Here is a 57671-nt window from a genome sequence, read left to right as displayed (position 1 = left end):
GCCGTTCTCGGTATTTGCCTGGGCAGTCAACTCATAGCTCGCGCGTACGGTGGCGAGAACATTCTGGATCGCCCCATGGAGTTCGGCTGGCGGGAAATTCGGCTGACCGAGGACGGTAAGAGCGATCCGGTCTTGTCCGCAGCGGGGGATGTCTTTCCAATCTTCCATTGGCACCGTGATACGTTTTCGCTCCCGAAGAATGCGATTCACATGGCAACGAGCGATATGACGCCTCATCAGGCCTATCGTATCGGGCGTGCCGTCTACGGTACGCAGTTTCATTTTGAGGCAGACACCAAACTTGTGGCCCAATGGAACGATGAACTGAGCGGGCTGATCTCTGGCTTCGCTCCAGAGTGGGCGGTACAGTACCCGACGCTTGCAAAGACTTTTGGAGTAGATGCGGACACCGCAGGGGCAGTCATTGCCAGGGCATGGGTAAATCAAATCTAGGGACTTCGTAACTGCGCCTTAACCTTAAGTCGAAGTTGTACGTTGCCGCTTTGCCACAGCGTTCGGGCAATCAGGCATTCTTTGAAAAAAGCGGTGATCCGGCGGGAACCGTTCAGTTGCGGGTAACTTTTTTCAGGTGTAACTGAGCGCCGTCTCCCTGGGCAGCAACCGGATGGGCAAGGCTGATTGCCCTGCTCTGATGCGGCGGCTGGCCCAACGAACTTTGCCCGGCCCCGTCGAAAGAGTTTCCGAATATGACCGCCAAGCATGCCGCTCTTCTTACCGTTTTGATGGTTTCCGCGATTTTGTTCATGGCGGTCGGCATATTCACCGTCGACGCCGGCAACAACACGATATCGACCGACGGTTACGGCATTTCCAGCGCGCACTAAGCGGCAGTCGCTTCAATAAAGCGCTTTTCCGCGCCGTCGATGACGATGGCCGAAAGCTGTCCGCTTTTCCATGCATATGTGTCGAGATTGACCCTGTTGGGCTGAATATCGATAGCGCTTTGCGGCGTATGACCGTGGACGATGACTTTTTCAAAAGGATCAGTCCATTTCAGGAACGCTGTGCGAATCCAGATCAGTTCTTCGGGGTCCTGCGCGTCGAGTGACACCGCGGGATTGACGCCAGCGTGACAGAAGAAGAAGTCGCCGAAAACGACCGAGCGCGGCATAGCCCGGATGAAGTCGATATGATCTTGCGGAACGGCTTTGACAAGCGCGGCATGCCCTAGGGAAGCTGAATTGCCTTCCGCAAAATCCACCTCCACACTGTAGGAACGAGCAGTATCCACGCCACCGTGCAGTGCGAATATTCCAGCACTGTCTCCCGTTGCGAGATAGTGGAGAAAGCCATCGTCGTGATTTCCAAGCAGCGAAATCACGCGCTCATCCCGATGCGACGCATCAATCAGGAAATCCAGCACTTCTTTCGATTTCGGGCCACGGTCGATATAGTCACCCAAGTGAATGATGCGCCAGTCATGGACGGGGCGGTGGTCAAGGTCTGCACGGATGAGCCCATGCATGTCCTGCAACAAGTCAAGACGGCCATGCACATCCCCGATGGCATAGAGGCGGACCCCGTCGGGCGCTTTCGCATCCTTGAAAATCACGCTCATTCGCCGTCATCTTCCTTCATGTCTTTGCCTGTCTTCACGCCGGCTCGTTGTCGGTAGCGCAGACGTGAGACGCGTTCACGTTCTTCGTGAAGCTCGCGATCATGCGTTGCCTGTTCCACGAAACGAATGTGTTTCTGGACCGCATCGCGCGCGGCCTGCGGATTGCTCGCCATGACCGCATCGTAGATGGCGCGATGCTGTGACAAAAACATGTCGGCGACACCGGGATAGCTGTAGATGAGGCTGCGATTGTAAAAAACACCATCCTTCAGCAGTTGATAGCATGACCGCAAGGTGTGCAGGAGAACGATGTTGTGAGCGGCTTCGCCAATGGCATTATGCAATTCCACATCGAGGCGAGCTTCAGTATCGAAGTCACTGGCGCCATGAGCCTTTTCCATGGCTTCCATGATTTCGGTCAACAGCGCCTTGTCGGCAGGTGTGGCTCGAAGAGCTGCATATTCCGCGGCAATGCTTTCGATTTCCCGACGGTATTCAAGATAGTCTGCCGTCGCCTTGCGGTGGTCGGCAAAGAGCTTCACGACGGGGGCGCTGAACACCTGTCCGATCACGTCCGCAACGAAGGTGCCTCCACCATGACGAGAAATCAGGAGTTCAGCCGTTTCAAGCCTCTTTAGTGCATCACGTAATATTGGGCGGGAAATATCGAACTGGCGCGCCAGCTCACGCTCGCCAGGAAGCCGGTCGCCGCCGCGCAGAACGCCTTCAAGGATCAGCGTTTCGATCTGGTGCACAACATCGTCTGCCGTGCGGCTTGCCTGTATGCGGGAAAAAATGGTTTCGGCCATGCCGTCTGAAGCCCTCTTCATAACGGCGGCAAAGTAGCCTTTAGGCCGACGACCGGCAACGGGATATATTGAAAATGAAAGCCCGGTTGATGATGCATCCGAGCTTTCCGAGTATATGATCGAAAATGATCAGGCCTTTTTGCGCTTGCGCGTAGCGACGAGTACGAAAAGACCGGCCACCAGGCCATACATGGCCCATTTGAATGGAAGCGCGTCAGCCGTCTCGCTGCGGATCGGAAGTACCGTTACCGTGCCGGGGCGGCTTTCCACGCCGGGCTTGCCTTCGGCTTTGGCCTGCTCGATCTGTTGAGGGGAAACGACCCATTCGGCGCCACGGGATTTGTCATAGAACATGAAACCACAGCCGACGATAACGGCGACTATGATTGCTAGAATAAAGCGTACAGGTGTATTCATCATTTTTCCCAGAAAATCAGGACAACGGGAGGAAATCATCCGATTCGCTTGAATAGCGGATTGCGGGGAGCTAAGCCTTTTGGAATCAAAAGCTTAGTTGGCTTTACGTGTGTGCTCGCTAATATAGCGTGCGGGGCTTATTAACCGACGAATGAAAGCCAGTCTATTTTTTTGCCACTTCATGCGGAGACGTGCCGCTCTCCCAGTAGGGAACTGGGCCGTAGAGATCGGCGAGATAGTCGATGAACAGTCTGACCTTCGCCGGAAGAAACTGCTTCGACGGATAGACAGCATGAATTGCAACGCTACGGGAGGCGGCGTAGTCAGGCAGCACTTGCAGTAACTTGCCTGCTGCAAGTTCTGGACCGATATCCCAGGTCGAGCGTTGCGCGATACCAAGACCCGCTAGGACTGCCTCCCGAACCATTTCGCTGGAATTGGTTTGCAGTGGCCCCACCGGACGTATGACGATGGGCCCTTTGGGCCCCTCCAGCCGCCAGGGGTCGTTGTTGTGCGGCGCCAGACAAATATGGTCCTGCAGGTCCTCAATCGTCTGCGGTGTGCCGCGTTCCGCGATATAACCGGGTGAGGCGACGAGGATGCGGCGCACAGGCGCGAGGCGGCGTGCGACGAGGGTTGAATCGGAAAGCTCCGCGATCCGAATGGCCAGATCGTATCCATCCCCCACGATATCTACCATCTCATCGGTCAGTTGCATATTAACGGTGAGATCGGCGTTGGCGCGCATAAATGGCACCAGATAGGGCGCAATATGCATTCGGCCAAAAGTGGTCGGGGCTGAAATTTTCAAGGTGCCCCGCGCATCGGCTGAGCGGCGGGCGACAAAGGCTTCCGCTTCCTCGATGTTCGACAGAATAGCGAGAACCCGCTCGTAATAGCCCTGACCGGCTTCGGTAAGTGCAATCTGGCGCGTGGTACGTTGAAGCAGGCGGGTTCCAAGACGCTCTTCCAAACGTCCAAGGCGTTTGGAGACGACTGCGGGAGAAAGGCCCAGATCACGAGCGGCTGCCGACATGCTGCCCGTTGCCACGACGCGGGCAAAAATCTCCATATCCGCCAGACTGCTCATCATGTTCTGCTATCCCACTTCCTGCCAAAGCTTTGGGTTTTAAAGCATCTAGCCGAGCGCTATGAAACTAGGCAAGCAATTATGCCGCAGCGCGAAAACTGTTTAACCTTAGATCAAAGTGGTAAAAATGATTTACCACTTGACGAAACTGGTGTGGAATGCACTTTGACCACACAAGTGGCGGAGGAGAATATGAGCGGACTGATAATGCCCGAGCCGGACGCATCCGTTCTGCAAAGGCGTGAGCAGATCGTGGCGGATTTGCGCGGCATCGTGCCGGGTGAAGGCGTTGTTGATGCGGTTAATGCGATGCGGGTGTTCGAAAGCGACGGTCTTACCGCGCACCGCTCGCTGCCGCTGGTCGTTGTGCTCCCTGAGACTGTTGAGCAGGTTGCGCGCGTTCTGCGCTATTGCCACGACAATAATGTTCGTGTCGTGCCAAGGGGAGCGGGTACTTCGCTATCCGGGGGATCAATGCCCTTGCAGGATGCAGTTCTGCTTGGCATGTCCCGCTTCAATCGCATTCTCGAAATCGATTATCCCAATCGTGTCGCGGTGGTGCAGCCGGGCGTGACCAATCTCGGCATCACGAAGGCGGTCGAACATGAGGGCTTTTATTACGCGCCCGATCCATCTTCACAGATTGCCTGCTCCATCGGGGGCAATGTGGCGGAAAACGCCGGTGGCGTGCATTGCCTCAAATATGGCCTGACCGCCAATAACGTACTCGGCATTGAAATGGTGCTGATAACCGGCGAGGTGATCCGGCTTGGCGGCAAGCATCTCGACAGCGAGGGATACGATCTTCTCGGTCTGATGACGGGTTCGGAGGGGCTGCTCGGTGTCGTGACGGAGATCACTGTGCGCATCTTGCAAAAGCCGGAAACGGCGCGGGCAGTTATGGTGGGCTTTCCGTCCAGTGAGCAGGCGGGGCAGTGTGTGGCCGACATCATCGGCGCGGGCATCATTCCCGGCGGTATGGAAATGATGGACAGACCGGCGATCAAGGCGGCGGAAGACTTCGTTCGTGTCGGCTATCCGCTCGATGTTGAAGCATTACTGATCGTCGAACTGGATGGGCCGCCAGTCGAGGTGGATTATCTCATTGGCCGGGTCGAAGCGCTTGCGCTCAAAAATGGTTCCACGACGTGTATTCTGTCTCAGTCGGAAGAACAGCGTCTGGCCTTCTGGGCAGGGCGCAAGGCTGCATTCCCGGCAGTAGGACGCATTTCTCCCGATTATCTGTGCATGGATGGCACCATTCCCCGCAAAGAATTACCGCGTGTCCTGTCGGGTATGCGAGACCTTTCCGAAAAATACGGACTGCGTGTCGCCAACGTGTTCCATGCGGGCGATGGCAATCTGCACCCGCTTATCCTCTACGATGCGAATATTCCCGGCGAACTGGAAGCTGCGGAGGATTTCGGTGCCGATATTTTGCGGTTATGCGTGAAAGTCGGCGGCGTTCTCACCGGCGAACATGGGGTCGGCATTGAAAAGCGCGACCTGATGCCGGAAATGTTTAACGAGATCGATCTGGACCAGCAGATGCGCGTTAAATGTGCGTTCGATGCCAAGCATCTTCTCAATCCCGGCAAGGTGTTTCCGCAGTTGCGCCGCTGCGCCGAGCTCGGCCGCATGCATGTGCATCGTGGAGAACTGACTTTCCCGGATATTCCCCGATTCTGATCTGTGGTTTGGATTATGAGTGATATAACTATTCTAAAGCCGCATGATGAAGCGGGTGTTCTGGACGCTGTGCAGGAAGCACTGGCCCGTTCTGCGCCGCTGGAGATCATCGGCCATGGCTCAAAGCGCGGCATTGGCCATCGTGTCGATGCAGATCATGTTCTGGACGTATCTGGGCTTGCTGGTGTGACCTTATACGAGCCGGACGAACTGGTGCTTTCGGCAAAGGCCGGAACCCCGATGGTCGAGATCGAAAAGCTTCTCGCTGACAACAACCAGTGCTTTCATTTCGAGCCGATGGACTACGGTCCGCTGCTGTCGGTTGAGGGCGGACGGGGGACGATCGGTGGAGCGCTCGCCGCCAATCTGTCCGGCCCACGCCGTCTTAAAGCGGGTGCTGCGCGCGACCATGTGCTCGGCGTCCGTGTTGTGTCCGGACGCGGCGAACTGTTCAAATCTGGCGGACGCGTCGTCAAGAACGTGACGGGGTATGACCTGTCCAAGGGCATGGCCAATTCCTGGGGCACGCTGGGTGTTGCCACGGAAGTGACGTTCAAGGTTCTGCCGAAACCGGAAACGGCGGCGACGCTTGCCGTGCGCGGGCTGACCGATGAACAGGCTGCGCGCGTCATGGCCATGGCTATGGGCTCGCGCGAGGAAGTCGCTTCCGCAGCGCATCTGCCGCCGACGGTTGCCAATCGCTTTCTGGACGGCAAGTTTGGGTGGGAAGCGGCAACGGTGTTGCGGCTTGAGGGCTTTGCACCTTCGGTCGAGCATCGCAGCAGGCAATTGCAGGCGTTGCTTGGCGGGTCGGTTGATGTGCTTGATGAAGCGCAGTCGCAGCAGCTCTGGCGTGAGGTGCGCGATGTCCTGCCTTATGCCAGTGCAGGGGACAATCGAGCTGTCTGGCGCGTTTCGATGGCACCGATGCAGGGTTGGCAAATGGTGGACGAGTTTCGCCGTCATGCCGGAGTTGATGCCTATTATGATTGGCAGGGCGGGTTGATCTGGATGCGGATGGAAGCCGATCCGGAAGCGCAAACTTTACGCAAGCTCGTTGCCAAATACGGCGGTGGCCATGCGACGCTGGTGCGCGCGCCGGAACATATTCGAGCGAATGTAGAGGTGTTCGAGCCGCAACCGCCAGCACTCGCAGCACTTTCCCAGCGGTTGAAGCATCAATTCGATCCAGAAAATATCCTCAATCCGGGGCGTATGCATCCCCGTCAGGCTGGAGCTTGAAACCATGCAGACCCATTTCAGCCCCGACCAACTGCGCGATCCCGGTGTCAATGAAGCCGAAAAAATCCTGCGCAAGTGCGTGCATTGCGGCTTCTGTACAGCAACATGCCCGACCTATGTGACGCTCGGCAATGAACTCGACAGCCCGCGTGGGCGCATCTATCTGATCAAGGATATGCTGGAAAATGGCCGTCCCGCGGATGAGGAAATCGTGCGCCATGTCGACCGATGCCTCTCCTGCCTTTCCTGCATGACGACCTGTCCATCAGGAGTCAACTACATGCATCTGGTCGATCATGCACGCGCGCATATTGAGAAGACATACAAGCGTCCGTTCATGAACCGCATTTTGCGCGGAATTCTGGCCCAGGTTCTTCCCTATCCGGGCCGGTTTCGCGCCGCGCTGAAACTGGCGAAGCTCGGCAAGCCGTTTGCGCCGCTTTTGCGCAAGAGTGACGCCTTGAAACCCATGGCTGCGATGCTCGATCTCGCGCCGCAAAACCTGCCAACCGCAGTGTCTGTCGAAACAGTCAGCGCCGCCAGCGGCGAAAAGCGCGGTCGCGTGGCTATCCTCGGCGGTTGTGCACAACCGGTGATCAACCCCGGCATCAATGCTGCGACCTCGCGCCTTTTGACCCGCTTTGGCATCGAAGTGGTAATGCCGAAGGGAGAGGGATGCTGTGGCTCGCTGGTTCACCATATGGGCCGCGAGGAACAGGCGCTTGACCAGGCACGGCACAATGTCGATGTATGGACGCGGGAGATCGAAGCTGGCGGTCTCGATGCCATTATTGTCACTGCCTCGGGCTGTGGAACGACCATCAAGGACTATGGTTACATGCTTCGCCTTGATCCTTCCTATAAGGATAAGGCCGCCAGGGTGTCGGCGCTTGCCAAGGACATTACTGAATATCTCGCCAGCATCGAATTGCCGGAACCGGATGCCCCGCAGGCGCTGACAGTTGCGTACCATTCGGCCTGCTCGATGCAGCATGGACAGAAAATCGTGCGGGAGCCGAAGGATTTGCTCTCAAAGGCCGGCTTCAAGGTGAAAGAGCCGCTGGAAGGCCATCTGTGTTGCGGTTCGGCGGGTACTTACAACATCATGCAGCCGGAAATTGCTGCAAAACTTCGCGACCGCAAGGTGAAGAATATCGAGGCGACGGGCGCTGATCTGATCGCTACCGGCAATATCGGCTGCATGACGCAGATCGCGACCGGCAGCAAATTGCCCATCGTTCATACGATAGAGTTGATCGACTGGGCCTATGGTGGACCGAAACCGCAAGGATTGTCGCAAATCGCTGCATGAAGAAAGCCGGGCAGTTGCCCGGCTTTTTCAATCTTTGTTCAGCCAGCCGAGAATGTACTCGGGTTCGGGCCTATCCGGCCATCGGCCTTGTCCAGTTTCGTAATCGCATCATGATCGGTTCCGTTGAGACGGAAATCGAAAACATCGAAGTTTTCCTCGATGCGGGCAGGCGTAACGGACTTCGGAATGACAATGTTGCCGGTCTCAATGTGCCAGCGCAGGATGACTTGCGCGACCGATTTGCCATGTTTTTCAGCGATGGCCTTCAGCGTGGCGTCTTCCAGAATCTTACCCTGCCCGAGCGGGCTCCATGCCTCTGTTGCGATATTGTGCTTGCTGTGGAAAAGCCGCAACTCGTCCTGCTGGAATTGAGGGTGCAGTTCAATCTGATTGAGAACCGGTGTGACGCCGCTTTCCTTGATAACGCGCTCAAGGTCCGCTGTGCGGAAATTGGATACACCAATTGATTTGGCACGGCCTTCCTCTTTCAGCTTCACAAATGCGCGCCATGTTTCCATGAAGAGGTCTTTTGAGGGCGTCGGCCAATGGATGAGATAGAGATCCACATAATCCGTGCCCAGCTTTTTCAGGCTTGTGTCGAACGCTTTCAGCGTTGATTCATAGCCTTGTTCGCTATTCCATAATTTCGTGGTGAGGAAAATGTCGCCGCGCGCGATGCCAGAACTTTGGATCGCCTTGCCGACACCCTCTTCATTGCCATAAATGGCAGCGGTGTCGATATGGCGGTATCCTGCTTTCAATGCCTCGCTGACAGCGGCGACCGCCTCGTCATTACTCACTTGCCAGACACCGTAACCGAGCTGCGGGATGTGATTGCCGTCGTTCAGTTTAACCATCGGTACGGTCATGATTTATCCTTTCCCTCGAAACATTCAGCGCGAGGTTATTCCCCTGAGGCGCCGGAATGTTATTTGACCTGCATTGCCGGGCATTCCCCGGCACAAACTGCCATGCGGCAGCCCTTTTCATATCTTTCTGGACTTTGCCATGGTCAGCATATGGGTGTTCGCGAGAAAAGGGAAAGCCCTTTCGATCATGTTTACGGGTCTGCGATCGTTCTTTCTGTGCAGAAATTTTGATCTTTTCAGATTTATGAAAACAATACGACCGCCTTTGAGAAAAGGCGGTCGTAAGCAGCTCAGGAAAGAAGGCCTGATTAACGGACGACGACTTTCGCGCCAATGGGGACGCGCTCATAAAGATCGGTCACGTCCTGATTGCGCATCCTGATGCAGCCGGATGACATCGCCTTGCCGATGGTCCAGGGCTGATTGGTTCCGTGAATACGATAGAGTGTGGAGCCCAGATAAAGCGCGCGCGCGCCGAGAGGATTATTGATGCCGCCCTCCATACGCGCAGGCAGGATACGCCCCTTCTTGCGCTCGCGGGCAATCATTTCCTTCGGTGGTGTCCAGGTGGGCCATTCGGCTTTGCGGCTGATGCGTTGGGAACCTTTCCAGCTGAACCCCTGCTTGCCGACACCGACCCCATATCGCATGGCTTTGCCGTCGGACTGAACAAGATAAAGAAAACGCTTGCCTGTATCGATGACGATCGTGCCCGGCTTTTCCTTTCCTGAATAGGAAACCGTCTGCGGCAGATAAGCCGGGTCGATCTGATGCTTTCGCACGGTGGTGGCAGGGTTTGCCATTGGGCGCTGATATGAAGCCGGGCGATAGCTCGAATTGGCTCTCTGCTTCTGTCTGGTGTCAACCCGCGGTGCCGGCTGCAGGGATTGCGGCACGGCCTTGATACGGGCAGGTTGCCCATGCAACTGAGCTACCCATGGGGCAGAAAGATCGGGGCTCACGCGCACCGGCGGCAAGGTTGCATAGCGGTCGTTGGCAAAAGCCATGCCGGTGCTCACAATGGAAACGGCAATCGCCGCAAGCGATCCGATTAAAAGAAGATGACGCGGTTTCATAATCCAGATCCGTCTCTTTGCGCCGAACCCTTGGTGGCGCAGTTGCCCGTTGCAGCTCCTGACATCAGGTGTCAGGAGAGCGGCCCTCATGCTCGTACGGGGATTGTGTGCCGGAATGGAATCGTAAAGGTAAATTTCGGCCGCGTGTTTCGCCCGACGTCCCTTCCAATTAAAGTTGTGGTTAGTGTCAGGTTGCGCGACATAATTAATTATGAGTGAAACTTAAGAGGCGGAACAATGAACGATGTTGCTGAGGCAAAAACCGGTCTGATCGTCGGTGCTGATGGAATGACGCGTTGCTTCTGGCCGGGCGAGTTACCCGATTATCTCGCCTATCATGACAATGAATGGGGCGTTCCTGTTTCAAGCGATTTCCGGCTTTTCGAAAAAATATGTCTTGAAGGTTTCCAGTCCGGGTTGTCGTGGCTCACAATCTTGCGAAAACGGGAGAATTTTCGCGCTGCTTTCGATGGTTTCGATTTCCATCGTGTTGCCCGGTACAGTCAGACAGACGTGGAGCGCCTTCTGGCGGACAAAGGCATTGTCCGTCACCGGGGCAAGATTGAATCGACGATCAATAATGCCAAGCGGGCAATTGAACTGGTCGCGGAAAAAGGCTCGTTAGCAGCTTATTTCTGGTCTTTCGAGCCTGATGTAAAAGATCGCCCTCTTGTCGTGGATTATCCAACTCTGATTGCCAATCCCAAGACCGAGACATCTATTCGCATTTCCAAAGATCTGAAGAAACGCGGCTGGTCGTTTGTCGGGCCAACGACGGTTTATGCATTCATGCAGGCCATGGGACTGGTGAACGACCATATCGAGGGTTGCCACTGTCGAGAGAAGATTGAAAAGCTGCGACAGTCTTTCAAACGACCCGGGCTGAGTAGCGATTGCTAAGCGGCAGCAATTCTGCCAGAACATCCATCTTTAAAGACGGAGACATTCATGGACCTGGTGTCGTTGATGGCATTTGCCGGTATTCTGGTCGTAGCGGCCGGTACGCCGGGACCGAATGTGGGCGCGCTGGTAGCACGTGTCATCAACCGCGGTCACAAGGGCGTCTTTCCGTTCATGTTCGGTCTCTGGCTCGGTGATGCAATTTGGCTTTCATTGGCCGTGTGGGGATTGGCGGCGCTGGCAAACACGTTCCACACAGCGTTTCTCATCCTAAAATATGTGGGCGTAGCCTATCTGATCTATCTTTCGTGGAAGATGTGGATCGCTCCCGTAGATGAAGCCGCAGATGAGAATGCCATTCCCCGTCAGGGGGAGGCTGGAAAGCTTTTCCTTAGTGCGCTGGCGATTACACTTGGCAATCCGAAGATCATGGTTTTCTACCTCGCCATCCTGCCGACGGTGATTGATATCACCTATGTTTCATTGGTTGGCTGGGCCGAATTGTTGCTGGTCATGTTTGCCGTTCTCGCCGCCGTCGACACGGCGTGGGTGGTGCTGGCGGCACAGGCCCGGCGGTTTCTTCGCAGCCCGCGCATGATGCGGATAGCCAACAGAACGAGCGCTGGCATGATGGCAGGCGCGGCAGTCGCCATCGCGACACGCTGAACGCGCTTCCTGCACTTGCCGCAACGGATTTGATCGGTTAGGAAACCGGCAACAGAATTGATGCCGGTTTTCACCGGCGTATATGTACAAATCAGCGATCAGGCGGGAAAAATGGCCGATAAAGCGGACAAGATGAAGGCGCGGTTGCCGCGCGGGTTTGTCGATCGGGTGCCGGATGATTTGCGCGCCGCTGAAAAGATGATGGCGACCATCCGCGAAGTTTACGACCTCTATGGCTTCGAGCCGGTGGAAACGCCGCTTGTGGAATATACGGATGCGCTTGGAAAATTCCTGCCGGATCAGGATCGTCCCAATGAAGGTGTGTTCTCGTTTCAGGATGACGATGAACAATGGTTGTCGCTGCGCTACGATCTGACCGCGCCGCTGGCACGTTTCGTTGCCGAAAACTACGAGTCCCTGCCGAAGCCTTATCGCAGCTATCGTAATGGTTGGGTGTTCCGCAATGAAAAGCCGGGACCGGGTCGTTTCCGGCAGTTCATGCAGTTCGATGCCGATACCGTCGGCGCGCCGAACGTCTCTGCGGATGCTGAAATGTGCATGATGATGGCCGACACGCTGGAGCGTCTCGGCATTCGCCGCGGGGATTACGTGATCCGCGTCAACAACCGCAAGGTTCTCGACGGCGTGCTGGATGCTATCGGCCTGGAGGGCGAGGGCAACGCCGCGAAGCGCCTTAACGTGCTACGTGCCATCGACAAGCTCGACAAGTTCGGCCCGGAAGGCGTGCGCCTTTTGCTCGGCAAGGGTCGTCTCGACGAAAGTGGCGACTTCACCAAGGGGGCTGAACTCACCGATGCTGCAATTGAAAAGGTACTGGCTTTCACCGCTGCCGGTGGTGCCACTGGCACCGATACGATTGCCAATCTGCGCGCTGTCGTTGCAGGCAACGCCAAGGGCGAAGAAGGTGTGACCGAACTCGCCGACATGCAGGCGCTGTTTTCGGCGGGTGGCTACGACGGTCGTGTGAAGATAGATCCGTCTGTCGTTCGCGGCCTTGAATATTACACCGGTCCGGTTTTCGAAGCCGAGCTTCTGTTTGATGTCACCAACGAAGACGGCCAGAAGGTCGTGTTCGGCTCGGTTGGCGGTGGCGGTCGTTATGACGGCCTCGTGTCGCGCTTCCGCGGCGAACCGGTCCCGGCGACGGGCTTCTCCATTGGTGTGTCGCGTCTGATGACGGCTTTGAAGAACCTCGGCAAACTGGATGTATCCGATGTCGTCGGCCCAGTGGTGGTTCTGGTCATGGACAAGGATACGGAAAGCCTTGGCCGCTATCAGAAAATGGTTTCCGACCTGCGTCAGGCCGGCATCCGTGCTGAAATGTATGTCGGCGGTTCCGGCATGAAGGCGCAGATGAAATATGCCGACCGTCGCGAGGCTCCCTGCGTCATCATTCAGGGCTCGCAGGAGCGTGAGGCCGGCGAAGTGCAGATCAAGGATCTGGTCGAGGGCAAGCGCCTTTCTGCCGAAATCGAGGATAACGTGACCTGGCGCGAAAGTCGCCCGGCGCAGATCACGGTCAAGGAAGACGGGCTGATCGATGCAGTCCGTGAAATTCTTGCCAGCCAGGCGCGGGATCGCGCCGAACAATCGAAGTGACGAAAACCATGACTGGGTCGCGCTCGTCAGGTGTTCTCAATTCTCTTCGCGCCACGCTTGACGCGCGTGAAGCCGAACTCGTCGAAATTCCGCTGATCCAGCCAGCCGATCCATTTCTGGATATGGCAGGAGAGGATTTGCGTCGTCGTATTTTTCTGACCGAGAACGAGAACGGCGATAGTTTGTGCTTGCGGCCGGAATTCACCATTCCGGTTTGCCGCAATCATATCGCGCTCAACGCTGCAACGCCCAAACGTTATGCCTATCTGGGCGAAGTGTTCCGCCAACGCCGGGACGGCGCAGCCGAGTTTCTTCAGGCTGGCATAGAGGACCTGGGTGCTTCGGACGAAGCGGCTTCTGATGCCCGCTCCATTGCCGACGCGCTGTCCTGTGTTCGCGCGGTCGCTCCAGAGGCTACGATTGAGATTGTTTTGGGAGACCAGTCGGTCTTTGCCGGCATGCTGAAAGCGCTGGGTCTGCCGCAAGGATGGCGCAAGAAGCTTTTGCGCTCTTTTGGTGACGCTGGCTCGATGGAACAGGTGCTCGCCGAGTTGACAGGCGCGCAGCGCCGCGATCCGTTGCCGGAAACGCTTGCCGTTCTGGTCGCAGAAGGCGACGAAGCTGCGCTTGCGCGCATGCTTGAAACCGAAATGCTTGAAGCTGGCATTTCGCCTGGTGCAGGACGTTCTCCTGCCGAGATCGCGCGGCGGTTGATCGAAAAAGAAGATCTGGCGGCCACGCGCTTCCCGGCGTCTGCGCTTGACCTTCTGAAACAGTTCCTCGAAATGCGCGTCTCGCTTGATTCCGCGTCCATCACCCTGCGGGCGTTCGCTTCGGAACACGCGCTTGATCTTGCTGCGGTGTTGCAGAAATTTGAAGCACGCAGTGAAGCGATTTCCGATGTGGGCATTCCCACAAAAGATATTCTATATGATGCCTCCTTCGGGCGTCCGCTCGATTATTATACCGGCCTCGTTTACGAAATCCGGGCTGCAGGGGTCGAAAAGGACGGCATTCTTGTCGGTGGCGGTCGCTATGACCGACTGTTGACCATGCTTGGTGCCTCGGAAAACATCCCCGGCGTGGGCTTTTCCATCTGGCTCGACCGGTTGCAAATGCTGGCGGGAGAGAAAAAATGAGTGTGACGCTGGCATTGCCTTCCAAAGGGCGGTTGAAGGAGCAGACGCTCTCTGTGCTCGAAAAAGCAGGTTACGAAGTGATCTTGCCGGACGACTCGCGCAATTACCGTGCACGCGTAGCGGGCGAGCCTGATCTTGATATTCTGTTTCTTTCCGCTTCCGAAATTGCCCGCGAGCTGGGATATGGCAGCGTTGATCTCGGTGTGACGGGCGAAGACCTCATTCGCGAGACGTTGGCGCACTCGGAAGAGCGCGTGGCTATCGAAGCCGAACTTGGTTTCGGTCACGCGGATGTTGTCGTGGCCGTGCCGGAAGTCTGGCGCGATGTGACCAGCATGGCCGATCTGGACGATGTGGCGGCGGATTTCCGCCAGCGCCACGGGCGTCGGCTTCGCATTGCCACCAAGTACTGGCGTCTGACCCAGCAGTTCTTTTCCCAGAAGCACGGGATTCAGGTCTATCGCATTGTGGAAAGCCTCGGTGCGACTGAAGGCGCTCCGGCGGCGGGCTCTGCCGATATGATCGTCGATATTACATCGACGGGCTCCACGTTGCGGGCCAACCGCCTTAAGGTTCTGGAAGACGGCGTTATTCTGCGTTCGCAAGCCTGTCTCGTCTCAGCACGCAGAAGCCGGGAGAATAAACGCGTCATGGACGTGGCGACCCGCATCCGCAAAGGATTGAACGGGTAGTTTTTGGCAGCGAAAATCTGAAATAACAGAACCGCACCGTTTTCATGGTGCGGTTTTCTTTTTCTATGGTGCTACGAACGCTTGATCAGCCGCGCTTGGCGTCAATCGAGAGTGCGCCTGCGCCATGCAGGGCGAGGATGAACAGGCCGCCAGCGATTGCAAGGTTCTTCTGCGCCATCATGGCATTCATGCCTTGCGAGAAGTCCATATGAGCAACAAGCGTCGCGCCGATCGTGAAGAGGCCTACAATGGCCGCTGCGATGCGGGTCTGAAAGCCGACCAAAATTGCGAGGCCGCCCACAAATTCAACCAGACCGACGATAACAGCCGTAACGGTCGGGAGCGGAAGGCCAAGTCCGGCGAAATAACCTGCGGTGCCGGAAATGGCGGTGAGCTTGCCGTAACCGGCGATGATGAAGAGAATCGAAAGAAAGACACGGGCGATGAGTGTTACAACGCCGTTGGACTGCGGAGTGATAGAGGACATGCGGGGTTATCTCCTGTTGAACTGCGGCATCAATTAACGATTGCTGACTGTCAAGGAAAGCCGTCTAATCCTCGACAGTTTGTTTACAGTATGAATACCAATTCACTCCGGCGCAATCATTCTCCCTGCATGCACCAGCCGATCATAGTCTTCTTCCGATACCAATCCGCTCGCCAATGCCTCTTCGCGTAAGGTCGTCCCGTTCCTATGAGCGGTCTTGGCGATCTTGGCGGCGTTGTCATAGCCAATAGCCGGAGCTAGCGCCGTGACGAGCATCAGTGAGTGATCCAGCAGTTCCTTGATGCGGTTTACGTTCGGTTCGATTCCATCCACGCAATGATCGGCAAACGACACCATGGCGTCGCTAAGAATGCGGATCGATTGCAGTACATTATATGCGATTACCGGCTTGAACACATTGAGTTCAAAGTGCCCCTGGCTTGCAGCCACCGTAATTGTCGTCTGGTTGCCGAACACCTGTGTCGCCACCATCGTCAGGGCTTCGGCCTGCGTGGGATTAACCTTGCCCGGCATGATGGACGACCCCGGTTCGTTTTCCGGCAATGACAGTTCGCCAAGACCAGAGCGCGGCCCTGAGCCTAGGAACCGAATGTCATTGGCGATCTTGAAAAGATCTGCCGCCAAGGCGTTCAAGCTGCCGTGGAAGTTGAGAATGGCGCCATGGCTGGCAAGAGCTTCGAATTTGTTGGGTGCTGTCTTGAAAGGAAGACCGGTTATTTCACTTACAGCTTCCGCAAAACCTGTATCGAAGCCGATTGGGGCGTTGAGGCCGGTGCCGACTGCCGTCCCGCCTTGGGCGAGCAAAAAGACGTCCGCGAGCGATTGCTCGATGCGATGGCGCGCATATTCCAATGCTGCGCGGTAGCCGGAAAATTCTTGTCCGAGTGTGACAGGGGTTGCATCTTGCGTATGCGTCCGGCCGATCTTGATAATGTCCTTGAACGCTTCTTCCTTGACCTTGAGTGCTTTGGTCAGATGTTCCAGCGCCGGATAGAGCCGATTGACCGCCTCAACCGCGGTAGCGATATGGATTGCCGTAGGAAAGCTGTCATTGGACGACTGGCTCATATTCACGTGGTCGTTGGGGTGGACCGGCTTCTTGGACCCCATTTCACCACCGAGAAGCTCGATAGCTCGATTTGAAATGACCTCATTGGCATTCATATTAGATTGCGTGCCGGAACCGGTCTGCCAGACGACCAACGGGAAATGGTCGTCGAGTTTACCCTCGATAACCTCGGAGGCAGCCACCGCTATCACCTGACCGAGAACCGGATCGAGCTTTCCCAATGCAATATTGGTTTCTGCTGCCGCGCGTTTGACGACACCCAGCGCATGAACCAATGGCAGCGGCATCCGCTCTCCACCGATCTTGAAATTTTGCAGCGAGCGTTGAGTCTGAGCGCCCCAGTAGCGGTCTGCAGGAACATCAATCGGTCCAAAAGTATCTGTTTCGGTACGGGTAGCGGTCATTTCTGGTCTCCGGCTGACGTGGACTCGGAAGCGAGCCTTGCACAATGAGTATAGCACTGCCAATTCCTTGGCAGGCTCATGTTTCATCCCGAAACTTTAAACGCAAACCATTTGATAAAATATGACGATAATAGTCAATTTTGTTTGACCGTCTTGCACCGTCACGAATCGCCGTCCTCGTCGTCATCCGTTTCGGATATCCACGCGGTTGGTTCGATCTTGCGCTGGGTTTTGCTGTCGGTGAATGTCCACCACCCGGTATCCGCCTCATCCCATTCGCCACCACCGGCCTGCAATTGAGCGAGCGTTCGATACTGGGCAATCGACTCATTGCGCTGGTCGTCGTCGTCAGTCCAGACGACCGTTATCTTGCGTCCATCTTTCGGGGCTGTGGCGATGGGAAGTTCCTTGCGCATATGACTGTCCGCTCCATTGTAATCGCGAATAATCATAGGGCACACGGTGTTAACGGCAAGCCAGAATTCCGAGTTCCGGCTTGCCATGTTCTTTATCCGGCGCGGGCGGCCTTTAATGCCTTACCCCACCAGATCAACTGGTCCAGCATGTTCTTGGCCGCTTCTGCCAGATGAGGGAAATCATCCAGCTTGTTCTCGCCTTTAACGACCGCGAGATAGTCAGGGAAGAGAATATGGACGCCTGTTTTGACGGACATAGAGGACATTTCGACGGCGATCATCCGCAGTTGCTCGACAGCGCGCGCGCCGCCGACGCCACCGTAGCCAACGAAACCCATCGGCTTCTGTATCCAGTCACCGTAATCGATAGCATTCTTCAGAACGGCGGTTGGCGCGTGGTTATATTCGGCCGCGGTGAGAATATAAGCATCGAACTCCCGCAGTTTCGTTTTCCATTTGTCGGCGGATTCGGCCTGAGCGGTCGTGGTGGAGGTGTCGCCGTAGAAGCCCATCGGGTAGTCCGCGACATCAAGAATTTCGACGTCCAATTCCGACCGCTCGGCAACGAGCTTGGCAATCCAGTGAGCTGGAACGGGCGCAAAACGTTGTTCACGTGTGCTGCCGATGATAACGGCGACTTTGAGTTTGGACATAGATGATACCTTTATTCAGTGGTAACCGATGGAGACCGACGCTATATAAGTGACCAGTTCTTGGCGCAAGGAGGCACTTTTTTGAAACCCGGTGACTTCAAGGAAACCAGTGCATGCAGGACCGTAACGGAGATTTTGTCTCGTGTTGGCGACAAGTGGACCGTGCTTGTAGTGAGTTATCTCGGCAATCGTCCGATGCGTTTCAACGAGTTGCGCCGAACGGTGGAGGGCATTTCTCAGAAAATGCTGACAACGACATTGCGCAATCTGGAACGGGATGGCTTCGTCAAGCGTACGATCTTCCCGACTATTCCGCCCAAGGTCGAGTATGAACTTACTGACATAGGGCGTGACCTTTTGCGACCAGTGCGTGCGCTGGGCGAATGGGCAATAGCCAATGAAGCAAAAGTAATGATGGCGCGTGCTCGATATGACGCTCTCGCGTCGGGCAAAGCGCAGATCGACGCCGCAGAATAGAGAATGAGTTGTGAAGGAGAGCAAGTGGAAAGACAGGCCTAAGCCCGTCTTTCCTGTTGCCTGAGACAGGACTTCCGAAGTGCGGGGGCAAACAGGAAGTCCGTCTCTATGTCATCTCGGATTGATCATGATTGGCGGCTGAGTGTCAATCAGAAGTTTCTGAAATAACAGCTTGGCGACGACAAAGCGAAAGCAGAGTAAATTTTTCATAAATCACAAATAGTTACGTCGAGTAAAAAGAAAGGCGGCCAAAGGCCGCCTTTCTCGCATTCCATCGGAATGAGGACGTGGGCTTCTTAGAAGTCCATGCCGCCCATACCGCCCATGCCGCCGGGCATGCCAGCCGGAGCCGCATCCTTCTTCGGCAGTTCAGCGATCATGGCTTCGGTCGTGATCAGGAGGCCGGCAACCGATGCTGCGTTCTGCAGGGCGGTGCGGACAACCTTAACCGGATCGACAACGCCAGCCTTGATCAGGTCGCCGAATTCACCGGTGGCAGTGTTGTAGCCATAGGTTTCAGAGGTGTTTTCGAGAATCTTGCCCACGATGACCGAAGCTTCTTCACCGGCATTGGTCGTGATCTGGCGAGCCGGAGCCTGCAGAGCGCGACGAACGATGTTGATGCCAGCTTCCTGATCGGCATTGATGCCCTTGGCAGCGATCTTTGCCGAAGCGCGGAGCAGAGCGGTACCACCACCAGCAACGATGCCTTCTTCAACCGCAGCGCGGGTTGCGTTCAGGGCGTCGTCAACGCGGTCCTTCTTTTCCTTCACTTCAACTTCCGTCGCACCACCGACGCGGATGACGGCAACGCCTCCAGCGAGCTTGGCAAGGCGCTCCTGAAGCTTTTCACGGTCGTAGTCCGAAGAGGTTTCTTCGATCTGCTGCTTGATCTGGCCAACGCGAGCATCGATTTCAGCCTTCTGACCTGCACCGTCGACGATCGTGGTGTTTTCCTTCGAGATCGAAACCTTCTTCGCACGGCCGAGCATGTCGAGCGTGACGGTTTCGAGCTTGATGCCGAGGTCTTCGGAAATAACCTGACCGCCGGTGAGGATCGCGATGTCTTCGAGCATGGCCTTGCGGCGGTCGCCGAAGCCCGGAGCCTTGACAGCAGCAATCTTCAGGCCGCCGCGCAGCTTGTTGACGACGAGCGTAGCAAGAGCTTCGCCTTCCACGTCTTCAGCGATGATAACGAGTGGCTTCGAGGTCTGAACGACAGCTTCCAGAACCGGCAGAAGAGCCTGAAGGTTCGAGAGCTTCTTTTCGTGCAGAAGGATGTATGCGTCTTCGAGGTCAGCAACCATCTTTTCAGGGTTGGTGACGAAGTACGGCGACAGGTAGCCGCGGTCGAACTGCATGCCTTCAACGACTTCGAGTTCGGTTTCAGCGGTCTTGGCTTCTTCAACCGTGATCACGCCTTCATTACCGACCTTTTGCATCGCTTCTGCGATCATCTTGCCGATTTCGGCTTCGCCGTTTGCTGAGATCGTGCCAACCTGGGCAACTTCTTCCGAAGTGTTGATCTTCTTGGCCTTGCCGAGAAGTTCTGCAACGACTTCCGAAACTGCGAGGTCGATACCGCGCTTCAGGTCCATCGGGTTCATGCCAGCGGCAACAGCCTTGGCGCCTTCCTGAACGATGGCCTGACCGAGAACGGTCGCGGTGGTGGTGCCGTCACCGGCGGTGTCGTTGGTCTTGGAAGCCACTTCGCGCAGCATCTGCGCGCCCATGTTTTCGAACTTGTCTTCCAGTTCGATTTCCTTGGCGACCGATACGCCGTCCTTGGTGATGCGCGGAGCGCCGAAAGACTTGTCGATAACAACGTTACGACCTTTCGGGCCGAGCGTTACCTTAACAGCGTCAGCGAGGATATCGACGCCGCGCAGCATCTTTTCGCGCGCAGTGCGGCCGAATTTTACGTCTTTAGCAGCCATTTTACTCTCCTGGGAATTGTCCCGGTCAGATTATGGTGAATTGATTTTCAGGTAAGGGCGAAACCGCCCGAGGCTTGGTTAGCCGACGATACCCAAAATGTCGGATTCCTTCATGATCAGCAGATCTTCGCCCCCAATCTTGACTTCGGTGCCCGACCACTTGCCGAACAGAACCTTGTCGCCAGCCTTGACTTCCAGAGCGATCAGCTTGCCTGCTTCGTCACGAGCGCCAGCGCCAACAGCGACGATTTCGCCTTCCTGCGGCTTTTCCTTGGCGGTGTCAGGGATGATGATGCCGCCAGCGGTCTTGGCTTCCGATTCAACGCGACGAACGACGACGCGGTCATGAAGCGGGCGGAACTTGATATCAGCCATGGTATAACCCTTGGTGTTATAGACGTTGAACCCGATTACGGATCGAACCGATCCGCGCTTGTTAGCACTCGTCATGCGAGAGTGCTAACGTGGCTCTGAGATAGAAGGCGTGGCTGATCTTGTCAAGATTGCCTGAAGAATTTGACAGGCGAATGATGGTTAATTTGCACCATCCTTAACGCAAAACCACCTAGAGGCGGTTGCCGCTATACCCGCATATGGTGACGCCTTTGCCAATATCAATCGACGATGCGCAGATTGGACAGTTCGTCACCGATCTGACGAAAGGTTTCTGCCAGATTGCCGCCGGTAGAGTTCCAGAAAAGTTTCGCAGGTTTGCCATTTTCCATGCGAACGCGGGAATCGGATGAGCAGGACCTGAGCAGATCAATCTGCGCCCTTTCATCGCTCTTGCTGGTGCTCAGATCGAGCGCGACGGTCATGATGATGATATTTGCCGCTTTTGCATTGTTGCAAAGCGTTTCAAATTTCGCGTTCATCGCTTTGCCATAGACGGTGTTGTCCTGGGACACCGCTACATTCGTCTCCTGAAATAGGCGAGTACGCCCATATTCTGCAGGAACTTCACCTGTATAACCGTAGGCCGAATAGTAGGACAGGTTGCCAGCCCGATCCGAGCCGCTGCTCCCAAGCAGAGATTTATAAGTGTAGTAAGTGTTCGCGCCGTCGGTCAGAACGATAACGACTTTATCGTTTCCACGTTCGCTTTCGGGTCTGCCCTCTGTAAAAGGGACCCCGTGAGCAATGGTTCTCCATCCCCATGCCAAACCCTCAGGCACGTTCGTGCCCCCCTTCGCTTTCATGGCATCAATTGCATTCAATATCGCCCTTTTGCCTTCATCTTTGGAGACGTCGGTAAGCAGCGTTAGAGGCGCGGTGGTGCAGCTATAGTTCGGGCCTCCTCCCTCAAGGGGAATGATATATGACTTGAGATAATACTTGGTGATGTCGCGCTGAAATTTTCTATAATCGCTACCACCCAAATTTTCCCCCCACCAATAGTTCAGGCCGTGGTCCCTGTCGCTGATGCGGTATTCAGCGGGTGCGAACATCGGCACGAAGAGAGTGGCCGGATTATTTGCCACGGGCGCAGAAACATCCAGTGCATACTTGCCGCTGCGGGCCTCAACGCATCCCGCCCATTTCAGCAAGGATGCAGGATTTCTTGCTGTAATATCATTATAAAGAACAGCGCGAGAAAAAGGCTTCCCGTCATCTTTCCCCCAACCGGAGCCGGACTTGTAAAAACGTCTGCTACCGACCGGTTTTTCGATGATTGCACGGTTGCTGTCGATTGTGACAGGCAAATCGAAGTTTTCTAAGCTGTCTTTACTGAGCCCCGCTGTATCCATCCAGTCCGCATTCAGATATTGCGAACCGACATTGACCGATCCGGCGAAGGGAACCAGAGAAAATTGCACGGGTTTTTCGACCCGCGTGATGATGGCAGATTGAGCAGCCATGGTCTCCACGAGTTGTTTCGCGGCGTCCTTGAGCAGATCCATGCGTTTTTTGCTTGAGCCGCTTCCCAGGTAATCCATCGAGCCGGAATTATCGAGGACAAGCGCAACTTCGACCGTGTTCTTAAGTCTTACAGCTGACTGCATCGCATATCTTTTATCATCCCAGTCATTTCGTTCTGAACCCAGCAAACGAGACGCGATAGCTCCGAAAAGGGACTTATATGTGAAGTTGGCAGTTGCCCGTACTTGCTGGTCTGCTTGCGCTCCTTCTGGAAAACTGACCTGAAACTGGACCGCATCGATGTTTATAGCCGTAAGGTTCGCACCGAAGACCCGTGCGCCATAGGCCTGCATGTCGGATTGGGAGGCTCCGGTGGAGAATCTCTTGCCTACAGCCAAAGCGGCGGCATCAAGCGAAGCCTGCACGTTGTTGCGCACGCGCATGAGATTGGCGGTGTCAACCGCGACCATGCCGGCGAGAAGCAGGGGCACCAGCACCAAGGCCGCGATCATGGCGAAATTCCCGCGCTCGTCTTTCGCGAAACGGAGGGTAGTCAAATGAGGCAAAAGGCGAAAAACACGCGGCTGAAGCCTGCCGACTTTAGTCATCCAGTTTTTCATTTTTGGCCCCCGCCGATGGTTGTGTTCACAATAGTTGAAATGGAAAGTTGTACCTGCTCCTATCAGTATCTTTCTAACAGTCGGTCACGAAGCAGGGTAAATGAACGATGAAAAATCCAATGGGATGAGCGGATGCGCTTTAGCTGTCGGATTCGGGGTCAAAGGCAGTGACAGATGTGGTTGGCTACGCTAGATGGAGCGCTGGCAATCCATCAAACGGCCCTAGCGGTTCTCGCCTTACAGACGAATTATCAAGAGGAAACCATGAAGCAGCTTGAACGCCTCGACGATCTGACCGACCAGTACGATGTGCTGTTCTGCGATGTATGGGGCGTGGTGCACAACGGCGTGGCCGCTTATCCGGCTGCAATCGAGGCGCTAAAACGCGCTCGCGCCAAGGGCGTTACGGTCATTCTTGTAACCAATTCTCCCAGACCGCATCCCGATGTTGAAAAGCAGATGCTGGGTCTTGGCGTGCCTTCGGATACCTATGATCGCGTTGTGACGTCCGGTGATGTCACCCGTGATCTGATCGCGGAAGGCCCGCGTAAGGTGTTTCATATCGGCTGCGAGCGCGAGCTGACCATCTATGACGGTCTCGGTGTTGAGCTTGTCGAAGAATTTGAAGCTTCGGGGGTCGTCTGTACGGGGCTTTATGATGACGAAAGCGAAACGCCGGACGATTATAAGGAGTTGTTGGCCCGGTTGCGCTCGCGCAATCTTCCGTTCATCTGCGCCAATCCGGATATTATGGTTGAGCGCGGCTCCCGACTGATCTGGTGCGCTGGCGCTCTTGCGCGCGAATATGGGCAGCTTGGCGGACGTACCCTTATAGCTGGAAAGCCCCATCGCCCGATTTATGAGGCAGCACTGCGGTTTGCCGAAGAAATTCGGGGGGCGAAAGTCGAGAAAACGCGAATTCTTGGTATCGGAGACGGTGTACTTACCGATGTCAAAGGGGCTGCCGATTTCGGGCTGGAGGTGCTTTACATTTCCGGCGGAGTTCATGCAGCGGACTATACGACCGACGGCACGGTTGACATTGCTCGAATGGAAGCGTTTCTCCAGAAGCATGGCAACCGCCCGGTTGCTATGCTGAACGCTCTTGTTTGAGTGCGGGCAGCTCATCACGATCAATCAAAGACCAGATCAAATGACCAAATCCAGCTTTCAGCGCCTTTCTGGAACGGATTCCTTGCCGGAGCACCTTCACAATTGCGTGGTGGCAATCGGCAATTTTGATGGTGTCCATCGCGGTCATCAGGCCGTTCTCCAACGCGCATTGGAGATCGCCGAAAAACACGGGTTGCCGGCAGTTGTTCTGACTTTCGAGCCGCACCCGCGCAGCTTTTTCAAGCCGGACGCACCGATTGATCGTTTGACTGCAGCGGCGAAAAAGGCTGAAATTCTGCGTCTCATGGGATTTGATGCGGTCGTGGAGCAGCCCTTCACCGTTGAATTTTCGTCCCGCTCGGCGGAAGATTTCGTCGAGCACATTCTGGTCGAAAGATTACACGCAAGCTGTGTGGTCACCGGTTATGATTTCCACTTCGGCAAAGGACGACGGGGGACACCAGAGTTTCTTCAAAGGGCTGGAGGGACTGCCGGGTTCACGGTTACGCTTGTCGATGCCTTTACAGATGAAGGCGATAGTCTTGTCTCGTCGACCCGGATAAGAAATCTGCTTTGCGAAGGCGATGTCGTTCAAGCGGCGGGGCTTCTTGGTTATCGCTATATGGTGTGCGGCGAAGTCATTCACGGCAAGAAGCTTGGGCGAACGCTGGGCTTTCCTACAGCCAATATGCAAATTGACGCACAGGCTGGGCTGAAGCACGGAATCTATGCTGTCAGGTTCAGGCGCGCGAATGGCGAGCTGCACGACGGGGTTGCAAGTTTCGGTCGCCGTCCAACCGTCGACAGCGATGGCTCTCCGCTTCTTGAAACCTTTCTTTTTGATTTTTCAGGCGACCTTTATGGCGAGACCGCGTGTGTATCATTCTTCGGGTTCCTGCGCGGCGAGATCAAGTTCGATGGCCTTGATCCGCTTATTGAACAGATGAAGCGCGACGATGCCGAGGCGCGAGCTCTACTTGCCGGAGCTAAGCCGCTTTCTGAACTGGATCGCTTGCTTTCCTTCGCGTGAAGCGAAATCGTGGTTACGTTTTCCACTTAAAATTTAAATCAAATTTTACTTATTCTCGACCAAAAGTGATAAATGCCTCAACACTATATGGGGTGCTTTTTGTTGGAGTTTAATGTGGCACGTATTGTTCCTCTGGCGCTTGTTGCAGGTGCCGCATTTCTAATGAGCAGCCCGTTTGCTTTTTCGGCAGACGTACAGCAGGCAGATGTTTATGCGGCAGATACCGCGCAGCCGCTCCGCAAGCATTTTTGGTCTGGCGACTGGTATCTCAAGGTCGGTGCAGCCGGTCTCGTTGCTCCCAAATTTGAAGGTTCCAACAAATATCGCTTTTCCGCTCAGCCATTGATCTCGCTGGGTCGACAGGGAGAAGCGACACGTTTCTCATCGCGAAATGACAACGTATCCTTCGCCTTGATTGACAATGACCGCTTCCGCGTGGGGCTTGCTGGCAAGCTTCTCTTCGAGCGCAATGACGATATTCATGGCCTGAAGGACACGAAGTTTGGCGGTGAGGCGGGCGCGTTTGTTGACGTTTATCCTACCGACTGGCTGCGTGTGCGCGGCGAAGTGCGGCACGGCATCCGTGCACATAAAGGCGTCGTGGCAGATGTTGCGGCCGATGCCTTCTACGACGTTACGCCAACCGTTCGCGTGTCTGGCGGTCCGCGTGCGACTTTCGCGTCCAAGGATTACTTCAAGACCTATTTCGGCGTTGATGCTGAGGAGGCAGCGGCGTCGGGCCTTTCAGAATATAACCCTGGCGGGGGCTTCAAGTCCGCTGGTGTCGGCGGCGCGATCACCTGGAAGGCAACCGACAAGATCGACACCAGCCTGTTTGGTGAATATAGCCGACTGCAGGGACCCGCAAAGGATTCAAGCATAGTCAAGGCACGCGGCTCGCGAGATCAGTTCATGGTCGGTGTGTCAGCGACCTATCGTTTCGATTTCTCGCTGGACTGACCCCAATAGCATCCGTGTAAACATTTGCACGGGCAGCGATGCAGTTTTATTGCGTCTTTGCCCCTCTAGCCTCTTTATTCCTGCGAAGCTCATTGCTAAAAGCGTGCCCATGATGACGGATTTTCGGCTTATCATGACGGCCATACGAATTATTGGCCCGGCCTCCCGCTTTGCCTGAACGGCTGCTTTGCCAGGCAATATCCGGCGCGGAGGTCCGGGAGCGACCGGCTGTGTTCTACAGTCCCCTGTTTTCTTTGATCCACATGCCCGCCACCTTTGGCCGCGGCTTCACAGGCGAATACCCTCATGACTGAGACGACCAAAATCGATTATTCCAAAACCCTTTATCTGCCGCAGACCGAATTCCCGATGCGCGCGGGCCTGCCGCAGCGCGAACCGCTGTTTGTTGAGCGCTGGGAGGGGATGAACCTTTACAAAAAACTGCGCGAGCAGGCCAAGGATCGCCCGCTTTATGTCCTGCACGATGGCCCGCCCTATGCCAACGGCAATATCCATATCGGTCATGCGCTGAACAAGATCCTCAAGGACGTCATCACCCGCTCGTTCCAGATGCGCGGATATAACTCGAACTATGTTCCGGGCTGGGATTGCCACGGCCTGCCGATCGAATGGAAGATCGAGGAAAAATACCGCGCCGAAGGCAAGAACAAGGACGAAGTGCCGATCAACGAATTCCGCAGGGAATGCCGCGAATTTGCCGCCAACTGGATCAAGGTCCAGACGGATGAGTTCAAGCGCCTCGCGATCCTCGGCGATTTCGAAAATCCGTATACGACGATGAACTTTCACGCTGAATCGCGTATCGCCGGTGAACTTCTCAAGTTCGCGGCTTCCGGTCAGCTTTATCGCGGCTCCAAGCCGGTGATGTGGTCGGTCGTCGAGCGCACCGCGCTCGCCGAGGCCGAAGTCGAGTATCACGACGTCGAGTCGGATATGATCTGGGTCAAGTTCCCGGTCGCTGGCCAGAACGATCTCACCGGCAGCGATGTGGTGATCTGGACGACTACGCCGTGGACCATCCCCGGCAACCGCGCCGTTTCTTATTCGTCGCGTATCGAATACGGGCTTTATGAAGTCACGGAAGCCGAGAACGATTTTGGCCCGCGTCCGGGAGAGAAGCTCATTTTCGCAGACAAGCTGGCCGAAGAAAGCTTTGCCAAGGCAAAGCTTCAGTTCAAGCGCCTGCGCGGTATTTCGTCCGATGAGCTTGGCAAGGTTGTGCTCGATCATCCGCTGAAGGGCTTTGGCGGCGGCTATGAGTTCGCAGTGCCGATGCTCGACGGCGATCATGTGACCGACGATGCGGGCACGGGCTTCGTCCACACCGCGCCGAGCCATGGCCGCGAAGACTTTGAAGCCTGGATGAACAATGTTCGTGAACTGGAAGCGCGCGGCATTGATCCGAGCATCCCGTTCCCGGTTGACGATGCAGGATTCTATACCAAGGACGCGCCGGGCTTCGGTCCGGATCGCGAAGGCGGGCCCGCACGCGTGATCGACGACAACGGCAAGAAGGGCGACGCCAACAAGTCGGTGATGGATCAGCTCATCGCCCGTGACAAGCTTTTCGCACGCGGTCGTCTAAAGCACTCCTACCCGCATTCCTGGCGTTCCAAGAAACAGGTGATCTTCCGCAACACGCCACAGTGGTTCGTCTATATGGACAAGAACCTCGGCGACGGCACCACGCTGCGCTCGCGCGCGTTGAAGGCCATCGACGATACCCGTTTCGTCCCCGCTGCCGGTCAGACGCGCCTGCGCTCGATGATCGAAGGCCGCCCGGACTGGGTGCTTTCGCGCCAGCGCGCCTGGGGCGTGCCGATCTGCGTTTTCGTGGATGAGGAAGGCAATATCCTTCAGGACGATGCAGTCAACAAGCGCGTTCTTGATGCTTTTGAAGCCGAAGGTGCCGATGCATGGTTTGCAGAAGGCGCGCGCGAGCGTTTCCTCGGCAATCGCGCTAATGAGCCATGGGCGCAGGTGCGCGACATTCTGGACGTGTGGTTCGATTCCGGTTCGACCCACACCTTCACGCTGGAAGACCGCCCGGACATGAAGTGGCCGGCAGATGTCTATCTGGAAGGCTCGGACCAGCATCGCGGCTGGTTCCACTCGTCGCTTCTCGAAAGCTGCGGAACGCGCGGTCGCGCGCCATACAATGCCGTTGTGACCCATGGTTTCACCATGGACGAACACGGCAAGAAAATGTCGAAGTCGCTCGGCAATACGGTCACACCGCAGGACGTCATCAAGGAATCCGGCGCGGATATCCTGCGTCTCTGGGTCATGACGACCGATTATTGGGAAGATCAGCGTCTCGGCAAGAGCATCATCCAGACCAATATCGACGCCTATCGCAAATTGCGCAACACCATACGCTGGATGCTGGGAACGCTAGCGCATGATGAAGGCGAAAACGTCGCTTATTCCGATCTGCCGGAACTTGAGCGCCTGATGCTGCACCGTCTGACGGAGCTGGATGAAGTTGTACGCTCCGGCTATGACGCATTCGACTTCAAGCGCATTGCCCGTTCGCTGATCGATTTCATGAATGTCGAGCTTTCGGCCTTCTATTTCGATATCCGGAAAGACGCCCTTTATTGCGATGCGCCGTCGAGTGTTCGCCGCAAGGCGGCGCTGCAGACCGTGCGTGAAATCTTTGATCGCCTGACGACCTGGCTGGCACCCATGCTGCCTTTCACCATGGAAGAAGCATGGCTCGACCGTTATCCACAGTCGGCTTCGGTCCATGCCGAACAGTTCCGCCCGACGCCAGCCGAATGGCGCGATGACGTGCTGGCCGAAAAGTGGCGCAAAGTGCGCGCGGTTCGCCGCGTCGTGACCGGCGCCCTCGAACTGGAACGCGCTGACAAGCGCATCGGTTCGTCGCTGGAAGCGGCCCCCGTGGTCCATATCTCCGACAAGAGCCTGAGCGATTCGCTCGACGGTCTCGATTTTGCGGAGATCTGCATCACCAGCGGCATCTCGTTCAGCGATGCAGCCGCACCGGAAGGCGCTTTCACGCTTGGCGATGTGAAGGGCGTGGCCGTTGTGCCAGCGCGCGCCGAAGGCGAAAAATGCGCGCGCTCGTGGCGCTACACGACCGATGTTGGCTCAGATCCCGAGTATCCAGAAGTGTCGGCGCGAGACGCTGCTGCGCTTCGGGAACTCAAGGTTCTGGGTAAGCTTGAAGTTTGAGAGAACGCTAAAGAACTCGCTCTCGGCGTTTCCTATGCCGAGGGCCGCAGGGAAGGAAACGGGGTTGCAAACTCCGCTTCGGACATGGTGAAATAGCGGTTAACATCGGATTGCCGCATGAGTTGCACTCATGTACAAGGCATTCCTCGGATAATTTCAAGATCTGCCTTGGAGTTGCCGGTTTCTTCGGTCAAGGCTTGCCTAAGCAAATCTTGGTGAAGATAAAGTCGGCAAGCGTAAAAGAAGTGGCGCTAATGAAGATTGAAGGACGAGTTCTGGTGCTTATGACAGCGATAGCGGGAGTTTCGCTATCTGGCTGCGTTTCTTCGCCAACCTACGGAACCGACAAAACGGCGGGGGCGCAGCTTCTCGACGATATGTCGAATATGGCGAGCTTCGGACAGGGTAAGAACAAGAAAGAGCGGATTGACTATAAGCCGCGTCCCGATTTGGTCCGTCCGGCTCCGGGTGAAAAGGGCCAGTTGCCCGCACCGCAGCAAAGTGTTGCCAGCGCTAATGATCCAAATTGGCCGGAGTCGCCGGAACAGCGCCGCAAGCGTCTTCGCGACGAGATTACCGCAAACCGCGATGACCCAAATTTCGTATCTCCGGTCGTTCAGGATGTGCCGGTGGCGTCCAATATTCAGACCGCGTTGCCACGCGGCAATAGCCGCCGTGAAGACTATGAGTCCCGCACGCCGACATTTGATCCGGCAAAGGTCGCGGCTTATAAGGCCGCGCGCCAGCAGCAGGTTCAGGGATCTTCCACGACACGCCGCTATCTGAGCGAACCGCCGCTTACCTATCGTCAGCCAGCATCTACCGCCGCGGTGGGCGAGTTGGGTACGGACGAGGCGCAGAAGGAACGTGAGCGCAAGAAGGCCGCCGGGAAGTCCAAAGGTTGGCGTGATTATCTGCCCTGGAACTGATGCCTAGGGATGGCTCCTGTTGGATGAATAAGCCGCAGTAGGGGTTATCTACTGCGGCTTATTCTATTTATAGAGAGGCCGTCTGTGTGCTTTCGCAAAGTATTAAATTTTTGTAATTTTTACTATTATGACGTGTATTTGATTTCAATCAAAGAAATATTTTGAATAGATGCGCACGTTATAAGCTCTGGAAGTAAGGTGTGCTATGATGAGCAAAACGAATATTTTTTTGGATAATCGAAACGGTTACGGTCTGATCAGTAGGGCCTTTCATTGGCTGATGGCCATTTTGTTTTTGTGGCAGTTTATTTCTGCCCTTCTTCGGGTCTTTGCCAAGGATACGGAACTATATAATTTTTTCTGGTCTGCGCATCATCAACTTGGTTTTGCGCTTCTGATACTTGTTTTTCTGCGCGGCCTCTGGGGATTGTTGAATATCAGCCGGCGTCCGCATAAGCATGGTCACGCTGGCAAGTTGGCTCTGCTGGGGCATCTGGCTATTTACGGACTGATGTTTGCAGTTCCGGCAGTGGCTGTGCTGCGCACATATGGCAGCGGGCGGGGCTTCTCGTTTCTTGGTGTCCGGATTTTTGAGCAGACGGGCGTGCAGAATGCCGCACTGACCGCTCCCGGTAACGCATTGCATGGTTTGCTTGGATGGGTGTTGCTTGCGGCAGTTGCCGGGCATGTGCTGATGGCACTCTTCCACCACTTCGCACTGCGGGATGATACACTGCGCTATATGACCGGACGTAAGGCCTTGAACTGAAATTAGCGCTTGTCGCGGAAGAATTCCCGCAGGATTTTCTGGGAATCTCCCTCGGACAGCCCCGCATAAATCTCGGGTACGTGATGGCAGGTGGGCTGCGTGTAAAAGCGCGGCCCTTGCTCCACCCCCCCTCCTTTGGGATCGGAGGCCGCGTAATAGAGGCGGCGAATACGGGCGAAGGAAATGGCGGCTGCGCACATCGCGCATGGCTCCAGCGTTACATAAAGGTCGCATCCAACAAGGCGCTCGGATTGCAGGGTCTTTCCGGCCTCGCGGATGACCAGTATTTCGGCGTGGGCGGTTACGTCATTATACTCGCGTGTGCGGTTGCCTGCCCGCGCGATAATTTTGCTCTGGTGTACGACGACTGCACCAATGGGGACCTCTCCACGTGCGCCTGCGGCCCGCGCTTCTTCCAGCGCGATCTCCATGGGGGTGGTTCCATTGTAGTTCGAGACCTGGGTCCCCTTGTTCATGCCTGCTCCATTTCGTGCGTTCTTTCGGAAATTTCGCTCGCAAGCCATGGAGCGATTTGTTACTGCATAATTCTCGAAATCGAAACCGGTTTGCGAACGGATTTATACGGCGTTCCTGTTCCCGGCTGTCTCTTACCTGTGCTTGAGGGTGCAAGATGACACGGCAGCGCTGCTGAAAGGCCAATACCAGATGACTACAGATGACGATAACAAAGGCGGCAAACGTCCGTATGACCGTGGAGGGCGCTCTGATCGTCCTGGCCGGCCAGATCGTGACAAGGACCGCGACAGCCGTCCGCGCCGCGATGATGGTGGTCGTGACAAGCCGCGCAAGTTCGGTCCGCGCAATGCCGAAGTGCAGGAAGAAGCGAGCGAGCGTATTGCCAAGCGTTTGGCGCGCGCGGGCATAGCCTCCCGTCGCGAAGCTGAGACGATGATTGCAGCGGGTCGTATTGCTGTGAATGGCAAGGTGTTGGAAAGCCCGGCAGTCAATGTCAAGCGCACGGACATTATCACTGTTGACGGCAAGCCTTTGAAGCAGGCCGAACGTACTCGCCTCTGGCTTTATCACAAGCCAGCGGGTCTCGTTACGACAAACCGTGATCCAGAAGGGCGGCCAACGGTTTTCCAGGCGCTGCCCGCCGAAATGCCGCGCGTGCTTTCGGTCGGCCGCCTCGATATCAATACCGAAGGGCTTTTATTGCTCACCAATGACGGAGGACTGTCACGGGTTCTTGAGTTGCCATCCACCGGTTGGCTGCGCCGTTATCGCGTGCGCGCGCACGGCAAGGTGACGCAGCAACAGCTGGATGAGCTGAAGAATGGGATCGCGGTTGATGGCGTGTTCTACGGCAGCATTGAGGCCGAACTTGAACGTGTACAGGGCGCAAATGTCTGGATCTCCATCGGATTGCGCGAAGGCAAGAACCGCGAAGTGAAGAACATTCTTGGCGCGCTTGGGCTGACGGTCGGACGGCTTATCCGTGTTTCATTTGGCCCGTTCCAGCTTGGCGATCTTGAAGAAGGTGCGGTGCGCGAAATCAAGGGACGTATCCTCCGGGACCAGTTGGGCGACAAGCTGATCGAGGAAGCGGGTGCAGATTTTGACGCGCCCGTCCTGAATGAGTTTTCCAATGCCGCCGTGCAGGGACGCACCCGTCGCGAGATGGACGAAGGTCAGCCGGAGCAGGAAGGCGAACGCCGTCGTGGTCCGCGGGAACGCGAGTGGATTTCCAGCGGCCCCGAGCGGCGTCGCGGTCGCGACGATAAAAAGGATGCTGAAAAGGTTGAACCCCGCCGCCGTGGAAACGCCAATGTCTGGATGGCTCCGGGTGCGCGGCCCAAGGGAGAAAAGGCGGCCGCAAAAACGGCGCGCGTCGAACATCAGGTTCCGCATCGGTCGGCCAAGTTTAGCGGCGATTTGCAAATGCGCCCGCGGCGGGCCGGCGATGATGAGCAGAGACGTGAAGAAGGCGGCGAGCGTCGCTATACCAAACGCCCGGAAGGCGGGCGCTTCGACAAGGATGCCCGGCCGCCGCGAGCGCGTTCGGAAGAAGGTCGTCCGGAGCGTCGCGAACCGCGTGAGGATGGACGCAAGGAGCGCCGTCCTGGCAAGCGCGAACGTGCAGAACTGCGCGATGCAGAAGGGCGCGTAGGAGAGCGCGGCAAGGGCGGATTTGAAGGCCGCAAGCCATCGAAGCCGGGCGGTCCACGTGAAGGCCGGTTTGGTGGTTCTGACCGCGATACCCGCTCCGGTCCACGCAGTGGCGGACCGGGAGGCAAACCAGGCGGTAGGCCTGGTGGGAAACCGGGAGGCGGAAAGTCAGGCGGTGGCAGAACTGGAGGCGGCGGTGCGGATCGTCGGCGGTAAGTTTCGCGGGCGGGCACTTGTAACACCTTCGACCAACGCCATTCGTCCTACCACTGACCGCACGCGTGAGAGCCTCTTCAACATCCTCGCGCATAATTTCCCTGATAAGGTGGAGGGCGCCCGCGTCCTCGACCTGTTTGCGGGGACTGGCGCGCTTGGTCTGGAGGCTTTGTCGCGTGGTGCGCGCTATGCGACTTTTGTGGAAGAATCCGCCGAAGGGCGGGGACTGCTGCGCCAGAATATCGAGGCCTTCGGTCTGCAGGGACATACCAAGATATTGCGGCGTGACGCTTGCCAGCTGGGGATCGTCGGCACGATGGAGCCATTCGATCTCGTCTTTGCTGACCCGCCTTACGGGCGGCGTATGGGAGAAAAGGCATTTTTATCAGCGCTTCAAGGCGGTTGGCTTAATCCTGACGCACTTTTGGTGCTTGAAGAAGATGCTGAGGCGATGCTTGAACTTGGCGAACGATTCGTCGTCATGGAAGAGCGCAACTACGGGGGCACGATCATTCGGCTGATCCGGTTGAAAGCCGCCGATTGAATTAGCGGACGAATGTGGTCCGCATCAAATTGATATGCTGTCCGGAAAACCGGATAGTAATGAAACCGATTGGAGATGTCGCTTGGTGAAGAACCCCTCACTCCGGCGCTTGCTATTGTCCACCGCCTTGGGTTTCGTACTGGCTTTACCTTTGGCAAGCGTTGCTGCCCTTGCGGAAAGCCAAGCTCCTGCTGTCACAGGATCGCAGTCTGAACCTGCATCACCGCCGACGATGGAACAAGCGACGCTTCCTGAGATTTCACAGTCGGACGGGGTCAGTCATTTCACATTACCAAATGGCTTGAAAGTAATCGTCATTCCCGATCATCGCGCTCCGGTGGTGACGCAGATGATCTGGTATCATGTAGGATCGGCGGACGAGGCGCCGGGTGTTTCGGGTATCGCGCATTTCCTTGAGCATCTGATGTTCAAGGGAACAAAAACTCATCCAGCCGGTGAATTTTCGGCAAAAGTCGCCTCCATTGGCGGGCAGGAAAACGCCTTCACGTCCTATGATTATACGGCCTATTTCCAGCGCGTGTCTCCGGAAGCCTTGGAAATGGTGATGCAGTTCGAGTCGGACCGGATGGAAAATCTGGTGCTCAACGAAGAAGCCGTGAAAACAGAACGGGATGTCATCCTGGAAGAACGGCGAATGCGGGTCGATTCCAACCCGGCTTCCATGCTGATGGAAAACACGGACGCTGTTCTGTTCTACAATCATCCTTATCGCAAGCCTGTAATCGGCTGGCAGCAGGAGATGGAAAAGCTGAGCCTGAAGAACGCTATCGACTTTTATCAGCAATACTACACACCGAACAATGCGACGCTTGTGATAGCTGGAGACGTTTCGCCGGAACGCGTGCGCGATCTGACCTTGAAAACCTGGGCGAACGTGCCGAAACGCGCTGAAGTCACGCTGCGCGAGCGCCCGCAGGAGCCCAAGAAACATGCCGCCCGCATCGTGAATCTTCATGATGAGCGCGTGAGCACACCCTCATTTCGTGTATCCTGGCTGGTGCCGTCTTATGCGAATGAAAAGCGGTATCCCAATGCAAAACCGGGAGATGCACCCGCTCTCGATCTCCTGAGCGAAATCCTCGGAGGTTCGTTACGTTCGCGTCTCTATCAAGAACTGATAGTCAGGCAGGGCATCGCTGCCAACACGGGTGCGAACTATGGCGGCGACGCGCTTGATGACGGCACATTCTCCGTTTATGGCGCACCACGCAATGGCGCTACGCTTGGTGATGTCGAAAAGGCTGTTGAAGCCGAAGTTGCACGGATCATCAAGGATGGTGTTAGCCAGACTGAACTTGATCAAGCTCGTAACCGCTTCCTGAAAGCAGTTATTTTTGCACGCGACAGTCAGACAGGCATGGCGAGGATTTATGGCTCATCGCTGTCCGTAGGGCAAACGGTCGATGATATCCAGAAATGGCCAGAGGTCATCAAGGGCGTCACCGTCGATCAGATCAAGGACGTGGCGACGCGTTATCTTGTCGAGGACCAATCGGTAACAAGCTACCTGCTCCCACCCAATGCAGAGCCGCAAAGTGCTCGCGAAAATCCGGATGCATCGCCAGAAAGCGCTGGAGCCAATGGTTCGGGAGGAGCGATCCAGTGAAGAACATTCTTATGCTGAACTTCAAACGTGTTCTCGGATTGCGCTACGCTCGCTCGGCGGGGGGGCTGTTCGCGATATCAATGACATTGTTGATCATATGCGCCTTGCCCGCGCGCGCCATCGAAATTCAGGAAGTCGTCTCGCCAAAGGGCATCAGAGCCTGGCTGGTAGAGGACGGCTCGGTTCCGTTGATTTCGATGCGGTTTTCGTTCAAGGGTGGCACGTCGCAGGATCCTTCCGGCAAGGAAGGATTGGCTAACCTGATGACCGGGCTTTTCGATGAAGGCGCAGGCGATCTGAAATCGGATGCGTTTCAGGAACGAATGGACAATCTGGGCGCGGAGTTGAGCTTTTCCGCAACCCAGGATTCGGTTTCGGGTGGCATTCGCATGCTGGCCGAAAATCGCGATGCGGTAACCGGTCTGCTCGCTCTTGCCGTCAACAAGCCGCGCTTTGATCAAGACGCTGTTGACCGCATTCGTCAGCAGGTCGTTGCCAGTATTGAAGCTTCGCAACGCGATCCTTCGACGATAGCATCGCGCAAGTTTTCTGAAGTCCTCTACGGCAATCATCCTTATGCACGGCCCGATGACGGCACGGTGAAGTCGCTGCAGTCGATCACGCGTGACGATCTGGTAAATTTTCATCGCAAGAACTTTGCGCGTGACCGCCTGACCATTGGTGTCGTCGGGGCCATCAATGCGAAGGACCTCGGTGCATTGCTGGACAAGGTGTTCGGCGAGCTGCCAGCGATGGCCGAACTGGTTCCCGTTCCTGATGCCAAGCTGGCTCTGGGTACGACGACCAGCCTTAATTTCGATATGCCACAGACCTCGATCAGCTTCGTCTACCCGGCGATCCCGCGCAAGGATCCCGAGTTCTTCGCGGCCTACTTGATGAACCACATTCTCGGTGGGGGCTTCACTTCCCGTCTTTACGCTGAGGTGCGCGAAAAGCGTGGTCTTGCCTATTCGGTCTCCTCATCCATGGTCTTGCGTGACCATGTTTCGGCATTGATGATTTCGACAGCGACCCGTCCCGACAAGGCACAGGAATCCTTGAAAATTATTCGCGAGCAAGTTGCCGCGATGGCGGCCGATGGACCGACGGAAGAGGAACTTGCTGCGGCCAAGAATTTCCTCAAGGGGTCTTATGCCGTCAATAATCTCGACTCGTCCGCAGCAATCGCTGAGACCCTGGTAAGCTTGCAGGAAGCGGGGCTCCAGCGTGATTATATCGACAGGCGCTCGGAGTTGATTGATGCAGTGACGCTGGATCAGGTCAAGGCCATTGCCAAGAAGCTGCTCGAAGCAGAACCGGCTATCCTGATCTTCGGTCCGGCCCAAAGCTAACAGGTGCCAAATTGGAAAAGGCAGTGCCGTCATCTCCCCGAATTGCCGTCGCTTTCGGCGGTGGCGGGGCGCGCGGCATTGCCCATCTCCATATCGTCGAGGTGCTCGATGAACTGGGCATCAAGCCGGTCGCCATTGCGGGTTCCTCGATAGGTTCGATCATCGGGGCTGGAATGGCGAGCGGTATGACCGGCCATGAGATTCACGACTATATGGCCGCGATCTTCAATCGCCGTTCCGAAGTCGCAAAGCGCATGTGGCAAACGCGTCCGGCTCGTTGGGTCGAATTGCTCAAGGGTGGCCTGCGTGTCAGCCAGTTCAATATCGAGAAGGTGCTGGACGTTTTTCTGCCGGCGAGCCTGCCCGCCAATGTGGAAGAGCTCAAAATTCCCATGAGCATCACCGCGGCGGATTTTCACGCCGCTCGGGAGATTCATATTCGCGATGGCGATCTGCATTCAGCGATTGCAGCGTCTTGCGCGATACCGCCGGTTTTCGCACCCGTGCGCCGGGAAGGTCGAATTCTGGTCGACGGCGGCTTGTTCAACCCTGTGCCGTTTGATTTGTTATTCGACGAGGCTGATATTGTCATCGGCATCGACGTCGTAGGCACGCCTGTTGGCCCAGATGACTATATGCCCACTACCTTCGAGGCGGTGATTGGGGCCAACCAGCTGACTATGTGCTCCATCATTGAGAATAAGTTTCGCATCCGCCCGCCACATATTTTCATCCGTCCCAATGTCGAACGGATCGGGCTTCTGGATTTTCTCAAGTTTGAACAAATCCTGTCGCAAAGTGCCGGCGTTCGCGACGAACTGAAGCACGCTATAGAACTGGCGGTTGAAGGAAAAGCGGCGCCGATAGCTTCAACTCTGGCGAATTGAGTCTATCGGTGCCGTAGCAGAGCGCTATTCCGCCGGGACGGCCTGTGGCGACGAGGGGGCAGCTATATCTTCCGGTCCCTTGTCGATGCGCTGGCCTTCGCGAGTGGGTTTGACCAATGGCTCAGGTGTAACAGGCTTGTTGAACAGCAAGTGGCGGCCGGCCATGATGCCTTCCGATGCCTGGACGTGGAGCCGATCCTCGTCGCGCTGACGCACCTCTTCCCGAATTCCATAGGCCTGTGCTTCGGCCATGCCGAGCCCTTCGAGCGTCCGCTGACCGAAAAGCAGACCGGACTCGAACGTTTCACGCAGTTCGTATTCCACGCCCTGAGCCCTTAATTGCAAGGTGTGTTCGCGATCATATGAACGAACGAACAGTCGCACATCTGGATATTCCGATTGTATGAGATTGACGATGTGGTTGGTCGTTTCCTTTTTGTGTGTACAGACGGCGACGATCTTCGCCTTTCGGATTCCGGATGCTTCCAGCACATCTTTGCGCGTGCCGTCGCCGAAGTAGATTCGAAAGCCGAATTTCCCGGCTGCACGGACGCGGTTGGGCGAACTGTCGATCACAGTAACGTCGATACCGCCGGCAAGCAGGATTTGTGCGGCAATCTGGCCATAACGCGAGAAGCCGATCATCAACACGTCAGAACCGGCGCCGTCAAAATTCTCCTCGATCACATCGACCGTTTTGTCCTTGATGAGCAGTTTCGAACCTATTGCAACAGAAAGCGGTGTTAGTGCCATGGACACGGTCACGGCAGCGACAAGCTCTGAACCGAGAGCGCTGGAGATTATGCCTGCTGCCGTGGCGGCGGAAAACAGAACGAACGCAAACTCGCCGCCCTGAGGCAGGAGAAAAGCGATCCGGACAGCATCGTTGTGGCTAGACCGAAAGATGCGGCAAAGCAGGTAAATGATCACAATCTTTGTCACCATGAAAACGGGAACAGCAAGAACGATAATTTTCCAATATTGCAGGATCACGGAAAGGTTCAGCGAAAGGCCGACCGCGACAAAGAACAAACCAAGGAAAATACCGCGAAATGGCTCGATATCGGCTTCAAGTTCGTGCCGGTAAGAAGATTCAGCCAGCAAGACCCCTGCAATGAACGCGCCCATGGCCATCGAAAGGCCTGCGGCTTGGAGCAGACTTGCCGACCCAAGGACGACAAAGAGCGCTGCGGCAATCATCACTTCGCGGGCACCGGTGTTGGCGATGATCCGGAACATGGGATTGATGAGATAACGTCCTGCAATCACCAGCGCTGCAATGGCCGCGATAGCTGTGGCGAGATGAAAACCCGCGCTGGCCTGTGAAGGCTCGTTCGGTGACAGTGCCGGAATGATTGCAAGAATTGGAACGATAGCGAGGTCTTGGAACAGTAGGATCGCAAAGGCACGCTGCCCATGTTTCTGGTTGGTTTCGGCTCGATCTTCCAGCACCTGCATGGCAAATGCCGTGGAAGAGAGCGCGAGGCCAAAACCAATGATGATACCTGCTTCCGTGCTGAGACCGGCAAAGTAGATGCCAAGGGCGGTGAGCGCGGCTCCGCAAAGCAGCACCTGGGCGCTCCCCAGGCCGAAAATCGAGTGGCGGAGGGACCAAAGTCTCGACGGTTTCAGTTCGAGACCGATAATGAAGAGCAGGAACACGACGCCGAGCTCGGAGAAATGCAGAAATTCCTCGCCATCGGCAATCAGGCTGGCCACGGGACCAATCGTGATGCCTGCGGCAAGATAGCCGAGGACCGTGCCAAGCCCTAATCGCTTGAACAGCGGTGCAGCGATAATCGCACCGCCCAGAATCATCAGACACTGTAGGTAGAGGTTTCCGCCAGTCGCAACCATGCCAAGCTCTTGGAATTTGGAGAAATGTGGGAGGGCTTGCCTTGAAGCCCTTTGATTTCGGCAATATAGAAACAAGATATGGCTGTAATCAGCCCGATGTCGAACGATTTGACGATATTTTTTGACAAGTCCCGGTTTCGATCACGCCGCAGGTTATGGTGTCTGGCGGAACCGCAATGCGCTTGGGAAACTCGGATTATATAATGATTTCAGATAATTCGGCGGAAAAACTTGTCGATCGAGCCGCCGCGCTCGTGGCCGCTGCCAAGCGGGCAGGTGCCGATCACGCTGACGCAGTCGTGATGCGAGCACGTTCTGTTAGCGTGTCGGTGAGACTGGGCAAGGTTGAGGGAACCGAATCGTCGGAAAGCGATGATTTCTCCCTGCGGGTTTTTGTCGGCCGCCGCATTGCCAGTGTTTCAGCTAACGCAAGCGCTGATCCGGATCGTCTAGCAGAGCGGGCCGTTGCGATGGCGCGGGTTGCGCCGGAAGATCCTTATGAACAACTCGCCGACCCATCGCTGCTTGTGGCATCACCTCGCGATCTCGATCTCTATGATTCAACGGAAATCGATTCCGAGCGATTGACAAAGGATGCCCTTGCGACGGAAGAGGCGGCGCTGGCCGTGAAAGGTGTGACGAATTCAGGGGGCGCTGGCGCTTCGCGCAGTCTAGGTGGCCTCGTGCTTGTCACATCGACAGGTTTTTCGGGGCACTATGCGGCTACACGTTTTGGGCGGTCGGTCTCAGCCATTGCAGGCGAGGGCACGAAAATGGAGCGCGATTATGATTTCAGTTCGCGGTTGCATTTTTCCGATCTGGATAAGCCCGACGATATAGGTCGCCGCGCGGGCGAACGCGCTGTGCGGAGACTGGGTGCCCGACAGGCAAAAACCGGTCCTGTCACGGTCGTTTACGACCCTAGACTCGCTCGTGGTATTGCCGGACATCTCGCGAGCGCCATCAACGGCGCTTCGGTTGCGCGAAAGACCAGCTTTCTTCGCGATAGTCTCGGCAAACAGGTTCTCAAGCGCGGTGTAAACGTTACCGACAATCCATTGGTTGTTCGCGGCTCTTCTTCGCGTCCTTTCGACGGCGAAGGGATCGAGGGCCAGCCGTTGACGATGGTGGGGGACGGCGTTCTCAATCATTGGTTGCTTTCCGGATCGAGCGCCCGCGAGCTCGGACTGCAAGGCAATGGGCGCGGCGTTCGCTCCGGCTCCGGGGTTTCGCCTGCATCCACCAATTTTGCCATCGAACCAGGCTCACAATCGCCGGAAGAGTTAATCCGCGCAATCGGTACAGGTTTTTACGTGACGGAAGTGTTCGGGCAGGGCGTGGACATGATTACCGGCCAGTATAGCCGAGGCGCGTCGGGCTTCTGGATCGAAAATGGGGAACTCGCCTATCCGATCAGCGAAGTGACTATTGCTTCGAACCTCAAGGACATGTTCCTCAATATGACGCCAGCTTCCGATATCGACCGGAATTTCGGGATGACGGCGCCGACACTCGTAATCGAAGGCATGACCCTTGCCGGAAATTGACAAGCAAAACGAAATTTCCAGGGAGCTGGCGCTCTTGCGCGATGCGGCGCGCGAAGCAGGCCGCATTGCTATGCGCTACTTCGGCAGGTCTCCGGAAGTTTGGCTGAAAGACGGTATATCGCCCGTAAGCGAAGCGGACCTTGCCGTCGACCGCTATTTGAAGGAAGCCCTTTTGAATGCACGGCCAGATTATGGCTGGATATCGGAAGAGACTGTCGATGAACGGGCGGCTGCTAAACGTAGCCGAGCCTTTGTGGTTGACCCTATCGACGGCACCCGCGCTTATATCGCCGGACAAGATCAATGGTGTGTGAGCATTGCTGTCGTTGAAAACGGTCGCCCTTTGGCTGGCGTTCTGGAATGTCCGGCGCGAGAGGAGCTCATTGAGGCAGGCAAGGGCGTTGGGGCTTCGCAAAATGGCGCTGCCATTCGCGTCCGGTTACCACTGCCCGGTGAACAGGTCACGGTCGCATCAGCGCGGAATATGGTGACGGCGTTGCCGGAAAGCTGGCGGGATCGGGTAAAGATTTATCCTTATGTTCCCTCTCTGGCCTATCGTATTGCAATGGTGGCCCGCGGAGAAATCGCCGGGACCTTCATTCGGCCAAATTCGCATGATTGGGATCTGGCAGCAGCTGATCTGATCCTCAGTGAGTCGGGCGGGGCAATCCTGACAAGCGATGCCTTACCGATCGCATATGGTGGCCAAACGCTGAGCCATGGCGCTCTCGTTGCCGCCAGCGGTGACCTTCTGCAAGAAATGTTGAGTGTTGTCGCGGGCTGACCCTTGGGTTAATCATGCCGCGGACCAAAATTTGTTCAGGGATAATTGTCATGAGCGTCGAAGGCGACAAAAAGCAGCTTCTACATCTGGTGTTCGGTGGGGAGCTGAAAAAGCTTGGCACCGTTGAATTCCGTGACCTTGAAAACCTCGATATCGTTGGCATCTACCCGGACTATGAGTCCGCGAAGACTGTGTGGAAGTCCAAGGCCCAGCAAACGGTAGATAATGCCCACATGCGCTATTTCATCGTGCATCTGCATCGGCTGCTCGATCCCGAAGGTGTGACATTGAAGGCGGATTGAGCAGCGGCCGATACTGGATGCAAAGTAAATACAGCTCAGGTCAGCCCCCCGAGCGCAGGAAGCAAGGGATCGCGAAGCGCTTCTGGCGGCGCATTCGCGGACCGCTGGCGCAATCTGCCGTGGTTAAATCTGTGCTTGTGTGGCTGATCACCGCTTACTTCAAGTTTGTCTATTTCACCAACCCGCGTCTGAAGGAATCTGCCGATCCGCAGGCACTCGTCGGCAATGATGATCCTTTCATCGTGACTTTCTGGCATGGGCAACATCTTATGGGACCGTTTATCCGTCCCAAGGGAATTGAACTCGTTGCCATGTTTTCACGTAGTGCGGACGCAGAATTGAATGCTCGCGTTGCTGAAAAACTCGGTTTGATGACGGTGCGTGGTTCCGGTGGGCGGGGCTCGCGCTCGAAACCTGAAAAGGGCGGTGCGCGTGCACTTCTGACGTTGAAGAATGCCCTCAAAAAAGGGCAGTCGACATCAATGATAGCGGACATTGCCCACGGCAAGGCACGGGAAGCAGGCGAAGGTATCATTTTATTGGCGAAATTATCCGGTCGTCCGATAATACCGGTTGCTTATGCTTTCTCCCGGAACCATGTTTTGGAAAAGTCGTGGGACAAGACGGCGATTCCTCTGCCCTTCGGGCGTTCGGTTATCGTGCGCGGCGACAATGTATGGGTCGAAGCGAACGCTGATGACACGCAATTGGAAGAAAAACGCATGGAGCTGACGCGCCAACTCAACGACGCGACCGCCAGGGCCTATGCAGCGTTGGAGAAAGCGAAATGAGCGAACGCTGGGCGCGCAATATGTTGTCTGCCTACCGCGTACTCGGCTCCGCGGCCTATCCCTTCATGGGGCCTTACATCGCCTACCGCGCTTCTCGTGGCAAGGAAGAACGCGCGCGTCGTGGCGAGCGCTACGGCAAGTCCGTTATCGCACGCCCGCAGGGGCCTGTCATTTGGGCTCATGCAGCAAGTGTCGGCGAGACCGTTGCTATCACGCCGTTAATTGAGCGCATCGCTGCGACGGGTATTCATATCGTGCTGACAACGGGCACCGTGACGTCGGCGAAAGTTGTTGCGGATCAATTGGGTAATAAGGTTTTCCATCAATATGCACCGCTGGACCTGCAACCGGCGGTCAACAACTTTCTCAATCACTGGAAACCTGATCTTGCGATTGGTTGTGAGTCCGAAGTCTGGCCCGCAACAGTGCTTTCGCTCGGCAGCCGCCATACGCCGCAGGTTCTGGTCAATGGGCGCATGTCTGATCGCTCTTTTGCTGCCTGGCAGAAAAGACCGGCTTTGGCCGAAGCGCTCTTTGAAAATTTTGCCTATGTGGTCGCACAATCGGAACTTGATGCTGATCGCTTCCGGGCGCTGGGAGCGCGCCCTGTTAGCGTTTCAGGAAATCTGAAAGTGGATACGAACCCTCCGCCAGCTGATCTGCAGGCTTTGGCGGCTTTGCAGCGTCAGATCGGCGGACGCCGGACATGGGCCGCAATTTCCACTCATGACGGCGAAGAGGCGATTACCGCTGAAGTTCATCAGATGCTGAAATTACGCTATCCGCATCTCATCACGATTATCGTTCCGCGCCATCCGGATCGTGCTCCAGCTATTGAGGCCATGCTCGTTGAAAAGGGCCTCAAGGTTGCACGCCGAAGCGCGGGCGAGCCGATTGAAGCCGATACGGATATTCTTCTGGGGGACACGATCGGGGAGATGGGGCTTTATCTCCAGCTCACCGAGATAGCATTCATTGGCAACTCGCTGACCAGGGAAGGCGGACATAATCCGCTGGAACCCGCCATGATGGGGACCGCCGTACTGACGGGGCGAAATGTCCAGAATTTTCGCGAGTCTTTTCAGCGCCTCATCAAGAATGGTGGTGCGCGGATTGTGAAGGATCGCAACATGCTGGCTGGGGCGATTAATTTCCTATTCAACAATCCTCAGCATCTTCGTGCGATGATCAATGCCGGTGCGACTACGGTAAGGGATATGCGCGGTGCGCTGGACCGTACGCTTGTAGCGCTTGAGCCATTTATCCAGCCATTGATCCTGCAGGCGCAGTTGCCCGGCAATCGCAATGAGGCAGCGTATCAGCCGGGCGGACACTGACCATGGCGAGTGAGGCGCCGCCTTTCTGGTGGGAAAAGCCTGATTGGCGCGCTGTGTCCTTGGCGCCTGCTGCCTGGCTTTACGGCGCGGTGGCGGGGCGACGGCTTTTGAAGGCGGAACCGCCGCGAATTTCCCTGCCCGTACTTTGCATTGGCAATTTCACGGTAGGGGGAGCTGGAAAAACCCCGACCGCCATCGCCTTTGCCAATGGCGCCAAAGCGCGAGGTTTGTGTCCCGGTATCGTCTCGCGTGGATATGGCGGCGCTTACAAGGGATTGCACGTTGTCGATGCCGCGCATGACAGTGCACGTTACGTTGGAGACGAACCGCTTCTGCTGGCGCGTCACGCCTCGGTAGCTCTCTGTCCTGATCGGCTAAAGGGAGCGCGACACCTGCAGACGCTCGGCTGTGATTTCATCATCATGGATGACGGTTTTCAGAGCGCACGGCTTTTTGCTGATTTTTCACTGCTAGTGGTGGATGCGGCACGCGGTATTGGCAATGGAAAGGTCATACCGGCAGGCCCGTTGCGCGCTCCGCTGACCGATCAGATGCGTAAGACCGACGCTTTGCTGCGTATCGGTAAGGGCGATGGCGCCGATTTCGTTATCCGGCAGGCGTCGAGAGCGGGTCGGCCAATATATGAAGCCCGGCTTGAGCCTTCGTCCAAGACACTGGTCGCTGGCAATCGGTGGCTTGCATTTGCTGGCATCGGCAACCCTGAAAAATTCTATGCGAGTGTTGCTGAAGCCGGTGGCGAGATTGTGGAAACGCGCTCATTCCCGGATCATCACAGTTTTGGAGCCGAAGATATTCGAAGTCTGTCAGATACGGCTCGCCGCCAAGGATTGGGACTGATCACCACGGCAAAGGATCAAGTGCGGCTGGCAACGATGGTCGGAGTTCCCGCCGGCTTTCTAGCGAAACTCGCCGTCCTCGACGTCGATCTCAAATTTGAACGCAAAGATACGCTTGGCCATATTCTGGATACGGTCACAGAGCGTTTCAAAAGTCGTGTAAGGGGTTCACTTACGCTTTCTTCCGAGCACGAAGCTCGGGATTGACTTCCAGCTCACGTTCAAAAGAAATCAGCCCCGACGCGTAGGGTTCCTGCCGCGATACGCTCCAGTACTTGAGTTCATCAAGCGGGATATGCGCTCCGGTTACAGCGCATGGCACATAGGCGCCATGCCGCACAATCTCGTAATCACCGTCGAGATAGCGCAGAACAGCTTCGGAAGAGCGGGGCGATTCAAATCTATTCATGTATCTAAAACCTTTGCGGCTGACTCTAGCAAGCGTCGTGCATCGCGTCCAGTGTACCGCATCTTGCTTGGTCGTATTTTATCAACGCCGGCCAAAAAGCCTTTCGATATCTGTCAGCTTCAGCTCGATATAGGTCGGGCGACCGTGATTGCAGGTTCCTGACCCGGGAGTGGCTTCCATCTCACGCAGGAGTGCATTCATTTCTTCTGGCTTCAGCCGTCGTCCAGAACGCACGGAACCATGACAGGCCATTGTTGCAGCCACATGGTTCAACATTGCTTTCAGCCCATCGGAAGTATCGTGTTCTGCAATCTCGTCCGACAGGTCGCGGATCAATTGCCGCACGTTCATTTCGCCGAGCATGGCGGGCGTCTCACGCACGGCGATAGCACCCGGGCCGAACTGTTCAATGCCAAGGCCGAAGCGTGCGAGCGTTTCCGCGTGCGTGGCCAGCCGTTCGGCATCTTCTTCCGGCAGATCCACAATTTCAGGAATAAGCAGCATTTGTCCCGGTATCGGGCGGGAATGCAGTGCATTTTTCAAGGCTTCGTAAACGAGGCGTTCGTGTGCAGCGTGCTGGTCCACGATGACGAGACTGTCTTCCGTCTGGGACACGATGTAGTTGGCGTGGATTTGCGCGCGGGCGGCACCAAGCGGTTTCTGCTGTAGTTCCGCTGGCGCTTCGTGAACTGTTGCACGGGCATCCGCCGCGAGCACATTGACGGCTGCAAGCGTCGCCTGCTTGCTCTCCTGAAAAGATGGCGAGGTTGCGAAATCGAGTGGCCTATGGGCTGGATGTGCGGTCTGCGGAGACCATTCGGTCCGAGGGGCGGGAGGTGCAGGACGCCAGCCCCCGGAGGCGTAACCTGTAGAAGAAGAACGCGAAGCAAAGGATGGCGAAGAGGGCTGAAACCCTTCTGCGCGGAAGGCTTGCAGCATGGCCTCGGCACCGCTCGTTGCAGGCCGTATGCCTGATTGCGCCAGTGCCTGTTTGATTGCACCAACGATAAGTCCGCGTACTAGGCCCGGATCGCGGAAACGCACGTCAGCCTTGGCAGGATGCACGTTAACGTCGACTGTTGCCGGGTCGAGCGTCAGGAACAATACGGCGACCGGATGGCGATCGCGCGCCATCACATCCGCATAGGCTCCGCGCAATGCGCCGAAAAGTTGCTTGTCGCGCACCGGGCGACCGTTCACATAGGCAAACTGATGCAGGGCATTGCCGCGATTATGGGAGGGAATGCCGACGAATCCGGCAAGTCGCACACCATCGCGCTCTGCATCAATGGCAAGCGCGTTTTCGCCGAACTCTTTTCCAAGTACCTGATTGATACGCTCCAGCGTGGCTTCCGCGCCGCTGCCGGTTGCGGCCAGTTCCAGCGGTGTCCTGTCAGTGCCTGCAAGCGAAAAGCGGATATGCGGAAAGGCAATCGCGATGCGTTTGATGACATCGGTTATGGCGGAAGCTTCCGCACGATCCGTCTTCATGAATTTAAGACGAGCGGGCGTCGCGTAAAAAAGATCACGCACCTCGACAATCGTTCCGCGATTGAGTGCGGAAGGGCGGGGACCTTCGAGATGTCCGCCGGAAACTGAAACTTCGAAGCCGGAATCAGCATCCTGCGGACGGGATTTCAGGGTCAGTTTTGCGACCGAGCCGATTGATGGCAGAGCTTCGCCCCGAAATCCGAGTGCGCGAATGTCGTGCACGTCGTCGGAAAGCTTTGAGGTACAGTGGCGGGAAACCGCCAATGGCAGTTCGTCGACGGGGATGCCTGAGCCATTATCCGTCACGCGCAACAGGGTCTTGCCGCCACCACCTGTCACGACCTCGATGCGGGTCGCGCCAGCGTCGATGGCATTTTCGACGAGTTCCTTGATAACGCTGGCGGGGCGTTCGATGACCTCACCCGCCGCGATCTGATTGATGATGGTTTCGCTTAAGTGTCGAATTGGCATGGCCGGACTATAGAAGGATTCGCTTCTGTAAAGAACTCGCTTCTACAGTCCGCCAGATTGACTGGTGTGTATCCGGAGTTTGGCCGAATACACCGCAGTCTCAGCTGAAAATGACCCTATTGCGCGGAATAATCCTTAAATGCTGGCAGATTCAAATCCTTAAGGCTGTCTGCATTGACGATTGCACGCGCCACGGCTTCAGCCATGACGGTGGCGGCAATCGCCCCAATCGCCGTCACATCGGCTTCCACGTTCTTTGCCTTGCCTGTGGAAAGCGCGAAGATGGTGTCACCATCCCACATCGTATGGACCGGGTTGATTGTGCGTGCAAAGCCGTCATGCGCCATGCCAGCGATCTTTTTGAGTTGCGCCTTGTCGAACGGAACATTGGTCGCTATCGCGCCGATTGTCGTATTGGCTCCGCCCGACTTAACGACGCCATGGCCCTGCATGACGGCGGATATGGTATCACGGAAGCCCTTGCCGTCCTCGGTTCGCGCGCCCGCCAGTATCCGGCGTGAGTTCGGGGCATAGACATCTCCGACAGCGTTGACGGCAACAATCGCGCCAACCACAATTTCGGTGCCGGGCACCTTGAAACTGGCTGTCCCGAGCCCGCCTTTCATGGCGTAGTCCATGCCGAACATCTTGCCGACCGTCGCACCCGCGCCAGCGCCGATATTGCCTTCACCGGACGGTTCAGTTTTGGCTGCCTTGCAGGCGAGATAGCCGGCTTCCTCATCGGGACGCACAGAAAAATCGCCGACGCCCAGATCCATGAGGATTGCGGCCGGTACAATTGGAACGACGCCTTTACCAATCTTGAAGCCGAGATTGTTCTCTTCGAGATAACGCATGACGCCGGTTGCCGCCGCCAGACCGTAGGCGCTGCCGCCGGACAGAAGGATAGCCTGAACCTGCTGCACATAATTGATCGGATCGAGCAGGTCGGTTTCGCGTGTGCCGGGCGCAGAACCGCGCACGTCGACGCCCGCAGAAGCCCCTTCTTCGCAAAGAAGCACGGTGCAGCCGGTCGGGCGTTTTGTCAGTGTGTGATGTCCCAGCTTGATTCCGGGCACGTCCGTAATACTTCCACCCATAAGTTCCAGCATGTTTGCTCCTCCCTCCGTAGCTGCCGACGCGGCATTAACGACAAAGGGCATTGCCCCAAGTCCCGCAAGCGACTTGGCAAATGTTCTGCGATCCATGAACAGTTTTCTCCTCCATTTTACTCTATTGAGAGAGTGTATTCTTTTCGCGCGCACGGCGCTGGCGCAGAACCTCGGCCACATAGTCACGTGACAAAGCATGGTAGAGCGGCTCGCGAGAAATCAGCCGCGCGGTACCATAGCCCAGCATTGATGCGCACATGAGTGGAATGACATTGTTATGATTGCCGGTCATTTCCAAAATGATGACGAATGCTGTCATGGGCGCTTGCACGACACCGGCAAAATATCCCGCCATGCCGAGCACAGCCGCAAGGCTGGCGCTCGTTCCAAGAATGAGGCCGATTGTGCTACCCAACCCGGCGCCGACCGATAAAGACGGCGCAAATATTCCTCCGGGTATCCCCGAAAGCATGGAGAGGAGCCCGGCAAGAAACTTCGCAATAAAATAGAAAGGTGGAAGAGCCAGCCCTTCAACAGCGCTCCGCGCCTGATCGTAGCCTGCACCGAAGGTCGATCCGCCGGACACGATGCCGATGACTGCGACCAGGAGACCGCAAATGCCTGCGAAAAGCACGGCATTGCGAAGAGGGGCTTTTTGAATGCGGCGTCGCACACGGCGTCCCAGTTCAAGCGCGAGCGCGCTGAAGGCAGCCCCGAATGCACCACCGACTACACCGCACGCAATCACCAGAACCCAATCCTTGCCGGTCGAAGCCGTAACGGTGGTCAGCCCAAAGTAATTATAGTTTCCGACAAGGCCGAGCGAAGCGAGACCGGCGAGAATGACGGCCGACAGCACAAGCCCGTTGGTCCGGGCGGCATAGGCACGTCCCATTTCCTCGATTGCAAAGACGACGCCAGCAAGCGGCGTATTGAAAGCTGCCGCAATGCCGGCCGCCGAGCCGGCGAGAATGAGGCCACGTGCCTGCTCCATGCCGCCGAAACGCGCTGACTGCATCATGATTGATGCGCCGATCTGCACGGTCGGTCCCTCACGCCCGATGGAAGCGCCGCTGAAAAGTCCGGCAAGGGTGAGAATGATTTTACCGATTGCGGTTCTGATCGAAAGCAACAGGGATCGATCATCATGATCGTGCAGGTGGCGGGCGGCAATTGCTTGCGGGATGCCACTTCCGCCTGCGTTCGGAAAACAGGAGAGGGCGACCCAGGAACAGGCCATAAACCCTAGCGGTGTGACAAGCAGAGGAAGCCAAGCGCGCCAATTGTTCCCGCTTGTGAGCGTCTTGAACCAATCCTGCGCAATATCAGCAGCTTCGGCAAAGCCGACGCTGATAAGACCGATGGCCAGCGCGCCGCACCAAAAAACAAGTCGCGGCTTCCAGACATGAGGTGACATCCACATGGCTTTCGACCGGCGGATAAGCGGTACGCGTCTATAGGATTTTCTCACTTTGCCCTGCAAATCTGCTGCTGCCCGATTTCGATGATTAGATTTATCACGCGAAATCTTATCGGTAACTGAAACTTGTATGCAAAAGGCTTTCCATTTGGTCATAACCGTGTTACCAGCCGGTGCCAATTCAACCTAGCAAACCAGACTCGTCGCTGCTCCCGGATCTATTCTGGAGAGGCGGCTTTTCTCATTCGATAAAATCGGCAAAGGAATTGGCAATGGCTAAAATCGTGGAATCGCCCACTGGCGCTCTCGCTCTCACATTCGACGATGTGCTGTTGCAGCCGGGCCATTCCGAAGTAATGCCGGGGCAGGTCGATCTGCGCACGCGCATCGCCAAGGATATCGAACTTAACCTTCCTCTTCTATCGGCTGCCATGGACACTGTGACGGAATCCCGTCTGGCCATCGCAATGGCTCAAGCCGGTGGCATCGGCGTCATTCATCGCAATCTCACGCCGGAGCGTCAGGCTGAGGAGGTTCGTCAGGTGAAGAAATTCGAGTCTGGCATGGTTGTGAACCCCGTCACCATCGGGCCGGATGCCACACTTGCCGACGCGCAGGCATTGATGAAGGCGCACGGTATTTCCGGTATTCCGGTCGTTGAGAATGCAACGAAGGGTCCGGGACGTCTTGTCGGCATCCTGACCAATCGCGACGTCCGTTTCGCTTCCGACCCGAAGCAGAAAATCCACGAATTGATGACCCGCGAAAACCTGATTACGGTTCGTGAGAATGTCAATCAGGACGAAGCAAAGCGCCTCCTGCATGCCCATCGGATTGAAAAGCTTCTTGTCGTCGATGATCAAGGCCGTTGTGTCGGTCTCGTTACCGTCAAGGACATTGAAAAGTCGCAGCTCAATCCCAACGCCGCCAAAGATACTCAAGGGCGCCTGCGCGCCGCAGCTGCAACAAGCGTCGGTGAAGACGGTTATGAGCGTGCCGAGCGCTTGATCGAAGCGGGGGTCGATCTTCTGGTCGTTGATACCGCGCACGGCCATTCGCAGCGCGTTCTCGATGCTGTCGCCCGCATCAAGAAAGCCTATCCGAATGTCGCAATTCTCGCGGGCAATGTGGCGACGACTGCTGGTACCAAGGCGCTGATCGATGCTGGAGCGGATGCGGTCAAGGTCGGTATCGGCCCGGGCTCGATCTGCACCACCCGTATTGTTGCGGGCGTCGGCGTTCCGCAGCTTTCGGCCATCATGTCTGCCGTGGAAGCAGCGCAGAAGCAGAATATCCCGGTGATCGCTGACGGCGGCATCAAGTTCTCGGGCGATTTTGCCAAGGCGCTGGCGGCCGGAGCGGTCGCGGCAATGGCCGGTTCCTTGCTGGCCGGTACGGAAGAAAGCCCCGGGGAAGTTTATTTGCATCAGGGCCGTTCGTTCAAAGCCTATCGCGGTATGGGCTCGGTCGGCGCAATGGCGCGTGGTTCGGCTGATCGTTATTTCCAGGCCGAAGTCCGCGATGAGCTAAAGCTCGTGCCCGAGGGTATTGAAGGACAGGTCGCCTATAAGGGGCCGATTTCTGCGGTTCTGCACCAACTTGCAGGGGGCTTGCGTGCTTCCATGGGTTATGTGGGAGCGAAGACGCTGGAAGAGTTCCGCGAAAAGGCAACCTTTGTGCGCATTTCCAATGCCGGCCTGCGGGAAAGCCATTCGCATGGCGTCGCAATCACCCGTGAAAGCCCCAACTATCCCGGCGGTATGTAATACCATATCGCCTCGGTAGAGGTAGAAAGGCGGCGCGATTGGCGCCGCCTTTTCTATTTTCAGTTGGTCACGGCCTTCAGTTTCTTGATCTCTGCGCGGATTTCATCGAAGGGGCCAACTTTATGCGCTTGAGCGGGCAGGTCGTCGGCATAAGGGCCATAGCCAGCATCCACCGGCTTTTCCAACCGGTTCGGGAAATCTTTGTCCAGGTGCGCCTTTGCCGGGCGCGGTTTCGATTGAAAAAAGGCGGCAATGTCCCAGGCGTCTTCGGGCTCCAGTTGCGGCTCTTCCAGCGATACGCCATTCGGCATATTGGCATGGATGAAATTCGCGGCTGAAATAAGCCTGTTCATGCCTGCTCCGTCGTTGAAACTGTCTGGCCCCCAGAGCGGCGGAAATTCGTAACCTTTTGCATCGCCCACGACTCCGACACGTTTGCCCTGACCATCCGCTCCATGACAGGCGGCGCAAGTTTCGGCGTAGAGTTTCTCGCCATGTACCGGATCGGCCGCGCGCTTCAATTCAGGCATTTTTCCGGAGCCGCGCCCCTTCGTGTTTTCACCGACAATCGTGCCAGCAGATACATATTTGATGTATGCGACCATCGCCTTCATCTCGGCGGAGTCGATAGGGAGCGCGTTGCCGTTCAGGCTTCGAGTCATACAACCATTGACGCGGTCTTCGATCGTGCCGACTTGACCTTCCCGTGAGCGATACTGTGGAAAGTCGCCGTAGACCCCAACGAGCGGCAGTCCGTACTTCTTGGTGCCAGCTTCCAGATGGCAGCTCTGGCACGAAAGATTGTTGCCTGCCAAACGCTTCGTTTCATCGGCTACTTCCGGGCCGATATGCGCATAAGTCGCGGTAATCAGATCGCGGCCCTGACGCACAACACGTCCCCACGCGTCGTCAGGCAATGTATCTGGATCCGGTATGTTCCAGGCTACGTCTTCAATCTCCGCGGCCTTTACGGGCGCGTTATGCGTGTTTGCAGCCGTCGTCGCTTTTTGCGGCGCAGTCGCCGCACTCTTCGCGACACTGTTGCTGGTACGTGGGGGTGCAGACGATCGCGAACTGTCGCTCGTCGCCGCGAAATATCCCAGGCTAAGGCAAAAGACCACACCATAGGCCCCCAAATCAGACCACCTCATTATCCCCTCCAGGCAATAGGTTTCAGAATCAAAACGTTGGGTGGCTATGCTTCCAAGCTTAATGCAGCCTTAAGAGTGTTAAGCTCTTACGAGAGTGTTGAGATCGTCCGGGCTCACTTTCAATTGGTTGGCGCTTTCGGTGATACAGTCGGCGAGGGCGCTGAAATCCTTCCGACGCATGCTCTGGCGCCGCCAGAACAGCGCAATCTCTCGTTTCGGCTGTTCGCCCGCAAATGGGACGATACGCATATGGTTGCTACGTGTTTCGGCGTGCACCGCGATTTCGGGGATGAGTGTAAGGCCCATGCCATGGCTCACCATTTGTAAAAGGGTGGTCATGCTGGTGGCGCCATACTTTACCAGCTGGCGCTGCGAGGGCAGTGAGCAAACGGCAAGTGCCTGATCCCGCATACAATGTCCTTCTTCCAACAGGAGCAATCGTTCGAGAGCGACGTTGTCCTGTGTCATTGGTGAAGCGAGGACCGTCTGATCATTGGTGGAGGTCGCAATCAGAAAGCGATCATCGAAAAGTTTTTTCTGCGCAAGGCGCTCGTCATCTATGGGAAGGGCTGCGACAATCGCGTCGATTTCACCGGCATGCAGTTCGTCAAGCAGTTTGGCGGTTACACTTTCTCGCAATTGAAGGCGAAAGGTCGGATGCCGTTCACGCAAAAGCGGAATAAGGACCGGGACAAGATAGGGGGCGACAGTGGGTATTATGCCCAGCCGCAACCGCGTTTGCAGGAGACCCCGGCTTTGCGCAGCTATCTCCTCAAGTGAATGGAGCTCACGCAAGACTGTCTGGATGCCCGGATAAAGTTGCTTTCCGAGCTCTGTCATTATGACCTGCCGCTGCGAGCGTTCAAAAAGCGGTGCCCCTGCAACGGCTTCCATTTCCGCGATCTGGGCCGAAAGTGCCGGTTGCGACACGTGCGCCAGTTGGGCGGCCTTGCGAAAATGCAGTGTGGTGGCAAGCGATTCGAAATAGCGCATCTGACGTACTGTGAACATGATAGGAAAATCTTATCGAAAATTATCGAAAAAGCAATTGGAGATTATGATTGGAATAGGTCTAATCTACGTCAGTTACCTTGCTACGGCGTGACACGGACGAGCCGTATGATGCCTCTGGCAAGGCTGGTCGTATTCCAATATTGGCTTTTCAGGAGGGAATTCCCATGGCAGATCGCCCGATAATGACGACGAGTGCAGGCGCTCCGATACCGGACAATCAGAATTCCCTGAGTGCGGGCGAGCGCGGCCCGCTTTTGATGCAGGATTATCAGCTCATTGAAAAACTGAGCCATCAAAACCGTGAACGCATTCCGGAACGCGCAGTGCATGCCAAGGGATGGGGTGCTTATGGTACACTGACCATCACCGGCGATATTTCGAAATATACCAAGGCCAAGGCTCTCCAGCCGGGTGCGCAGACGCCGATGCTGGCGCGTTTTTCCACCGTTGCCGGTGAACTGGGCGCTGCCGATGCGGAACGCGATGTGCGCGGCTTTGCCCTGAAGTTCTACACGGAGGACGGCAACTGGGATCTGGTCGGCAACAACACGCCTGTGTTCTTCGTGCGCGATCCAGTCAAGTTCCCGGATTTCATTCATACCCAGAAGCGCCATCCCAAGACCAACTTGCGTTCGGCAACGGCCATGTGGGATTTCTGGTCTCTCTCGCCGGAAAGCCTGCATCAGGTGACAATCCTGATGTCGGATCGCGGCTTGCCGACCGATGTGCGTCACATCAACGGATACGGCTCTCACACCTATTCGTTCTGGAACGATGCAGGCGAACGCTATTGGGTCAAGTTCCATTTCAAGACCATGCAGGGCCACAGGCACTGGACCAATGCGGAAGCTGAGGGCGTGATTGGCCGCACGCGTGAATCCACGCAGGAAGACCTCTTCACCTCCATCGATAAGGGCGACTATCCGAAGTGGAAGGTTCAGGTGCAGATCATGCCGGAACTCGAAGCCGACAAGACGCCCTACAATCCGTTCGATCTCACCAAGGTCTGGCCGCACGCCGATTATCCGCCGATCGATATCGGCATCATGGAACTGAACCGCAATCCGGAAAACTATTTCACCGAGATTGAGAATGCGGCCTTCTCGCCCTCCAACATCGTTCCCGGCATAGGGTTTTCCCCGGACAAGATGTTGCAGGCGCGTATTTTCTCCTATGCGGATGCGCACCGTCACCGGCTTGGCACGCATTACGAAAGCATTCCGGTCAATCAGCCGAAGTGCCCGGTCCATCACTATCACCGCGATGGCCAGATGAATGTCTATGGCGGCATCAAGACCGGCAATTCCGACGCTTATTACGAGCCGAACTCCTTTAACGGCCCGGTTGAACAGCCGTCCGCCAAGGAACCGCCGCTGAAGATTTCCGGTGATGCGGACCGCTATAACCACCGCATCGGCAATGACGATTACTCGCAGCCGCGCGCCCTGTTCAACCTGTTCGATGAAGGACAAAGACAGCGCCTGTTTGCAAACATTGCCGCGGCAATGAACGGCGTGCCCGGTTTCATCATCGAGCGTCAGCTTGGTCATTTCAAGCTCGTTCATCCCGACTATGAAGCAGGCGTGCGTAAAGCACTGAAGGATGCTCATGGCTATGAAGCCAATACAATTGCCTTGAGCGAAGAGGCAACCGCAGCCGAATAGGCTGTCATTGTAAGCGAAAAAAGCCGGAGCTCGCCGCTCCGGCTTTTTTGTTTTGATTTGCCGATTGCCTTTTCCCTGCAAGGAAGGCTATGCCCGAGCAGGCATTCGAGAAGGAGACACAATGCGGCTTGGCGGACGCCTGCAGGCGGCTATCGAGGTATTGGATCAGATCGAAGCGGGCACGCGCCCGGCTTCTGATGTGCTGAAGGATTGGGGCGCTTCCCATCGTTTCGCAGGCGCAGGTGACCGCGCTGTGATTGGCAATATCGTCTACGACGCACTGCGCCGCAAACTGTCCATTGCGTGGCGAATGGATGCCGATGATGCACGCGCTCTGGCATTCGGCGCGTTGCTGGCCGATGGTGGCATGGATATCGCGGCTATCGACACCGTCCTCGACGGCGACAAATTCGCACCCGAAACGCTGGAACCGCCTCGCCGTATCGCCTGGGAAAGCCGGGATATTGCTCAAGCACCCGCTCACATTCAGGCAGACGTACCGGAATGGTGTGCCGCGTCGCTTGAGGAGTTTTTTGGCGCGCGCTGGGTGGGCGAGGGCAAGGCACTGGCAACGCGTCCCCCTGTTGATCTGCGTGTCAACAGTTTGAAGGTCAAGCCTGAGCAAACGCTTGCGGCCCTGGAAAAAGCCGGTGCTGCACCGGCGCCGTTCCTTGTACAAGCCCTGCGGATACCGCCGATCGAAGCGCTTGGCCGCCATCCGAATGTGCAGGGCGAGCAGGCCTTTCTCGACGGCTGGTTCGAGGTTCAGGACCTCGGGTCACAGCTTGCCGCGCTTTTTGCAGGTGCGCAACCCGGTCTGCAGGTGCTGGACTATTGTGCGGGTGCCGGGGGCAAGACGTTGGCGCTGGCGGCTGCGATGCAAAACAGCGGTCAAATTCACGCATATGACGCCGAGCGTGCGCGGCTTTCGCCCATGCACGAACGGCTGCAGCGTGCGGGGGTTCGCAATACGCAGGTACATGGAAATCTTGACGCACTCGACCCGCTCATCGGGCAGATGGACCTCGTGCTGACCGATGCACCATGCACCGGCTCCGGCACATGGCGTCGCCGTCCGGATGCAAAATGGCGACTGAACGAGCAGCAGCTTGAGCGGCGCGTTCAGGACCAGAGGGAAGTGCTCGAATCCGCCAAGCGCTATGTGAAAAAGGGTGGGCGGCTTGCCTATGTCACCTGCTCGCTATTTGCTGAAGAAAACACGCGGCAAGTGGCGCGGTTTCTCGGGGATAATGCTGATTTTGAGGAAGTTGCACCGCAGATTTTGTGGGACACAATTGTCGCTGACGCAGGTGACATGCAGCCGGTATTCCCCTCGCATGGCGCAGTTTTTTCGCCATTGTCTACTGACACTGACGGGTTTTATGTGAGCATTCTGCAAAGGTCGAAATAGTGCATTCCAGCAAAAACGCGAAGCGGTTTTGGACCGGATAATGCGTAAAAGTAACGGATAGAGCGGGGGACCCGATGTCGGCGCACCGTGTAGCGGAACCAGATTTCAAGGAACGCGTTGAGGAAAGTTTCGGGCGGCAGGCTGCCATGAAGCTGATTGGCGCTGAACTGGCGCGATGTGAGCCCGGCATTGTTGAAATCGAAATGCCGTTTCGTGAAGAACTGACGCAACAGCACGGCATTCTCCACGCGGGCATGATTTCAGCTGCGCTCGATTCTGCCTGCGGCTATGCGGCGCTCACGTTAATGCCATCCGACGCGGCTGTGCTGACGATCGAATTCAAGGTAAATCTGCTTGCCCCGGGGAAGGGCGAACGCTTTCTGTTCCGTGGCGAAGTCACCAAACCAGGCCGGACGATCATGGTCAGTGATGGACAGGCATTTGCCGTCACCGACACGGAAGTGCGT

At 56.3% G+C, this 57671-nt stretch carries 52 protein-coding genes and 2 pseudogenes (2 of these 54 cut by a window edge); 32 read left to right on the top strand and 22 right to left on the bottom strand.

Annotated elements, in window-relative coordinates:
* Both J9800_RS15460 and J9800_RS15455 read left to right on the top strand, forming a co-directional pair.
* Positions 1–453, top strand: the 3' portion of a protein-coding gene (locus J9800_RS15460; protein WP_114215918.1) for a type 1 glutamine amidotransferase. 246 nt of this gene lie to the left of the window's left edge; 453 of the gene's 699 nt are visible here — the last part of the coding sequence; its start codon lies beyond the left edge, outside the window; its stop codon occupies positions 451–453.
* 254 nt (positions 454–707) lie between these two features.
* The gene (locus tag J9800_RS15455) at positions 708–845 is read left to right on the top strand and encodes a hypothetical protein (protein ID WP_205315940.1); all 138 of its coding nucleotides are present in this window, start codon (positions 708–710) and stop codon (positions 843–845) included.
* On the opposite strand, the gene J9800_RS15450 is transcribed toward J9800_RS15455, so the two are convergent.
* The 4 genes from J9800_RS15450 to J9800_RS15435 form a co-directional block, all read right to left on the bottom strand.
* Positions 842–1579, bottom strand: a complete 738-nt coding sequence (locus J9800_RS15450) for a metallophosphoesterase (RefSeq protein WP_114215917.1) — start codon at positions 1577–1579, stop codon at positions 842–844. The two genes, J9800_RS15455 and J9800_RS15450, sit on opposite strands and share 4 nt — an antisense overlap.
* Complete coding sequence (locus tag J9800_RS15445) at positions 1576–2388, bottom strand: FCD domain-containing protein (protein WP_112586145.1); 813 nt, start codon at positions 2386–2388, stop codon at positions 1576–1578. The genes J9800_RS15450 and J9800_RS15445 overlap by 4 nt, the downstream gene beginning before the upstream one ends.
* 129 nt (positions 2389–2517) lie before the next feature.
* Positions 2518–2805: a hypothetical protein gene (locus J9800_RS15440; RefSeq protein ID WP_112586143.1), complete on the bottom strand. Its 288-nt coding sequence runs from the start codon at positions 2803–2805 to the stop codon at positions 2518–2520.
* 163 nt (positions 2806–2968) lie between these two features.
* Positions 2969–3898, bottom strand: a complete 930-nt coding sequence (locus J9800_RS15435; RefSeq protein ID WP_112586141.1) for a LysR family transcriptional regulator — start codon at positions 3896–3898, stop codon at positions 2969–2971.
* A 189-nt stretch (positions 3899–4087) separates the two neighbouring features.
* Here J9800_RS15435 and J9800_RS15430 point away from each other — a divergent pair, with 189 nt between their 5' ends.
* From J9800_RS15430 to glcF, 3 genes are read left to right on the top strand one after another with little or no spacing between them, the layout of a single operon-like run.
* Positions 4088–5584, top strand: a complete 1497-nt coding sequence (locus J9800_RS15430; RefSeq protein ID WP_114215916.1) for an FAD-linked oxidase C-terminal domain-containing protein — start codon at positions 4088–4090, stop codon at positions 5582–5584.
* 15 nt (positions 5585–5599) lie between these two features.
* On the top strand, positions 5600–6826 hold the full coding sequence (glcE, locus tag J9800_RS15425) for a glycolate oxidase subunit GlcE (protein ID WP_114215915.1): 1227 nt from the start codon (positions 5600–5602) through the stop codon (positions 6824–6826).
* A 4-nt stretch (positions 6827–6830) separates the two neighbouring features.
* On the top strand, positions 6831–8138 hold the full coding sequence (gene glcF, locus J9800_RS15420) for a glycolate oxidase subunit GlcF (protein WP_114215914.1): 1308 nt from the start codon (positions 6831–6833) through the stop codon (positions 8136–8138).
* A 38-nt stretch (positions 8139–8176) separates the two neighbouring features.
* Here glcF and J9800_RS15415 read toward each other — a convergent pair whose 3' ends face one another.
* The 3 genes and pseudogenes from J9800_RS15415 to J9800_RS22310 all read right to left on the bottom strand — a co-directional run.
* Complete coding sequence (locus tag J9800_RS15415; RefSeq protein WP_114215913.1) at positions 8177–9007, bottom strand: aldo/keto reductase; 831 nt, start codon at positions 9005–9007, stop codon at positions 8177–8179.
* Between the two features lie 308 nt (positions 9008–9315).
* Positions 9316–9831: pseudogene (locus J9800_RS15410) on the bottom strand (L,D-transpeptidase); the annotation flags it as partial.
* A 99-nt stretch (positions 9832–9930) separates the two neighbouring features.
* Positions 9931–10083, bottom strand: a pseudogene (locus J9800_RS22310) (L,D-transpeptidase); the annotation flags it as partial.
* A gap of 237 nt (positions 10084–10320) precedes the next feature.
* On the opposite strand from J9800_RS22310, the gene J9800_RS15405 reads away from it, so the two are divergent.
* The 5 genes from J9800_RS15405 to hisG all read left to right on the top strand — a co-directional run bounded on the left by J9800_RS15405 (position 10321) and on the right by hisG (position 15100).
* Positions 10321–10983, top strand: a complete 663-nt coding sequence (locus J9800_RS15405) for a DNA-3-methyladenine glycosylase I (RefSeq protein ID WP_114215911.1) — start codon at positions 10321–10323, stop codon at positions 10981–10983.
* A gap of 48 nt (positions 10984–11031) precedes the next feature.
* Complete coding sequence (locus J9800_RS15400) at positions 11032–11649, top strand: LysE family translocator (RefSeq protein ID WP_114215910.1); 618 nt, start codon at positions 11032–11034, stop codon at positions 11647–11649.
* Between the two features lie 111 nt (positions 11650–11760).
* Entirely contained in the window at positions 11761–13269 is a 1509-nt protein-coding gene (gene hisS, locus J9800_RS15395) for a histidine--tRNA ligase (RefSeq protein WP_114216117.1), read from the top strand.
* Between the two features lie 8 nt (positions 13270–13277).
* On the top strand, positions 13278–14408 hold the full coding sequence (locus J9800_RS15390) for an ATP phosphoribosyltransferase regulatory subunit (RefSeq protein ID WP_114215909.1): 1131 nt from the start codon (positions 13278–13280) through the stop codon (positions 14406–14408).
* Positions 14405–15100 (top strand): ATP phosphoribosyltransferase, encoded by a 696-nt coding sequence (gene hisG / locus J9800_RS15385; protein ID WP_114215908.1) that lies wholly within the window; start codon positions 14405–14407, stop codon positions 15098–15100. The genes J9800_RS15390 and hisG overlap by 4 nt, the downstream gene beginning before the upstream one ends.
* A gap of 85 nt (positions 15101–15185) precedes the next feature.
* Here the strand turns inward: hisG and J9800_RS15380 are convergent, their stop codons facing one another.
* From J9800_RS15380 to J9800_RS15365, 4 genes are all read right to left on the bottom strand, one after another.
* A complete protein-coding gene (locus J9800_RS15380) occupies positions 15186–15587 on the bottom strand; it encodes a DoxX family protein (protein ID WP_114215907.1) in 402 nt (133 codons plus the stop codon).
* Positions 15588–15689: 102 nt separating this feature from the next.
* A complete protein-coding gene (gene fumC, locus J9800_RS15375) occupies positions 15690–17081 on the bottom strand; it encodes a class II fumarate hydratase (RefSeq protein WP_114215906.1) in 1392 nt (463 codons plus the stop codon).
* A 161-nt stretch (positions 17082–17242) separates the two neighbouring features.
* Positions 17243–17497, bottom strand: a complete 255-nt coding sequence (locus J9800_RS15370) for a hypothetical protein (protein WP_112586565.1) — start codon at positions 17495–17497, stop codon at positions 17243–17245.
* A 92-nt stretch (positions 17498–17589) separates the two neighbouring features.
* Positions 17590–18150 carry an NADPH-dependent FMN reductase gene (locus tag J9800_RS15365; RefSeq protein ID WP_112586120.1) on the bottom strand — a complete coding sequence of 187 codons (561 nt, stop codon included), beginning with the start codon at positions 18148–18150 and terminating at the stop codon, positions 17590–17592.
* A gap of 81 nt (positions 18151–18231) precedes the next feature.
* Between J9800_RS15365 and J9800_RS15360 the strand changes: the two genes are divergently transcribed.
* Positions 18232–18627 carry a winged helix-turn-helix transcriptional regulator gene (locus tag J9800_RS15360; protein ID WP_112586118.1) on the top strand — a complete coding sequence of 132 codons (396 nt, stop codon included), beginning with the start codon at positions 18232–18234 and terminating at the stop codon, positions 18625–18627.
* 296 nt (positions 18628–18923) lie between these two features.
* Here J9800_RS15360 and groL read toward each other — a convergent pair whose 3' ends face one another.
* The 3 genes from groL to J9800_RS15345 all read right to left on the bottom strand — a co-directional run bounded on the left by groL (position 18924) and on the right by J9800_RS15345 (position 23044).
* Positions 18924–20564 carry a chaperonin GroEL gene (gene groL / locus J9800_RS15355; protein WP_112586116.1) on the bottom strand — a complete coding sequence of 547 codons (1641 nt, stop codon included), beginning with the start codon at positions 20562–20564 and terminating at the stop codon, positions 18924–18926.
* A 78-nt stretch (positions 20565–20642) separates the two neighbouring features.
* Positions 20643–20939: a co-chaperone GroES gene (groES, locus tag J9800_RS15350; protein ID WP_006472506.1), complete on the bottom strand. Its 297-nt coding sequence runs from the start codon at positions 20937–20939 to the stop codon at positions 20643–20645.
* Between the two features lie 239 nt (positions 20940–21178).
* A complete protein-coding gene (locus tag J9800_RS15345) occupies positions 21179–23044 on the bottom strand; it encodes a pilus assembly protein TadG-related protein (RefSeq protein WP_114215905.1) in 1866 nt (621 codons plus the stop codon).
* A gap of 264 nt (positions 23045–23308) precedes the next feature.
* Between J9800_RS15345 and J9800_RS15340 the strand changes: the two genes are divergently transcribed.
* From J9800_RS15340 to J9800_RS15315, 6 genes are all read left to right on the top strand, one after another.
* Positions 23309–24157 (top strand): TIGR01459 family HAD-type hydrolase, encoded by an 849-nt coding sequence (locus tag J9800_RS15340; RefSeq protein WP_114215904.1) that lies wholly within the window; start codon positions 23309–23311, stop codon positions 24155–24157.
* A gap of 40 nt (positions 24158–24197) precedes the next feature.
* Complete coding sequence (locus J9800_RS15335) at positions 24198–25187, top strand: bifunctional riboflavin kinase/FAD synthetase (protein WP_114215903.1); 990 nt, start codon at positions 24198–24200, stop codon at positions 25185–25187.
* Positions 25188–25274: 87 nt separating this feature from the next.
* The gene (locus J9800_RS15330; RefSeq protein ID WP_205315946.1) at positions 25275–26147 is read left to right on the top strand and encodes a MipA/OmpV family protein; all 873 of its coding nucleotides are present in this window, start codon (positions 25275–25277) and stop codon (positions 26145–26147) included.
* Positions 26148–26453: 306 nt separating this feature from the next.
* On the top strand, positions 26454–29366 hold the full coding sequence (ileS, locus tag J9800_RS15325) for an isoleucine--tRNA ligase (RefSeq protein ID WP_114215902.1): 2913 nt from the start codon (positions 26454–26456) through the stop codon (positions 29364–29366).
* 254 nt (positions 29367–29620) lie between these two features.
* On the top strand, positions 29621–30295 hold the full coding sequence (locus tag J9800_RS15320) for a hypothetical protein (protein ID WP_112586109.1): 675 nt from the start codon (positions 29621–29623) through the stop codon (positions 30293–30295).
* 205 nt (positions 30296–30500) lie between these two features.
* The gene (locus tag J9800_RS15315) at positions 30501–31064 is read left to right on the top strand and encodes a cytochrome b (protein ID WP_114215901.1); all 564 of its coding nucleotides are present in this window, start codon (positions 30501–30503) and stop codon (positions 31062–31064) included.
* A 2-nt stretch (positions 31065–31066) separates the two neighbouring features.
* Here the strand turns inward: J9800_RS15315 and J9800_RS15310 are convergent, their stop codons facing one another.
* Complete coding sequence (locus J9800_RS15310) at positions 31067–31540, bottom strand: nucleoside deaminase (RefSeq protein WP_114215900.1); 474 nt, start codon at positions 31538–31540, stop codon at positions 31067–31069.
* 190 nt (positions 31541–31730) lie between these two features.
* Between J9800_RS15310 and J9800_RS15305 the strand changes: the two genes are divergently transcribed.
* The 5 genes from J9800_RS15305 to J9800_RS15285 all read left to right on the top strand — a co-directional run bounded on the left by J9800_RS15305 (position 31731) and on the right by J9800_RS15285 (position 37820).
* The gene (locus tag J9800_RS15305) at positions 31731–33410 is read left to right on the top strand and encodes a pseudouridine synthase (RefSeq protein WP_114215899.1); all 1680 of its coding nucleotides are present in this window, start codon (positions 31731–31733) and stop codon (positions 33408–33410) included.
* Complete coding sequence (gene rsmD / locus J9800_RS15300; protein ID WP_114216115.1) at positions 33391–33954, top strand: 16S rRNA (guanine(966)-N(2))-methyltransferase RsmD; 564 nt, start codon at positions 33391–33393, stop codon at positions 33952–33954. The genes J9800_RS15305 and rsmD overlap by 20 nt, the downstream gene beginning before the upstream one ends.
* A gap of 85 nt (positions 33955–34039) precedes the next feature.
* On the top strand, positions 34040–35581 hold the full coding sequence (locus J9800_RS15295) for a M16 family metallopeptidase (protein WP_114216114.1): 1542 nt from the start codon (positions 34040–34042) through the stop codon (positions 35579–35581).
* 11 nt (positions 35582–35592) lie between these two features.
* Complete coding sequence (locus J9800_RS15290; RefSeq protein ID WP_205315945.1) at positions 35593–36933, top strand: M16 family metallopeptidase; 1341 nt, start codon at positions 35593–35595, stop codon at positions 36931–36933.
* Between the two features lie 11 nt (positions 36934–36944).
* The gene (locus tag J9800_RS15285) at positions 36945–37820 is read left to right on the top strand and encodes a patatin-like phospholipase family protein (RefSeq protein WP_114215897.1); all 876 of its coding nucleotides are present in this window, start codon (positions 36945–36947) and stop codon (positions 37818–37820) included.
* Positions 37821–37844: 24 nt separating this feature from the next.
* Here the strand turns inward: J9800_RS15285 and J9800_RS15280 are convergent, their stop codons facing one another.
* Complete coding sequence (locus tag J9800_RS15280; protein WP_114215896.1) at positions 37845–39677, bottom strand: monovalent cation:proton antiporter-2 (CPA2) family protein; 1833 nt, start codon at positions 39675–39677, stop codon at positions 37845–37847.
* 203 nt (positions 39678–39880) lie between these two features.
* On the opposite strand from J9800_RS15280, the gene J9800_RS15275 reads away from it, so the two are divergent.
* The 6 genes from J9800_RS15275 to lpxK are packed head-to-tail and all read left to right on the top strand — an operon-like array spanning position 39881 to position 45502.
* Positions 39881–41224, top strand: coding sequence for a TldD/PmbA family protein (locus tag J9800_RS15275; RefSeq protein ID WP_114215895.1), 1344 nt, complete (start codon positions 39881–39883; stop codon positions 41222–41224).
* Entirely contained in the window at positions 41211–42008 is a 798-nt protein-coding gene (locus tag J9800_RS15270; protein ID WP_114215894.1) for a 3'(2'),5'-bisphosphate nucleotidase CysQ, read from the top strand. Before J9800_RS15275 ends, J9800_RS15270 begins: the two co-directional genes overlap by 14 nt.
* 50 nt (positions 42009–42058) lie before the next feature.
* On the top strand, positions 42059–42310 hold the full coding sequence (locus J9800_RS15265) for a DUF4170 domain-containing protein (protein ID WP_112586091.1): 252 nt from the start codon (positions 42059–42061) through the stop codon (positions 42308–42310).
* A 17-nt stretch (positions 42311–42327) separates the two neighbouring features.
* Positions 42328–43101, top strand: coding sequence for a lysophospholipid acyltransferase family protein (locus J9800_RS15260; RefSeq protein ID WP_112586089.1), 774 nt, complete (start codon positions 42328–42330; stop codon positions 43099–43101).
* Entirely contained in the window at positions 43098–44438 is a 1341-nt protein-coding gene (waaA, locus tag J9800_RS15255; protein WP_114215893.1) for a lipid IV(A) 3-deoxy-D-manno-octulosonic acid transferase, read from the top strand. The genes J9800_RS15260 and waaA overlap by 4 nt, the downstream gene beginning before the upstream one ends.
* 2 nt (positions 44439–44440) lie before the next feature.
* On the top strand, positions 44441–45502 hold the full coding sequence (lpxK, locus tag J9800_RS15250; RefSeq protein WP_114215892.1) for a tetraacyldisaccharide 4'-kinase: 1062 nt from the start codon (positions 44441–44443) through the stop codon (positions 45500–45502).
* Here lpxK and J9800_RS15245 read toward each other — a convergent pair.
* The 4 genes from J9800_RS15245 to J9800_RS15230 all read right to left on the bottom strand — a co-directional run bounded on the left by J9800_RS15245 (position 45468) and on the right by J9800_RS15230 (position 50249).
* Positions 45468–45704: a DUF2093 domain-containing protein gene (locus J9800_RS15245; RefSeq protein WP_112586083.1), complete on the bottom strand. Its 237-nt coding sequence runs from the start codon at positions 45702–45704 to the stop codon at positions 45468–45470. The genes lpxK and J9800_RS15245 overlap by 35 nt on opposite strands.
* A gap of 81 nt (positions 45705–45785) precedes the next feature.
* Complete coding sequence (mutL, locus tag J9800_RS15240) at positions 45786–47666, bottom strand: DNA mismatch repair endonuclease MutL (protein ID WP_114215891.1); 1881 nt, start codon at positions 47664–47666, stop codon at positions 45786–45788.
* Positions 47667–47782: 116 nt separating this feature from the next.
* Positions 47783–48874 carry a P1 family peptidase gene (locus tag J9800_RS15235; protein WP_114215890.1) on the bottom strand — a complete coding sequence of 364 codons (1092 nt, stop codon included), beginning with the start codon at positions 48872–48874 and terminating at the stop codon, positions 47783–47785.
* A gap of 25 nt (positions 48875–48899) precedes the next feature.
* Positions 48900–50249 carry a chloride channel protein gene (locus tag J9800_RS15230; protein WP_114216113.1) on the bottom strand — a complete coding sequence of 450 codons (1350 nt, stop codon included), beginning with the start codon at positions 50247–50249 and terminating at the stop codon, positions 48900–48902.
* A gap of 221 nt (positions 50250–50470) precedes the next feature.
* Here J9800_RS15230 and guaB point away from each other — a divergent pair, with 221 nt between their 5' ends.
* Positions 50471–51964, top strand: a complete 1494-nt coding sequence (gene guaB / locus J9800_RS15225; protein WP_114215889.1) for an IMP dehydrogenase — start codon at positions 50471–50473, stop codon at positions 51962–51964.
* 59 nt (positions 51965–52023) lie between these two features.
* Here guaB and J9800_RS15220 read toward each other — a convergent pair whose 3' ends face one another.
* Positions 52024–53115: a c-type cytochrome gene (locus J9800_RS15220; protein ID WP_114215888.1), complete on the bottom strand. Its 1092-nt coding sequence runs from the start codon at positions 53113–53115 to the stop codon at positions 52024–52026.
* A gap of 78 nt (positions 53116–53193) precedes the next feature.
* Positions 53194–54126 (bottom strand): hydrogen peroxide-inducible genes activator, encoded by a 933-nt coding sequence (locus tag J9800_RS15215; protein WP_114215887.1) that lies wholly within the window; start codon positions 54124–54126, stop codon positions 53194–53196.
* Between the two features lie 167 nt (positions 54127–54293).
* On the opposite strand from J9800_RS15215, the gene katA reads away from it, so the two are divergent.
* The 3 genes from katA to J9800_RS15200 all read left to right on the top strand — a co-directional run.
* Positions 54294–55793, top strand: coding sequence for a catalase KatA (katA, locus tag J9800_RS15210; RefSeq protein ID WP_114215886.1), 1500 nt, complete (start codon positions 54294–54296; stop codon positions 55791–55793).
* Between the two features lie 121 nt (positions 55794–55914).
* Positions 55915–57204: an RsmB/NOP family class I SAM-dependent RNA methyltransferase gene (locus J9800_RS15205; RefSeq protein WP_114215885.1), complete on the top strand. Its 1290-nt coding sequence runs from the start codon at positions 55915–55917 to the stop codon at positions 57202–57204.
* A gap of 74 nt (positions 57205–57278) precedes the next feature.
* Positions 57279–57671, top strand: the 5' portion of a protein-coding gene (locus J9800_RS15200) for a PaaI family thioesterase (RefSeq protein WP_100650611.1). Its footprint extends 63 nt past the window's final position; only the first 393 of its 456 coding nucleotides appear in the window; its start codon is at positions 57279–57281; the stop codon falls past the right edge of the window.

Source organism: Ochrobactrum sp. AP1BH01-1, from assembly GCF_018066705.1.
Classification (GTDB): domain Bacteria; phylum Pseudomonadota; class Alphaproteobacteria; order Rhizobiales; family Rhizobiaceae; genus Brucella.
This window is presented reverse-complemented; position numbering and strand designations above follow the sequence as displayed.

Excerpts from the sequence above, each read along its gene's own strand:
- J9800_RS15450 (WP_114215917.1), bottom strand. The coding sequence starts at position 1,579 with ATGAGCGTGATTTTCAAGGATGCGAAAGCGCCCGACGGGGTCCGCCTC.
- groL (WP_112586116.1), bottom strand. The coding sequence starts at position 20,564 with ATGGCTGCTAAAGACGTAAAATTCGGCCGCACTGCGCGCGAAAAGATG.
- J9800_RS15365 (WP_112586120.1), bottom strand. The coding sequence starts at position 18,150 with ATGTCCAAACTCAAAGTCGCCGTTATCATCGGCAGCACACGTGAACAA.
- J9800_RS15400 (WP_114215910.1), top strand. The coding sequence starts at position 11,032 with ATGGACCTGGTGTCGTTGATGGCATTTGCCGGTATTCTGGTCGTAGCG.
- mutL (WP_114215891.1), bottom strand. The coding sequence starts at position 47,666 with ATGCCAATTCGACACTTAAGCGAAACCATCATCAATCAGATCGCGGCG.
- J9800_RS15290 (WP_205315945.1), top strand. The coding sequence starts at position 35,593 with ATGCTGAACTTCAAACGTGTTCTCGGATTGCGCTACGCTCGCTCGGCG.
- J9800_RS15280 (WP_114215896.1), bottom strand. The coding sequence starts at position 39,677 with ATGGTTGCGACTGGCGGAAACCTCTACCTACAGTGTCTGATGATTCTG.
- glcF (WP_114215914.1), top strand. The coding sequence starts at position 6,831 with ATGCAGACCCATTTCAGCCCCGACCAACTGCGCGATCCCGGTGTCAAT.
- groES (WP_006472506.1), bottom strand. The coding sequence starts at position 20,939 with ATGGCTGATATCAAGTTCCGCCCGCTTCATGACCGCGTCGTCGTTCGT.
- J9800_RS15320 (WP_112586109.1), top strand. The coding sequence starts at position 29,621 with ATGAAGATTGAAGGACGAGTTCTGGTGCTTATGACAGCGATAGCGGGA.
- hisG (WP_114215908.1), top strand. The coding sequence starts at position 14,405 with ATGAGTGTGACGCTGGCATTGCCTTCCAAAGGGCGGTTGAAGGAGCAG.
- guaB (WP_114215889.1), top strand. The coding sequence starts at position 50,471 with ATGGCTAAAATCGTGGAATCGCCCACTGGCGCTCTCGCTCTCACATTC.
- J9800_RS15405 (WP_114215911.1), top strand. The coding sequence starts at position 10,321 with ATGAACGATGTTGCTGAGGCAAAAACCGGTCTGATCGTCGGTGCTGAT.
- J9800_RS15265 (WP_112586091.1), top strand. The coding sequence starts at position 42,059 with ATGAGCGTCGAAGGCGACAAAAAGCAGCTTCTACATCTGGTGTTCGGT.
- hisS (WP_114216117.1), top strand. The coding sequence starts at position 11,761 with ATGGCCGATAAAGCGGACAAGATGAAGGCGCGGTTGCCGCGCGGGTTT.
- J9800_RS15310 (WP_114215900.1), bottom strand. The coding sequence starts at position 31,540 with ATGAACAAGGGGACCCAGGTCTCGAACTACAATGGAACCACCCCCATG.
- J9800_RS15235 (WP_114215890.1), bottom strand. The coding sequence starts at position 48,874 with ATGGATCGCAGAACATTTGCCAAGTCGCTTGCGGGACTTGGGGCAATG.
- J9800_RS15260 (WP_112586089.1), top strand. The coding sequence starts at position 42,328 with ATGCAAAGTAAATACAGCTCAGGTCAGCCCCCCGAGCGCAGGAAGCAA.
- J9800_RS15305 (WP_114215899.1), top strand. The coding sequence starts at position 31,731 with ATGACTACAGATGACGATAACAAAGGCGGCAAACGTCCGTATGACCGT.
- J9800_RS15440 (WP_112586143.1), bottom strand. The coding sequence starts at position 2,805 with ATGAATACACCTGTACGCTTTATTCTAGCAATCATAGTCGCCGTTATC.
- katA (WP_114215886.1), top strand. The coding sequence starts at position 54,294 with ATGGCAGATCGCCCGATAATGACGACGAGTGCAGGCGCTCCGATACCG.
- J9800_RS15415 (WP_114215913.1), bottom strand. The coding sequence starts at position 9,007 with ATGACCGTACCGATGGTTAAACTGAACGACGGCAATCACATCCCGCAG.
- ileS (WP_114215902.1), top strand. The coding sequence starts at position 26,454 with ATGACTGAGACGACCAAAATCGATTATTCCAAAACCCTTTATCTGCCG.
- glcE (WP_114215915.1), top strand. The coding sequence starts at position 5,600 with ATGAGTGATATAACTATTCTAAAGCCGCATGATGAAGCGGGTGTTCTG.
- lpxK (WP_114215892.1), top strand. The coding sequence starts at position 44,441 with ATGGCGAGTGAGGCGCCGCCTTTCTGGTGGGAAAAGCCTGATTGGCGC.
- J9800_RS15430 (WP_114215916.1), top strand. The coding sequence starts at position 4,088 with ATGAGCGGACTGATAATGCCCGAGCCGGACGCATCCGTTCTGCAAAGG.
- J9800_RS15330 (WP_205315946.1), top strand. The coding sequence starts at position 25,275 with ATGGGGTGCTTTTTGTTGGAGTTTAATGTGGCACGTATTGTTCCTCTG.
- J9800_RS15455 (WP_205315940.1), top strand. The coding sequence starts at position 708 with ATGACCGCCAAGCATGCCGCTCTTCTTACCGTTTTGATGGTTTCCGCG.
- J9800_RS15245 (WP_112586083.1), bottom strand. The coding sequence starts at position 45,704 with ATGAATAGATTTGAATCGCCCCGCTCTTCCGAAGCTGTTCTGCGCTAT.
- J9800_RS15435 (WP_112586141.1), bottom strand. The coding sequence starts at position 3,898 with ATGATGAGCAGTCTGGCGGATATGGAGATTTTTGCCCGCGTCGTGGCA.
- J9800_RS15315 (WP_114215901.1), top strand. The coding sequence starts at position 30,501 with ATGATGAGCAAAACGAATATTTTTTTGGATAATCGAAACGGTTACGGT.
- waaA (WP_114215893.1), top strand. The coding sequence starts at position 43,098 with ATGAGCGAACGCTGGGCGCGCAATATGTTGTCTGCCTACCGCGTACTC.
- J9800_RS15445 (WP_112586145.1), bottom strand. The coding sequence starts at position 2,388 with ATGGCCGAAACCATTTTTTCCCGCATACAGGCAAGCCGCACGGCAGAC.
- J9800_RS15220 (WP_114215888.1), bottom strand. The coding sequence starts at position 53,115 with ATGAGGTGGTCTGATTTGGGGGCCTATGGTGTGGTCTTTTGCCTTAGC.
- J9800_RS15335 (WP_114215903.1), top strand. The coding sequence starts at position 24,198 with ATGACCAAATCCAGCTTTCAGCGCCTTTCTGGAACGGATTCCTTGCCG.
- J9800_RS15205 (WP_114215885.1), top strand. The coding sequence starts at position 55,915 with ATGCGGCTTGGCGGACGCCTGCAGGCGGCTATCGAGGTATTGGATCAG.
- J9800_RS15370 (WP_112586565.1), bottom strand. The coding sequence starts at position 17,497 with ATGCGCAAGGAACTTCCCATCGCCACAGCCCCGAAAGATGGACGCAAG.
- J9800_RS15380 (WP_114215907.1), bottom strand. The coding sequence starts at position 15,587 with ATGTCCTCTATCACTCCGCAGTCCAACGGCGTTGTAACACTCATCGCC.
- fumC (WP_114215906.1), bottom strand. The coding sequence starts at position 17,081 with ATGACCGCTACCCGTACCGAAACAGATACTTTTGGACCGATTGATGTT.
- J9800_RS15275 (WP_114215895.1), top strand. The coding sequence starts at position 39,881 with ATGATTTCAGATAATTCGGCGGAAAAACTTGTCGATCGAGCCGCCGCG.
- J9800_RS15215 (WP_114215887.1), bottom strand. The coding sequence starts at position 54,126 with ATGTTCACAGTACGTCAGATGCGCTATTTCGAATCGCTTGCCACCACA.
- J9800_RS15340 (WP_114215904.1), top strand. The coding sequence starts at position 23,309 with ATGAAGCAGCTTGAACGCCTCGACGATCTGACCGACCAGTACGATGTG.
- J9800_RS15345 (WP_114215905.1), bottom strand. The coding sequence starts at position 23,044 with ATGAAAAACTGGATGACTAAAGTCGGCAGGCTTCAGCCGCGTGTTTTT.
- J9800_RS15390 (WP_114215909.1), top strand. The coding sequence starts at position 13,278 with ATGACTGGGTCGCGCTCGTCAGGTGTTCTCAATTCTCTTCGCGCCACG.